This is a genomic window from Parasphingorhabdus sp., from assembly GCF_036964565.1.
Taxonomy (GTDB): Bacteria; Pseudomonadota; Alphaproteobacteria; order Sphingomonadales; family Sphingomonadaceae; genus Parasphingorhabdus.
The window spans coordinates 57,257-114,927 of sequence record NZ_JBALTN010000007.1 but is presented as its reverse complement, the minus strand read 5'-3'; the positions used below and the strand labels follow the sequence as shown (position 1 = coordinate 114,927).

The window sequence follows — 57,671 nt, the reverse complement described above, 5'->3', positions numbered from 1 at the left end:
CGAGCAGGCGGATGGTCACCGGCAGGCCGACCATGACCTCGAATATCTGGCGAAAATCATCGCGCTGCTCGGGCAGCAGCTTGGCCAGCGCGGTGCGCCGCCCCTTTTCGTCGGGGGCGAGGATCATCTGGCGCACCGCGGTAATCCGGTCTGCGTCGAAGAACATGTGCTCGGTCCGGCACAGGCCTATGCCCTCGGCGCCAAAATCGCGGGCTACCTGGCAGTCGAGCGGGGTTTCCGCATTGGTGCGGACACCTAGACGGCGAACCTTGTCGGCCCAGACCATCAGCACACCGAAATCGCCGACCAGTTCGGGCTGGATGGTGGCGACGCGGCCGGCCATGATCTGGCCGTTGCTGCCGTCGATGGTCAGCATGTCGCCTTCCTTCAGCTCGCGGTCGCCGACCTTCATGGTCTTGGTTTCATTATTGATCGAGATGGTGCCGGCACCGGAAACGCAGGGCCGGCCCATGCCGCGGGCGACCACGGCGGCGTGTGACGTCATGCCGCCACGGGCGGTCAATATGCCCTTGGCCGCGTGCATGCCGTGAATGTCCTCAGGCGAGGTCTCGACCCGGACCAGGATGACGTCATCGCCCATTTCCGCCCGCCGTTCGGCGGTGTCGCTGTCGAACACGATCAGGCCGCTGGCGGCTCCCGGTGAAGCCGGCAGGCCGGAAGTGAGCACATCGCGCGTCGCGTCCGGATCGAGCGTCGGGTGGAGCAGCTGGTCGAGCGCCATCGGGTCGACGCGCAGCACCGCTTCCTCCTCGGTGATCAGCCCGTCATGGGCCATGTCGACGGCGATCTTGAGCGCCGCCTTGGCGGTGCGCTTGCCGTTGCGGGTCTGCAGCATCCAGAGTTTGCCGCGCTCGACGGTGAACTCGATATCCTGCATGTCGCGATAATGGCGCTCGAGCAGGTCGAAGACGGCGGACAGCTCGGTGTACGTTTCCGGCATCGCCTCTTCCATCGACAACGGCTTGGCATTGGCCTCCTCGCGCGCGGCTTTCGAGAGATATTGCGGCGTGCGGATGCCGGCGACGACATCCTCGCCCTGGGCGTTGATCAGCCATTCGCCATAATAGGCGCTGTCGCCGGTCGACGGATTGCGGGTGAAGGCGACGCCGGTGGCGCTGGTGTCGCCCATGTTGCCGAACACCATTGCCTGGACATTGACCGCGGTGCCCCATTCGCCGGGGATGTCGTTAAGCCGGCGGTAAACCTTGGCCCGTTCCGCCTGCCAGCTGCCGAAGACGGCGCTGACCGCCCCCCAGAGCTGGTCGTTGACGTCCTGCGGGAAGGGCTTGCCCCAGAGCTGTTCGACCAGCCCCTTATATTCGCTGACCAGCGCCTTCCAATGCTTCGACTCCATCTCCGTATCGGTGAAGAAGCCATTGTCTTCCTTGATAATTTCTAGCGCTTCTTCGAAAGCGTCATGGTCGAGTTCGAGGACCACGTCGGAATACATCTGGATGAAGCGGCGGTAGCTGTCCCAGGCAAAGCGCTCGTCGCCCGACGTTTTTGCCAGACCCTCGACGGTGTCGTCGTTCAGGCCGAGATTGAGCACGGTGTCCATCATCCCCGGCATCGAGGCGCGGGCGCCGGAGCGGACCGAGACCAGCAAAGGATCGGCGGCATCGCCGAATGACTTGCCGGTGACCGATTCAATATGGGCGACGCCTTGCGCTACTTCCTCGCGAACGCTGTCCGGATATTGGCCGCCTTCGGCATAATAGCGGGTACACATTTCGGTCGAGATGGTGAATCCGGGCGGGACCGGCAGGCCGATATTGGCCATTTCCGCAAGGTTGGCACCCTTGCCGCCGAGCAGATTGCGGGCTTCCGTCTTGTCGGACGGCGCCCCGTCCGCGTCGATTCCGCCACCGAAACGATATACATATTGGGTCATATTATTACCTTGTCACTCCCGCGCAGGCGGGGGTCCAGTTGGAGGTGCAAAAATTGCAAAGAACGCGACCCTGGATCTCCGCCTTCGCGGGGATGACCAGCCGGCTTTTGCTGCAGAGGACCACAAACCAGCCGACGAACTTTACAAACTTTACACTGTTATGAATCAAATATCTTCTAGCCCTCGATCTGTGAAAAATCAGCCACTTGATGGACGGCGTTGCGAAAGCGGGCGAGCAGCGCCAGCCGGGCTTCGCGCTTGTCTGAATCGTCGTCGTTCACGGTCACATCCTCGAAAAACCGGTCGATCGGTCCGCGCAGGGCGGCGAGCGCGGTCATCGCCTGCTCGAACGCTTCTGCCTCGATCGCAGCGGTGACTTGCGGCTGCGCCGCGTCGAGCGCGTCGATCAGGGCCTTTTCGGCCTTTTCGGGGGTGTAGGAAAGAATATTGTTCCCCTGCGCAGGCAGGGGTCCATCACGGACCGTTGCGTCAGGCTCAGAGGTCGGGAGATGGGCCCCTGCCTCCGCAGGGGCACTGGTGCCGCCTTCCTTCTTCAGGATATTGGAAGCCCGCTTGTAGCCGGCCAGCAGATTGACCCCGTCCGGCGTCTCGACAAAGGCCTGCAGCGCCTTCACCCGCGCGAGCAGCCGCACCAGATCATCCTCGCCGCCAAGCGCGAACACCGCGTCAATGAGGTCGTGGCGGACGCCTGCTTCGCGTTGCTGGACTTTCAGGCGGTCGGCGAGGAAGTCTAGAAGGGTACCACCGCTCATTGTCAGTCCATCTCGACTTTCAACAAGCCAATCCTGGGAATTTGCAATGGCAGTTTCCAACGGAATCCGGAGCAAATTCTGCTGTATCAATGAAACCACACCCAGAGCCGCACGTCGCAAAGCAAAAGGATCTTTCGACCCTGTTGGAGGCAAGTCGACGCCGAAGAATGCTCCAAGCGTATCCAGCTTATCCGCCAGACTCACCGCTACCGTCACCGGATCGGTGGGCACCTCATCACCCTGCCCGACCGGCTTGTAATGATCTCTGATCGCGTGAGAGACTTCCGCCGGAAGTCCTTCTTTCTCTGCATAATAGCCGCCCATCAAGCCTTGCAGCTCGGGGAACTCGCCGACCATTTCGGTCACGAGATCGGCTTTGCAGAGACGTGCGGCCTCGGACACTTCCCTATGAAATGTATCGCCGGGGCTGGACTGGTAAAAACCATTCCCTTCTAAAGAAACCAGCCACTCGGCCAACTTGGCCACACGCTCCACCTTGTCGGCAACCGTTCCCAATTTTTCATGGAACACGATGTTGCGCAATTTTTTCGCATGATCCTCCAACTTGGTCTTCTGGTCAAGTTCCCAGAAGAATTTGGCGTCGGAGAGCCGTGCGGCGAGGACCTTTTCGTTCCCCGCGATAATCGCCTTGCCGCCATCGCTGGCGGCGATATTTGCCGTGCAGACGAAGCTCGGCGCTAGCGCGCCCTGCTTGTCGCGGCAGATGAAATATTTCTGGTTCACCCGGGCGGTCAGCTGGATCACCTCCTCCGGGACGTCGAGAAACGCCGGGTCGAAGCGCCCGAGCAAAGGCACCGGCCATTCGGTGAGGCCGGCATTCTCGATCACCAGGCCCTCGTCCTCGACCAGTTGCAGGCCGGCATCGGCCGCCGCCCTGGCGGCACCGTCGCGGATGATGTTCTGGCGTTCCTCGTGGTCGACGATGACATGGCACGCGCGCAGTTTTTCGGCGTAATCGCCGGCGTCGCCGATGGTGATTCTTCCAATTTCCGTTCGTGCCGAACTTGTCGAAGCATCTTTCGCCAAATGCCCTTCGACAGGCTCAGGGCGAACGGAGTGATGGAACCGGTGCCCGACCGTCTCGTAGCCCGACTCTATGCCGTCAATTTCGCATTCCACCAGATCATCGCCGAGGATCGCGACAATGCCGCCGAGCGGACGCACCCAGCGCAGGCTTTCGGTCGACAGGCTGGCGTCGCCCCAGCGCATTGATTTCGGCCAGGGAAAGGCGCGGATGATCGCCGGAATCGCGTCCGCCAGCACGTCGCGTGTCGCCCGGCCGGGCTTGTTGATCACCGCAAACCAGGTGGCGCGCCCCTTGACGTCGCGCAGCTCCAGCTGCTCGCGGGTGACGCCATTCTTGCGGCAGAAGCCGTCGATGGCCTGATCGGGTGCGCCCTCCGGCGGGCCCTTGGCTTCCTCGTTGACCGCCTCGGTCTCGAGCGGCAGGTCGCTGGCGATCAGGGCCAGCCGCCTTGGCGTCGACCAGACTGTCGTCGCGCCGGCTTTCAGGCCGGCTGCGGCCAGTTGCTCGGTGAACAGCCGTTCGAGATCGGCGCGGGCCTTGGCCTGCATCCGGGCGGGGATTTCTTCGGAGAGCAGTTCGAGGAGGAAGTCGGTCATCGGCGCGCTCCCGATACGTCATTGCGAGGAGCGGAGCGACGAAGCAATCCAGAGCCGCGCGTGCCGCTCTGGATTGCTTCGCTGCGCTCGCAATGACGACACTGATAAACCATCACGCCGTCCATCCGTTCTTCACCATATGCGCTTCGCAGCTGCCCTTGGCGAGATCGCGGACGCGGCCCATGTAGCTGGCGCGTTCCTGCACCGAGATGACGCCCCGCGCCTGCAGCAGGTTGAACACGTGGCTGGCCTTGATCGCCTGTTCATAGGCGGGAATCGGCAGTTGCTTCTCGAGGCAGCTTTCGCACTCGGCCGCCGCCTTGTTGAACAGGTCGAGCAGCCGGTCGGTATCGGCGACCTCGAAGTTCCAGGCCGACATCTGCTTCTCATTCTCCAGGAAGATATTGCCGTAAGTCATTCCGGCACCGTTGTAATCCAGATCATAAATGCTGTCGACGCCCTGGATGTACATGGCCAGCCGCTCCAGCCCGTAGGTCAGTTCGCCGGACACCGGCTTGCAGTCGAAACCGCCCATCTGCTGGAAATAGGTGAACTGGGTGACCTCCATGCCGTCGCACCAGACTTCCCAGCCCAGTCCCCAGGCGCCTAGCGTCGGGCTTTCCCAGTCATCCTCGACAAAGCGGATGTCGTGCAGCATCGGATCGATGCCGATCACGGTCAGGCTGTCGAGATAGAGCTGCTGGATGTCTGGCGGCGATGGCTTGAGGATAACCTGATACTGGTAATAATGCTGCAACCGGTTGGGATTCTCGCCGTAGCGGCCGTCCGTCGGGCGGCGGCAAGGCTGGGCGAAAGCGGCTTTCCATGGATCCGGGCCAAGCGCGCGCAGGGTGGTGGCGGTGTGGAACGTCCCTGCCCCCATCTCCATGTCATAGGGCTGGAGGATCGCGCAGCCCTGATTCCCCCAATATTCATGGAGCTTGAGGATGATCTGCTGGAAGCTGAGCGGCTTCGTATCGGACAAGATGAAGACTTTCTTCGCGTGCCAAAAATGGTGGTGCAATATTAAGGCGCTGCTTTGGCGAAAGGGCGGCAGAGGGTCAAGGGAGGAATGGCGAAATCGAGACGCGGTCGTGCTCCGCAATTGATGCGGAGCTTGCTACGCGGGAGAGCGAATGCCGCGCAGGGCTCCGCAGCAAGTGCGGAGCACAGTCTAATATACCGGCCTATTCCGCCGCGACCAGTTCTTCCGCTTTCGCCACCGTCACCGGCACCGCGTTCAGGACGGCATTGCCGGACAGCGGATCAAAGCGTTCGGTATCGGTCAGATCATTGAGCGAAACCCCCGGTTTCTCGCGGGCCACCGACAGGCCGACGCCAGAGCGGCCATGGCCGAAACCATGCGGGATTGACACCACGCCGGGCATGACGTCATCGCTGATCTCCACCGGAATCTCGACGCTGTTCACCCGGCTGGTGACGGACGCCATGACGCCATCGGCGAGGCCGCGCGCCCGGGCGTCATCGGGATGGATCATCAGGGTGCAGCGGTCCGGCCCCTTGAGCAGCCGCTTGCTGTTGTGCAGCCAGCTGTTGTTCTGGCGGACATGACGGCGGCCGATCAGGCGGAGGCTGTCCGCCTGTTCATCGTCGAGCGAAGCGGCAAAGCGCTGCAGTTCGGCGAGAAAATCGGGATGGGCGCAGTGGATTGTCCTGTCCTCCGTGCGCAGCCGCTCGGCCATGCAGGGGCGCAGCGGGCCGAGATCGATGCCGTTGGGCGCGGCTTCCACCTCGGCCAAAGTCAGGCCGGCGGGGGAGGCTTGCAGCATGCCATCGAGGACATCGCGCGGTTCGCGGATATTGGGCACGTCCTGACCGTCCTGAGCAAGGATTTCCCGCGCCAGTTCGGCGATGATCTCCCAGTCGGTCTTTTCGCCGTCCTGCAGCGGCAGGATTGCCGGCGAGTAGCTGGCATAGTTGCGGATCGCCAGCGGCCCGAAGAAAAAAGGATAATGGTCCTTTTCCAGCGGTCCGCAGGGCGGCAGGATATAGTCGGCATGGCGGCTGGTCTCGGTGACATACATGTCGAAGGAGACCATCAAGTCGAGCGTTTCGAGGGCTCTATCCAGCTTCGCGCCGTCGGGCGAGGACAAGACCGGATTGCCGGTGACCACGAACAGCGAACGGATGCGCTCTTCGTCGTCGCGCAGCATTTCGTCGGCAAGGGTCACCATCGGCAGTTCGCTCATTACCGACGGCATCGGGCCACGCACGGTGTCGGCGGTGCGCACCGATCCGCGGCCGACCAGGTTGATCGTGTCGAGCGCCGGCTCCGGCACCATCGTGCCGCCAACCCGGTCGAGATTGCCAGCGGCGATGTTGATCACCTGGATCAGCCACTGGTTGAGTGTGCCATATTCGCAGACCGAGACGCCCATCCGGCCGTAGAGGGCGGCGGGCTGGTCGGCAGCCAGTTGAGCGGCCATGTCCTGCATCGCTTCGACTGATATGCCGCAATGCGCGGACAGCTGGTTCATGTCGAAGCGCGCGATCGCCGGTTCAATGGCGCTCCAGCTGTCGTCGAGGATCCCGTCGAGCCGCGACGTGTCGGCCAGTCCGGCGTCGAATATGTTCTTCAGTATGCCGATCAAAAGGGCCGTATCGGTGCCCGGCTTGACGAAATGATGCGCGTCGGCCAGCTTGGCGGTCTCGGTGCGGCGCGGGTCGACCACCACCAGCCTGCCACCGCGCGCCTGCATCTCCTTCACCCGCCGCTTGAAATCGGGCACGGTCCAGATGCTGCCGTTGGAGGCCGCGGGATTGCCGCCGATGATCACCAGATACTGGCAGCGGTCGATGTCCGGCACGGCGGCCAGGCTGACATGGCCGTACATGTGATATTGGACGACATGGTGCGGGATCTGGTCGAGGGTCGAGGCGGAAAAGAGATTCTTGACGCCGATCGCGTGGCGCAACGTGCTGATCTGGGTGGATATGCCATAATCGTGGGCGCTCGGGTTGCCCATGTACATGGCCGGCTTCGCGCCCTGCCCCTTCAGGTCGAGCAGCCGCGCCGCGATTTCCGAAAAGGCCTGCTGCCAGCCGATTTCCTGCCAATGGCCATCCACCTTCTTGACCGGCCTGTGCAGCCGGTCGGGATCATCCTGCAGATCGGCGATCGCGATCGCCTTGGGGCATATATGGCCGCGGCTGAGCACATGGTCGGGATTGCCCTTGATCGACAGGATCTCGCGCCCCTCGACCTCGACCAGGACGCCGCAATTGGCTTCGCAGATATGACAGGTGCGGGCGTGAATGGTGCTCATCGAAAAACTCCCTGATTTAATCATCCGGTTAACAGATTCGCGAGCCACTAGCCAGTGCTCCTGCTTCCGCGCCCAATTTTTGCTGGGCATTTGTCGTCAATTGTTCAATGAAGCGTCTCAAATCCACATCCGGAGCACCCATCCCCATGCCGCGCACCTGGCTTACTCCCGTCATTCTACCCGTCCTGCTCGCGCTATCGGCTTGCCAGACGACGCCGCAGGAAACCGACCTTGCCAGCACTGCCGAAGGCGCCGCGGAAAGGCCGCCGGCGGTAATGCCGGACGATGCAGACCCCGCGCTGTGGCTGATCCGCGACGAGGACACGACCATCTATCTGTTTGGCACCGTCCATATCCTGAAACCCGGCATGACCTGGTTCGACGAGGCGGTGAAGGACGGTTTCGAGGCCTCGGACGAACTGGTCATCGAAATGATCAAGCCCGACCAGGCGGTGATGGTGAAAATCGTCAACGACCTGGCGATCGACAAGTCCGGAATCTCGCTGCGCGACAAGCTGGCAGCGGAAGACCGGACTCATTACGAGGAGACGCTGACCCGGTGGACCGTACCAGTCGCGGCGTTCGACGCCCTCGATCCCTGGTTCGCCAGCGTCAACCTGTCCATGATCCCGCTGATGCGCAGCGGCTATGCCACGGACCAGGGGGTGGAAGACGCGTTGCTGAGCCATGCCGCCGCCCGAAAGATGGCGGTAGCCGGCCTGGAGACGCCCGAGCAGCAACTGGGCTTTTTCGACAATTTGCCCGAGGATGTGCAGATTCGCTTTCTGAACTTCACCGTCGACACGATCGACGGAGCGGCCGAGGGGATGGAGCAGATGGTGATCGAATGGGCCAACGGGAACGTCGACGCGCTCGGCGAATTGATGAACGCCGGTCTCGAAGACAGGGTCCTGTATGATACCCTGCTGGTCAACCGCAACAAGAGCTGGGCGGACTGGGTCGAGCAGCGGATGCAGCAGCCGGGCACGATATTCCTGGCGGTCGGTGCGGGCCATCTCGCCGGAGAGAGCAGTCTGCAGGCGTTGCTTGCCAAAAAGGGACTGGTGGCAAAGCGCATCGAATATTGATTTTTGCCATCCACGGCTTTCCTTTTTCCAGCAATCACCCCAAATAGGTCCCATGAAACTCATTCGCCTCCTGCTTTCCATGCTGGCATCCGTGACACTCACGGCCTGCAACAGCGCGCCCGCACCGGTGACATTGAATACGGTCAAGATCGGCACGCCCGCCCTGTGGAAGGTGAGCGGAACAGGGCCCGATCAGTTGGGCACCGCCTACATGTTCGGGACCATCCATATCCTGCCAGACGATGTCCAGTGGCGCACCCCTGCACTGGAGGCGGCGATCACCGGTTCGGACCGCCTGGTGATCGAGGTGCTCGGACTGGATGACCGGCAGGGCGCCGCCAAGATCTTTTCCCGGCTGGCGATTTCACCGGGACAGGAGCAGCTCGACACGCGCATAGAGCCTTCGCTGCGCGACGACCTCGACCGGATCATCGACGAATCGAAGGTTTCGGCCCGGTCGCTCAACCGGATGGAGACCTGGGCGGCGGCATTGTCGCTGGCTTCGGCCCAGACCCAAGGCCTGGGGCTCGATTCCAGCGGCGGCGTAGAGGAAAAGCTGACGGCGCAATTTGCCAAGGCGGGCAAGCCGATCGAAGCGCTGGAGACGATCGAGCGGCAACTCGGCTATTTCGACCGACTGCCGGAGGCGCAGCAGCGCAAGATGCTGACCAGCGTGGTCGAGGAATCGGGTGATTCCCAGCGGGCTTTCGAAGAATTGTTCAATGCCTGGATGACCGGTGACATCGACCAGATCGTCACCCTGACCGACACCGGCATATTGCTCGATCCGAAGACCCGCGAATATCTTCTGGTCCTGCGCAACCAGGACTGGGCAGAGCAGCTGGACAAGCGCCTGCGAAAAACCGGTACGTCCTTCGTTGCGGTGGGCGCGGCCCATCTCGCGGGACCGGACGCGGTACAGGGAATGCTTGCGAAACGCGGCTACAAGGTCGAAAAAATCCAATAATCAGGGCATTTAATGACATTCATATTTGATCGCGAAACCGCGCTGATCGCGCAGGAAGACGGGCAGTTCACGATAGAGGCGAGCGATGTCTATCGCAACCCGACCGGCATGGCCTTTGGTGGCTGGGTCGCGGCCATTGCCGCGCGCGCCGTCGAAATGCACCCCGATTGCCGCGGGCCACTGGTCTCGCAGCAGATCATCTACATGACCGGGGTCGGGCCGGGCGAGGTCACCCTCTCGGTCACGCTGCTGCGCGCCGGCTCCTCGACCCAGTTCTGGCGCGTCGAGCTGTCGCAGAACGGCGCGATGACCAACGCCGCCGATATCGTCACCAGCACCCGCCGCCCGACCGACATCGACTATCAGGTGGTCATGCCGGATGCCAAGTCACCGGCCGATTCCATCGCCCTGCCCTCGGTCAATCCGATGGCCCCCCAATGGGTTTCGCATTACGACCAGCGGATCGCCAAGGGGATGCCGTTCGCGGTCAACAAGTCCCCCGAGGCGATCGTCTGGATCCGCGAAGCCGACGGCCGACCGGTTGACCGGGTCAGCCTGTTCTCGATCCTGGACACGCCGATGCCGCGGACCTTCTTCGTCACCGAGCAATTCCGCCCCGGCTCGACGGTGACGATGGCGACCTATATCTACGCCAGCGAGGAAGATCTGGCGGAAGCGGGCAGCGATTTCATGATGCTGCGGGTGACCGGCGCCACGGTCCGCAACAGCGCCACCGACGGGCGGGCCGAGATCTGGTCAAAAAGCGGGATATTGCTGGCGACCAGCTCCCAGATCGGATTTTTCCGCTAGGCCGATTCCGCCAGGCCGAATCGGGGGCGCAAAGCCCTTGCTTTTGTGGCGGACCGACCTTATAGCGCCCTCTTTCCGGCCATGAGCACCCTGGAGGCGTGGCGGAAATCTAACAAAAGCTAATTTTTGGAGCAACATTATGAGCGATCTGCTGACCATTTCAGCCGAGCCTCGCGAACGGGCTGGCAAGGGAGCCTCCCGTGCACTGCGTCGCGATGGCCGAGTCCCTGCCGTTATTTACGGTGACAAGAAAGAAGCCGTGGCCATCCACGTCGAAGCCCGCGCGCTGAACAAGCTGCTCGGCACTGGCCATTTCATGAACTCGCTGGTCGAGGTCGAAGTGAACGGCGAGAAGACCCGGACCCTGCCAAAGGATGTTGCTTTCGACCCGGTCAGCGACCGGCCGCTGCATGTCGACTTTTTCCGCCTTGCAAAGGGCGCCAATGTACAGGTCAATATTCCTGTTGTCTTCATCAACGAGGAAGCATCGCCCGGCCTGAAACGTGGCGGCGTCATGAATGTCGTGCGTCACGAACTCGACCTGATGTGCGACGCGGATCATATCCCCGACCAGATCGAAATCGACGTGACCGGCCTGGAAATTGGCGATTCGATCCATATTTCGAACATCACCCTGCCGAAGGGTTCGGAAAGCGCGATCACCGATCGCGACTTCACCATTGCTGGCGTTACCGCGCCATCGGCCCTGAAATCGGCTGATGACGAAGCGGCTAGCGACGACGGTGAAACCGAAGTCACCGAGCAGGACGCCGATACGGTCGAGGGCGAAGACAGCTAGACCTTCATCGATCAAACAATATAACAAAAACCGTCCATGCTGGTCTATCAGAGCATGGACGGTTTTTTTCTGTCGAAAGCTCGGTGCGAGCGGGAAGCGCGTTAGAAGATGCAACTATGGGTCGGCCTTGGTAATCCGGGCGCGCAATATGCGCTGCACCGGCACAATGTCGGCTTCATGGTGATCGACGCGCTGGAGCAGGTGCACGGTTTTCCGCCGCCCAAGCAGAAGTTCAAGGGCTGGACGATGGAGGCACGGCTCGGCGGCGAGAAGCTGGTGCTGCTGAAACCGGCGACCTTCATGAACGAAAGCGGCAACAGCGTCCGCGCCGCAATGGATTTCTACAAGCTGGAGCCCGAGGACGTCACCGTCTTCTATGACGAGCTCGACCTCGAACCGTTCCGGGTCAAGGTCAAGCGCGGCGGCGGCGCCGCGGGTCACAACGGCATCCGCTCGATGATCGCCCATATCGGCCCCGAGTTCCGCCGGGTGCGCATCGGCATCGGCCACCCCGGCCACAAGGCGCGGGTCACCGGCCACGTGCTCGGCAATTATGCAAAGGCGGAAATCGACGATCTGTCCGACATGCTGGGCGTGATCGCGTCGGAAGCCGACTGGCTGGCCAAGGGCGATGACGCGCGGTTCATGAGCGAATATGCGATGCGGATGCAGGAATAGTTTCAGACAATAATCGGCACCCTGAACTTGATTCAGGGTCCAGAGCGTATATGCGCACCTTTTGAACGATCTGGCACCGAATGCCGGGTCCAGTTCAGCATGACGGAGTGATCACATGGGTTTCAAATGCGGTATCGTTGGGCTTCCCAACGTCGGAAAATCAACCTTGTTCAATGCGCTGACCGAAACGCAGGCGGCGCAGGCGGCAAACTATCCGTTCTGCACGATCGAGCCCAATGTCGGCCAGGTCGCGGTGCCCGATCCGCGGCTGCAGCAGATCGCCAAGATCGCCAACAGCGCCAAGATCATCGAAACCCAGCTGGCGTTCGTAGACATCGCCGGCCTGGTCAAGGGCGCGTCCAAGGGCGAAGGGCTCGGCAACCAGTTTCTCGGCAATATCCGCGAGGTCGACGCGGTCGTCCACGTGCTGCGCTGTTTCGAGGATGACGATATCCAGCATGTCGCCAACAAGATCGACCCGATTTCCGACGCCGAAGTGGTCGAGACCGAACTGCTGTTGTCCGATCTCGAAAGCCTCGAGAAGCGCGTCCCCGCCTTCCAGAAAAAGGCGACAAGCGGCGACAAGGAAGCCAAGATTGCGGCCAGCGTCCTGGGACAGGCGCTGGAATTGCTGCGCGAAGGCAAGCCGGCGCGCCTGACCGTGCCCAATGACGAGGAAGAGCAAAGGATCTTCGACCAGTCGCAGCTGCTCACCGCCAAGCCGGTGCTCTATGTCTGCAACGTCAGCGAGGGCGATGCCGCAAAGGGCAATGCGCTGAGCGCCGCGGTGTTCGAAAAGGCCAAGGCCGAGGGTGCGGAAGCGGTGATCGTCTCCGCCGCGATCGAATCCGAGCTGGTCGAGATGGAACCGGACGACCGGGCCGAATTTCTAGCCGAACTGGGTCTGGAAGAATCGGGCCTGGCCCGGGTCATCCGCGCCGGTTACCAGCTGCTTGACCTGCAGACCTTCTTCACCGTCGGCCCCAAGGAAGCGCGCGCCTGGACGGTGCACAAGGGCGCCAAGGCCCCCGAGGCTGCGGGCGAGATCCACAGCGACTTCGAGCGCGGCTTCATCCGTGCCGAAACCATCGCCTTCGACGACTATGTCGCCCTGGGCGGGGAAAGCGCGGCCCGCGATGCCGGGAAGTTGCGGCAGGAGGGAAAGGAATATGTTGCCAAGGATGGCGATATCTTCAATTTCAAGTTCAATGTCTGAATTGTCACATTGTCCCGCTAGGCGGTGAGGCTTTCGGGAGAAGAGACCATGATTCGTTCCATTTTTTCGCTGCTGCTTGCCAGTTTTCTGCTCGCTGGCGCGCCCGTGCTGGCCGCAACCACGCCGGAACAGAGCGAATCGGTCAGCGAGCGGACTGAGGGACGCGACCCCGTCACGATCCTGATCTCGATCGACGGTTTCCGCCCCGACTATCTTGAGCGCGGAATCACCCCGAATCTCAATGCCCTCGCCGCATCCGGAATCTACGGTCCGATGCGTCCGTCCTTCCCGAGCAAGACCTTCCCCAATCACTGGACGCTGGTCACCGGCAAGACCCCGGATCACCACGGCATTGTCGGCAATACCATGGAAGATGCCGCGCGGCCGGGCGAGATATTCAAGATGGCCACCCAGGACCCGTTCTGGTGGAACGAAGCGGAACCGATCTGGATCACCGCCGAGAAGCAGGGCATTCGTTCGGCAACCATGTTCTGGCCGGGATCGGAAGTGGAATTTGACGGCGTCCGCCCGGCGGACTGGTGGCCGTTCAACCAGAAGCTGTCCAACGACCGCCGGATCAACGCGATCGTCGACTGGATGCGGCGACCCGAGGACATCCGGCCGCGCCTGGTGACGCTCTATTTCGATACCGTCGATACCGCCGGCCATTATTACGGCCCCGCCCCGGGCGACAAGCTGCATGCGGCGATTGCCGATGTGGACCGCGAAATCGGCAGGCTGAAACAGCAGCTCGACCATCTCGGACAACCCGTCAATTTCGTGATCGCCTCCGACCATGGCATGACCGAAACCGCTCCCGAGCGGATCATTCATCTCGACCAGATCATGGCGAGTGACCAATATCACCTGGTCGAGGACGGCAATTATGTCGGACTCGAGCCGCTGGCGAACAACGGCGATGCGGTGCGCGCGGCATTTCTGCGACCGCACGAGCATATGGAGTGCTGGGCACGTGAGAATATCCCGGCGCATTTTGGCTATGGGACCAATCCGCGCGTGCCTGCGATCCTGTGCCTGCCAGAAACCGGCTGGGTGGCCTATCAGGATGTGCCGGAATGGATGACCGGAATCGGCGGCGGCCATGGCTATGACCATCGCGATCCCGACATGATGGCATTTTTCCTGTCCAGCGGCCCAGCGATCACCGCTGGCGGCCAGCTACCGGCATTCGACAATGTGAAAATCTATTCGCTGGTCGCGCGACTGGCCGGGGTAAAGCCGGAAGCCAGCGATGGCAGCCTGGCGCCGTTCGAGCAAATGCTGGCTCCCGGCACCGACTGATCCGTCGTCAGGGCGCGGGCAGCACGTCCTCCACCCGGGTGTAAACCAGATTTACCGGGTCGCTGTTGGCGGCGGTGCATGTTCCCGCATCCAGAATCCGGTCGCCGCGAAAACCCTCCAGTCGCTTGCCGTCCTTGCTCAGCGTCAATCCCATGCCCACCCATATCTGGATCGCGCATTGCTTCTGCACCGCGCGGGAAAACGGGCCGCGATGCGCGCCGTAGATCAAATTGCCATGGATGGTGGCGGCGAAATCGATATCATTTTCGTCCCCGGCGACGGCCCCTTCCGGATATCGTGACGTCAGGCTGGAGCCATCCTGGGTGAAGCGGAAAATCGATCCATCAGCCTGGCGCCAGTAGCCGGTAAGGTCGCTGCCGATCATTGCAGATTCCGCCTCAGGCGATTGCGCAGCCGCCACGGCACTGCACAGCATGGTCAGCGCTAAACAGGCACAGGCGGCAAGGCGATGGATCATGGCAGTCTCCCAATATGTCCCGTCTAGCAAGCCAATCGGGACTGGCTATGATCCCGATCACAAACCGGCCCGTCCGCCCGCAACCGGATCACTTGCGGCCGAACAGCTTCTCCACGTCGTCCAGCGCAAGCTTGACCCAGGTCGGGCGCCCATGGTTGCACTGGCCGCTGTGCGGCGTAACCTCCATCTCGCGCAGGAGGGCGTTCATTTCCGCGACGCTGAGCACCCGCCCTGCCCTGACCGAGCCGTGACAGGCCATGGTCGAGGCGACATGGTCGACCCGCTCCTTGAGGCTGAGCGCCTGGTCATAGGCACCGAGCTCATCGGCGAGGTCGGTGACCAGTTCACGGACATCGCCGGAGCCGAGCATCGCCGGCGTCGCCCGGACCAGCATCGCGGTCGGGCCGAATCGCTCCAGCTCCAGCCCGAAGTCGGACAGTTCGGCGATCCGCGCTTCCAGCCGGTCGCAGGCGTTCTCGTCCAGTTCGACCACTTCCGCCATCAGCAGCGCCTGCGATGCCACGGTCCCGCCGTCGACCGCCTTGCGCATCCGTTCCAGCACCAGCCGTTCGTGCGCCGCATGCTGGTCGACGATCACCAGCCCGTCTTCGGCTTCGGCGACGATATACGTCTTCGCCACCTGGCCGCGGGCGATGCCGAGCGGATAGCGGCTGGCCGAAGGCACCGGTCCGGAGGCTTCCTCGGCCCGGCCCATCAGCGGTGCAAGATCGGCTTGCGGCTCCAGCCCGGCGAAGGCGCTGCGATCATCACGAACCGCGGACGGATAGGGTTGCTGCGCTACCGTGGTCCTGCCTTGCGCGGTGAATATGCTGCACTGCGGATCGGGCATCATCGGCTCGCTCTGCCACCGGCTCAGCGCCGATTCGGCGGGTCGCTGGACGGCGCGGAAACCGCCCTCGTCGAGCGCCTTGCGCAGGCCGCTGACGATCATGCCGCGAATCATCGCCGGTTCGCGAAAGCGCACCTCGGTCTTAGCCGGGTGAACGTTCACGTCGACCTGCTCTGGTGGCATGTCGATGAACAGCGCGACCACCGGATGGCGGTCGCGGGCCAGCATCTCGGCATAGGCCCCGCGGACCGCGCCGACCAGCAGCCGGTCCTTGACCGGGCGACCGTTGACGAACAGGAACTGGTGGTCGGCAACACCGCGATTATAGGTCGGCAGGCCGGCCACGCCGGTGAGGCGGATGTCCTCCCGCTGCAGGTCGACACCCACGCTGTTGGCACGCAGGTCGCGGCTGGTCAGAGCGGCGACCCGCTCCGGTCCGGTTTCCCCGGCCTGAACGGCAATGGCCTTGCGGCCCTGATGCTCCAGCGTGAATCCGATATCCGGCCGCGCCATCGCGAGACGCCGGACGATATCGGTGCAGGCGGCATATTCGCTGCGCGCCGTGCGCAGGAACTTGCGACGTGCGGGCACCTTTGCGAACAGCTGCTCGACCCGTACCTTGGTGCCCGGCGGGATCGCCGTCGGGCCTTCCGCGACCAGCTCGCCATGATCGATCACCCGCGACCAGCCGTCTTCTCCGGTCATCCGGCTTTCGATCGTCAACCGCGCGACGCTGGCGATCGAGGGCAGCGCTTCGCCCCGGAAGCCCATCGTCGTGACCATTTCGATCGCCTCGTCGGGCAGCTTCGAGGTGGCATGGCGTTCCAGCGCCAGGGCGATGTCGTCGCGGCTCATCCCGGAGCCATTGTCGGAAACCTGGACGAGGTCGAGTCCGCCCTCCTCGAGCCGGATATGGATCTGCCGTGCACCGGCATCAATCGCATTCTCGACCAGCTCCTTGAGCGCGCTCGCCGGGCGTTCGACGACCTCTCCGGCAGCTATCCGATTTATAAGGCTGTTTGGGAGTCTTCTTATTGACATATCCATGTTCCTAGCCCAAGCGACGATGCCAAGCGACCCCTGATTTCTTGGGCGATTCCCATGGTTAACCTCATGACCCGTCCGGCTTGACATTCGCTTGGATCAATTGTCGCAGCAAGGTCTGCAAATAATAGAAATTACGGACAAAATTATGTTTGAAAACCTGTTCAAGTTCCGTTCGCAAGATTTGGCGATCGATCTCGGCACGGCGAATACCGTGGTCTATTTGCGCGGCCAGGGCATCGTGCTCAACGAGCCGTCGGTTGTCGCGATCGAGACCATCAATGGCGTGAAGAAGGTCAAGGCGGTCGGCAATGACGCGAAGATGATGATGGGCAAGACGCCCGACAGCATCGAGGCCATCAGGCCACTGCGCGACGGCGTGATCGCTGACATCGATGTCGCCGAACAGATGATCAAGCATTTCATCCAGAAGGTGAACGGCAAGAGCAAGCTGTTCAGCTATCCCGAAATCGTGATCTGCGTGCCCAGCGGCTCGACCTCGGTCGAACGCCGCGCCATCCGCGACGCTGCATCCAATGCCGGCGCCCGCCAGGTATTCCTGATCGAGGAGCCGATGGCAGCGGCAATCGGCGCGGACATGCCGGTCACCGAACCGATCGGTTCGATGGTCGTCGACGTTGGCGGCGGCACCACCGAGGTCGCCGTACTCTCGCTGCGCGGCCTCGCTTACACGACCTCGGTCCGCACCGGCGGCGACAAGATGGACGAGGCGATCGTTTCCTATGTCCGTCGCCATCACAACCTGCTGATCGGTGAAACCACCGCCGAGCGGATCAAGAAGGATTTCGGCGTCGCCCAGGCCCCTGCCGATGGCGTCGGTCACACGATCCACATCAAGGGCCGGGATCTCGTCAACGGCGTTCCCAAGGAAATCTCGATCAACCAGGGCCAGATCGCCGAAGCGCTGAGCGAGCCGATCGGCACGATCATCGAAGGCGTCCGTATCGCGCTTGAAAATACCGCGCCGGAACTGGCTGCCGACATTGTCGATCAGGGCATCGTCCTGACCGGCGGCGGCGCACTGATCTCCGGCCTCGACGCGGCGCTGAGCGACGAAACCGGCCTGCCGGTGACGGTCGCCGAAGATCCGCTGGCCTGCGTCGCCATCGGCACCGGTCGGGCCATGGAAGATCCGATGTTCCGGGGCGTGCTGACCACCGCCTGAGCGGACGATATAATAACGAATGGAAGCGAAAGGATAAATCGATATGGCGCCGCCAAACAATCGGCGTCCAGGATTTTCCAAGCGGGCGCAGTACAGCATATTCGCCAGCTATTTACTGGGCATTTTTCTAGCGGTTCTCGGACTGCTGCTATTGCTCGTCTCGTTCATTGATCCTCGCGGTTTTTCTGCGCTGCGGACAATTGGTGCCGAAGCCGTAGCACCGGTCAGCAAGACCATTGCCGAAATCAATGGAGCGAGCGGCAATGTGGGCGATCAGATAGCGGCCTATTTCAACGCGGCGTCCAAAAATGCCGCCATGCAGCAGGAGCTTGAGCAGAACCGGATGGAAATCCTGGAAGCCCGCGCCCTGCGGCAGGAGAACGAACGCCTGAAGCGGCTGCTAAAGCTCGACGAGGATGTGCCCGATTCGATTGCCATGGCCCGGTTGATCAGTTCAACCGCATCAAGCTCTCGGCGGATTGCCACGATCGGGGTCGGCAGCCGGAGCGGTCTCGAAACCGGTCAACCGGTTCGCTCCCCGGAGGGGCTGGTCGGCCGGATTCTGGAAGTCGGCCCTACGACCGCGCGCGTCCTTCTGGTATCGGACGGTCAGAATGTCACGCCGGTGCAGCGCGCCAGCGACAGCCTGCCTGCCTTTGCCACTGGTCGCGGCGACGGCACTGTCGATATCCAGCCGATCAACATCGGGTCCAACCCTTTCAAGGGCGGCGATCTGATGATTACATCCGGCAGCGGCGGCCTGTACAGTCCGGGGATCCCGGTGGCGGTCGTCATCCGCAAGACCGAAACCGGCGCGATCGGGAGAGTCCTGGCGAATCCCGCGAAGGTCAGCCATGCGATCGTGCAGCCAATATTCCAGGCGGAAACGATGCGCCAGATCGAGAAAGATCGCGCGACCGAGCCGCAAGAAGAAACCGGCGAATAGTGCCGCGGTCCCGTCAATCCAGGATTGGCCGCCAACCCTCCCAGTTGCGGATCAAGCTGGTTCCCGCGCTGACCGTGGTGATCGGCTCGATGATTACCGCTTTGCCGATCCTTACCGACTATCCGATTTTGCCGCCGATGGGATTGCTGGCGGTGCTGGCGTGGCGCTTGATTCGCCCGGGATACTGGTCTGTCTGGGCCGGATTTCCGCTGGGCCTTGTTGATGATCTCTTCAGCGGCCAGCCATTCGGCAGCGCGGCATTTCTCTGGTCGGTGATCTTCATCCTGCTCGAGACGATCGACCGGAGAGCCGTCCGCCGCGATTATTGGCAGGACTGGCTTATCGCCTCCATCGCGATCATATTTGTGCTAGTAGGGGGCATGCTGATCGTCGATTTCCAATCCAACCTGCTGCGGCTGGACCTGCTGGTGCCGCAAATCCTGCTTTCGGTCCTGCTCTATCCGTTTGTCGCCCGGCTGATCGGAGCGATCGACAACTGGCGGGTGGCATCATGAAATCGGCCAAGACGATCAGCAGTGCGATGCAGGAAATGACCTTCACCCGCCGGGCAACCATCATCGGCGGTTTGCAGATTGGGGTCGGCGTGCTGCTCGCAGGGCGGATGGCCTATATCTCCGTCGCGGAGAACGAGCGATACAAGCTGTTGTCGGAAAGCAACCGGGTGAATCTTACCCTGGTGCCGCCAAGACGCGGCTGGCTGATCGACCGCAACGGCAAGCCGATCGCCAACAACAAGACCGATTTTCGCGTCGACATCATACCCGATCGGCTGCGCGACCGGAAAAAGACCGTTGCCACGCTGGCCGAACTGCTGTCGCTCGATGCGGAAGAGCTGGAACGGATCAACCGGGAGCTGGAACAGGCCAGCAGCTTTCAGCCGGTCCAGGTCGCAACCGGCCTTGACTGGGAAGAATATGCAGCGGTCAGCGTGAGACTGCCCGATCTTCCCGGCGTCTCGCCCCGGCAGGGCTTTTCCCGCAACTATCCGAGCGGTCCGGCCATCGGCCATCTGGTCGGCTATGTCGGCATCGCGTCTGCAGAAGACTACAAGGCCAACCCCGATCCGATCCTGATCACCCCGGGCTACAAGATCGGCAAGGACGGCCTCGAGAAAATCTTCGAAGACCGGCTGCAGGGCGAGCCCGGCGCCAAACGGGTCGAAGTGACCGCTCGGGGCAAGATCGTCCGCGAACTCAACACCCGACCAGATGTCCCCGGCAAGCCGCTGCAGCTTACGCTCGATATCGAGCTGCAGGAATATGCGGCCCGCAGGCTTGGCCCCGAATCGGGAGCGGTGGTTGTCCTTGACTGCCTGTCCGGTGACATTCTGACGATGACATCGATGCCCTCGTTCGATCCGAACAGCTTTTCCGACGGTATCGGCACGACCGAATATGGCATGCTGCGCGAGGATGACCATGTCCCGCTGCTCGACAAATCGCTGAAGAGCCTGTTTCCGCCGGGCTCCACGGTCAAGCCGATGGTCGCGCTCGCATTTCTCGAAGCCGGCCTGGATCCGGATGAAACCGTCAACTGCAACGGCGGGCTGCAGGTGGGCAACCGGCGTTTCCGCTGCTGGAAGCGCGGCGGCCACGGGCGCGTCGACATGGCCAAGGGCATCTACCAGAGCTGCGACGTCTATTTCTACTATTTTGCCCAGAAGATCGGCATCAACCCGATTGCCCTGATGGCCCACCGCCTCGGGATGGGGCAAAAATTTCCGCTGCCCGTCGCCAGCCAGTTTTACGGCACGGTCCCGGACACGGCCTGGTTGCGCAAGAAATATGACCGCGAGTGGCAGGCCTATGACACGGTCAATGCCACCATCGGCCAGGGCTACATGCTCGCCAACCCGACCCAGCTGGCGGTGATGGCCGCGCGGATCGCAACCGGCAAGAAGGTGATTCCGCGCCTGATCATGACCGAGAAGAAGCCGAAGATCGAGACATTGAACCTCGACCCCGAGCATCTGGTCTATATTCACCAGGCGATGAGCGATGTGGTCAACGGCCCGGGCACCGCCGGTCGCGCCCGGCTGCCGATCGAGAATGTGAAGCTGGCGGGAAAAACCGGCACCGCACAGGTGGTCAATCTCGATTTCGGACGCGGCGGCAGCGACGTCGCCTGGAAATATCGCGATCACGGCCTGTTCATCTGCTTCGCGCCGTTCGACAATCCGCGCTACGCGGCCGCCGTTGTCATCGAGCATGGCGGCGGCTCAGGTGCCGCCTATCCCGTTGCCCGCGACGTCTTGACCTTTCTCTATGATCGAGAGAAGGCGATGGACATGCTCACCGGTCTCGAGACCGCGTGGGGCGGCAATATCCAGGAGCGCATGGATGCCCGGATGGCGGCTTACCGCAACAGGAAGGACCTGGAGAAGGCGATGGCCGAAAATCCCGCTGCCGCAGTCCCGGAAGCCCCGGAGACCACGGAAGCCGGGACCGGAGACTAGCCCTTGAGCGATTTCATCCCTGCGCCGATCGCGCAACTTCCCTGGAAAACAATCCTGCTGCTGTTCGTGCTGGCCAGCTTCGGCTTTGTCGTGCTCTATTCGGCAGCAGGCGGCAGCATGACCCCCTGGGCCGGTCTGCACATGGTCCGGTTCATCGTGTTCGTGGCCATGGCGATCGTGCTGTCGCGGTTTCCCGAATCCTTCTGGAAGACGATGGCCTTCCCGGTCTATGTTGTCGTGGTCCTGATGCTGTTCGGCGTCGAGCTGATTGGTGCGGTCGGTGGCGGCAGCCAGCGCTGGCTCAATCTCGGTTTCATCCGCATCCAGCCGTCGGAACTGATGAAGGTGGCCATCATATTGGCGGTCGCGCGCTTCTACGACCTGCTGCCGCCCAGCCAGATCCGGACATGGGGGGCAATCTGGCCCTTGCTGGGGCTGCTCGCCGTGCCCTGCGCGCTGATTCTCTTCCAGCCCGATCTCGGAACCACCATCACCGTTGTCGCCGGTGCGCTGACGATTGCCTTTCTGGCAGGATTGCCGCTGCGGCTGTTCATCGGTGGCGCCGCCGCGATCGCAGTCCTGGCACCGCTGGCCTATTTTTTCGCGCTGGAAGAATATCAGCAGCGCCGCGTCACGACCTTTCTCAATCCGGAAAATGATCCGCTCGGCTCAGGCTACCATATCAGCCAGTCGAAGATCGCCATCGGTTCGGGCGGCCTGTTTGGCAAAGGCTTTCTCAACGGCACCCAGAGCCATCTCGATTATCTGCCCGAAGGCCACACCGACTTCGTCTTTGCCACCATGGCGGAAGAATGGGGACTGATGGGCGGTATTCTCATATTGTTCTGCTTCTTCCTGCTGTTCCGCTGGGGGTTGCGCGTGGCGATGAATGCCAAGACGCGCTTTTCGCAGCTGACCGCGGCGGGTCTGACCGTAACCATTTTCTTCTACGTCGCGATCAACCTGATGATGGTCATGGGATTGGCACCGGTAGTCGGCATTCCGCTGCCCTTTCTCAGCCATGGCGGTTCGTCGATGATGACAATCATGATCTGCGTCGGCATATTGATGTCGATTGAACGTCACCCCGGTCGGCGCGGCGGCGCCTTCGGCTGATTATTGCAAGCAAGCTGTTGCGTTTGCAAATTCCGGCCCTATATAGCCAGTCAGACTATATGGACGCTTAGCTCAGTTGGTAGAGCAGCTGACTCTTAATCAGCGGGTCGTGGGTTCGAACCCCTCAGCGTCTACCATTTTTGCCGACAAGGAAATCATCCCTAGGGATGATTTCCGGCAGAATGGTTCCTGCGGATGCAGGCCCAGCCAAATTTTCATTTTTTGCTATGATCCCGGCGGAACGCCCTTGTCCTGGTTTTCCGGCAGGGGCAAAGGCGTCGCCGCGCAAATCGTGCGCAGGGCGGTTTTCAGCCCCTCTTCGATCGTTGGATGGTAGAAGGGCATTTCCAGCAACTGCGTGGCCGTCAGGCCCTGCTGGACCGCCCATGCCAGCATATGCGCCAGATGTTCGCTCGCCGGCGTGCACAGGTCGGCCCCGATCAGCCAGCCATCCGGGCCCGTTGCATAGAGCGTGAGCACGCCTTCGTTGATTCCTTCCACCCGTGCCCGGCCCTGGTCGCTGAAATCGGCGGTGCCGGTGATTACGGCCTCATCCTCCGATTCGCCGATGCGCGCGACCGGTGGAGTGGTGAAGGTTATGCTGAGCGGAACGAAGCGATCGGCGGGCTTTGATTCGGGAAGGGCCGCCGCATTGCGCCCGGCGATTGCGCCGTCCTGGGATGCCTCGTGCAGCAACGGCAGATCATCCGCCACGTCTCCGGCAAGGAATATGGCGCTGTCGCCGCACTGCATTGTCGCGCGATCGTGCAGCGGCACGCCATGGCCGTCGCATGCGATGCCCGCGGCCGACAGGTTCAGCCGGTCGAGATTGGGCGGGCGGCCGGTGGCGACCAGAACATGGTCGAAATCGCCCTGCCCCGATGACGAGCCGCTCCAGGCGAGTCTGGCATGGTCGGCGGTCACGCTCACCTTAAGGTCGACTCCCAGATTGAGCGTGACATCCTCGGCGACGATCGCCTGCAGCGCGTCGTGAACCCTGTCGCAGCGGATACCGCCAAGGCGGCTGCCCTTGTCGAACAGGCTGACTTCCACCCCGAGACGAGCCATGGCCTGCGCCAATTCGAGGCCAATCGGGCCCGAACCGACGACTGCCAGCCGCTTCGGGAGGTCGGGCAGTTCAAAGATGCCCTCGTTGGTCAGCAGCCGGTCGCCGAGGACGGAAAATTCATCGGGGACAAAGGGCGCCGAGCCGGTCGCGATGACGATGCTACTGGCCTCTATCCGGCGACCATCCTCCAATTCGAGGCACAGCGGTGCGACAAACTTCGCTGCTCCCAAGAGCCGGACATCCTCAGGAATTTTCGCAATATTCTCGCGAGTCAGTCGGGCAAAGCGATCGCGCTCGTCGCGGACCCGCTTCATCACCGCGCCGCCGTCTATCTTGATATCGGACGTCATGACGCCAAATGTCTTTGCCGTACGCGCCGCGTGGGCGGCGTGCGAGGCCGCGATCAGCAGCTTGGACGGCATGCAGCCAACTGTCGCGCAGGTCGTGCCGGCATAGGCTGGATCGATCAGCAGGGTTCTGGCACCCGCATCGCGGGCTGCCCTTTCTGCCGCCAGTCCAGCCGTGCCGGCACCGATCACGGCGAGATCGCAGCGCAACATCTCACCCATCTCAGGCGGCAATCGTGATCGACTTGATATTGACGAATTCCTTCAGACCGACCTCGCCATGTTCACGGCCATAGCCGGAATTCTTGACCCCGCCGAACGGCATGGACGGCGACGCGATGGCATAGGTGTTGATATTGACCATGCCCGTGTCGAAATAGGTCGAGGCCATTTTCACCGCCCGGTCGACATCCTTGCTGAAGATGCCTCCGCCCAGGCCATAGCGGCTGTCGTTGGCGATCCGCATTGCATCCTCGTCGTCCTTCGCCCGGATGATCGAAGCGACCGGACCAAAAATCTCGTCGTCATAGGCCGGCTGTCCGGGTGCCACGTCCACCAGCGCGGTGGCGGGATAGAACCAGCCGGTACGATCCGGGATTTCACCGCCCGCGACAAGCTTGGCGCCCTTGGCGACACTGTCCTCGACCTGGCCGTGAACCTGGTCGCGCTGGCTGCACGACACCAGCGGTCCAAGCTGCGTATCCTCGTCATTGGGGTCGCCCATATTGATGTCCTTGAACGCGGCGCTATAGCCCTCGACAAAGGCATCATAATTTTTCTCGGTGACAATGAAGCGCTTGGCATTGACGCAGGTCTGGCCATTGTTGAACAGTCGGCCCTGGGCACAGGTCTGGATCGCCAGATCGAGATCGGCATCATCGAAGACCATATAGGCATCGTTCGAACCCAGTTCGAGCACGGTCTTTTTCGAAACCGCGGCAGCTTTCTGCGCCACCGTGCGTCCGGCCTTGTCGCTACCGGTCAGGGTGACACCGCGCACCAGATCATGTTCGATGATCGCGTCAGACTGGTCATGGCTGATCAGCAGCACGCCGAACAGGCCCTTGGGGAGACCGGCCCGCTCGTAGATATCGCGCAGCAGCAGGCCGCTGCCGGTGCAATTTTCCGAATGTTTCAGCAGCACGCCATTGCCGACCATCAGGCTGGAGATGGAATAGCGGATGGCCTGGTAACAGGGGAAATTCCACGGCTGGATGCCGTAGATCACGCCAAGCGGCGAATAGGTCACAATCCCGCGACCCTCCGGCACATCCCGTTCCTCGTCGGCGAGCATGTCGGGACCATTTTGTGCCGTATAGTCACAAATGCTGGCGCACAATTCGATCTCTTCCCGTCCATCGCTGAGCAGTTTGCCCATCTCGTCGGTCATCAACTGGGCGAATTCGTCTTTGGACTTGCGCAGTTCATCGGCAATCGCCGAAATCACAGCAGCCCGTTCGTCGAGACTTTTCAGGCGCCAGTCCAGATAGGCATTGTGGCAATCCTGGACGACATCCATTGCCTCCGCGTCAGACATCATTGGATAGCTCTGCAGAACCTGCTCGGTGAGCGGATTCACGGTTTCTATGGTCTTGTCGGTCATGGGGGATTCCTCGTTCTAATTGATGTTCGGCTGATTGATGTTCGGCTGGGCCCGGCGTCGTTCAGCCATAGGTTTTGCGGTGATCGTCCAGCGTCCCGGCGACATGATCCAGCGCCTTTTCGATGACGTCAGCAAAGCTTTCTTCAGTCAGCCGCAGGATGCCGCTGTGCGCCGCGCAAATGATCTGGGTGTCGGCCCAGTCGCGCTGCAACTGGCGCGCCCAGGCAATGAAATCATCCGCGGCACCGGCGCGCTTTTCCAGCGCGTCCGTAAGCTTGGGATGGAAGCGCAGCTTCGGCCCGGGCAGGAACTTTTCCACCAGCGCCGGCAGCTCGATGATCATCAGCGTGTCATCGACATGGATGATGCCGCTGGCGCGTTCGCGCACGATCACCGACCCCACGTGAACCGATTCGTCATCGGGAATGAAGTCCACTCCGGCAGGAACCGAAAAATCGAAGATGTCGGCGAATTCCTTTTGCGTCGCCTCATCCTCGATCAGGGCGGGGTCCCAGGACAATTCGGGATTTTGCCGATGGTGGCGGCGGGTTCCGATCAGCCGGGAATGGGGGACCATGTCGTGGACAAACTTGCAGTGGACAGTGTGGAAAGGATGGAGATTGAGCACCGCCTCGATCCGCTCCCCGTCATTGGTCAGACGCATCAGCTCCTCGCGATCCTGCCCGTCGACCTCGTAGGAATCGAGCAAGACGAAACTCCCTCCCGGCCGGCTGACAAGCGACATGTGCGTGCCGATGTTGATGACATGGGAGATTTTGAAATCGCCGCGGATGTTCCAGAAATTCTCGGCCAGATGTTCGATCGCGGCGCTCCTGCAGATAATGGATGGGGTTGTCTAGGCAACGCCCGGGAGCGGGATCGGTTCCGATATTCACGGAAATTGGAGCAGGACAAGCCTTAGCCGGCACTGCTCGGCAGGGCTGAGGGCGTGCGGAATTCGGCCTAGCGCAGCTGGCTGTCCTTGCTGCCGCGCCGGTTGATCCCCGCGCTGGTTCGGGCCACATCCCTGTCCGACTGACAGGCGACGCAGGTTCGGGTTCCGGGCAAGGCGCGACGCCGCGCCTCGGGGATATCCTCGCCGCATTCCACGCAATATTTTGCGGCATCACCGGTCGGCATGTCCGCACGGGCGCGCTTCACCGCATCGGCAATGGTGTCGTCAATCTGATCCTGTACCGCGCCGTCGCGCGCCCAACCGCCTGCCATAAGATCCTCTGGATTTTCTGTTTCTATCCGTTGAATGTGGGCATCCCCGGCTCGAATGCAAGACGAGCCACCCGTGCGGCACCATCAGACCGGCTTGTACGGGCAAGAAAAAAGGCGGGCCTCTTTTCGAGGTCCCGCCTGATATTTTAGAACAAAGCGCGAAAAAAAAGGGGAGCGCAAACACCGCTCCCCGTTCGATGTTTAGTTGACGGCGTCTTTCAAGCCCTTGCCGGCTTTGAATTTTGCTTGAGTCGATGCTGGAATCTGCATCGGTTCACCGGTGCGAGGGTTGCGGCCGGTAGAAGCTTTACGTTTGGAAGTCGAGAATGTGCCGAAGCCAACGAGACGAACTTCGCCGCCGCTGGACAACGCGCTGGTGATCGAGTCAAATACGGCATCCACCGCTTTGCCGGCGTCGCTTTTGCTGAGGCCGCTGTGATCTGCTACGTTACTGATAAGATCCTGTTTGTTCATTATGGGTATCCCCCCTTCTCTGATGGCAATTCGTTTGAATCGCGCCTTTGTCTGGCGGCAGTAATGCGAAATTATCCGGACGAGTCAAAGAAAAACCGCTGATTTCTGCGCCAGACCCCCATTTTTTGTGGCAAATGAGACGAAATGAGACGAACGGCCCACAAGCCGCGGCTGTTTCGATTATTTTACCGGCCTGTTTCGACTCCGTTTCAGAAGCGCGACTCGATCATGAACGCGGTTCAATGCCGCGCCGCGGACCCTGCATCATCGGCAACCGGGGCGGTGGCGTGGCTTGCCAGCTCGTCCGCATCGCTCCATTCGATCGGTTCGACCTTGTCCGCCAGCGCCTCGGCGAGCACCTCATCGACATGGTTCAGCGGGATGATCTTGAGCTTAGAGGTGATGTTCTCCGGGATTTCGACGAGGTCCTTCTCGTTGTCGGCCGGGATCAGCACCGTGGTAATGCCACCCCGCAGCGCAGCGAGCAGTTTCTCCTTGAGGCCGCCGATCGGCAGTATCCGTCCGCGCAAGGTCACTTCGCCGGTCATCGCAACATCACGGCGCACGGGAATGCCGGTCAGCGTGGAAACGATGGCCGTGACGATACCGACACCCGCCGACGGGCCATCCTTGGGCACGGCGCCTTCGGGCAGATGGATATGGATATCCTTGCGGCTGAAGAAACTGGGCTTGATGCCATAGGACGGCGCACGCGCCTTGACGAATGACAGCGCGGTCTGGATCGACTCGTTCATCACGTCGCCCAGCTTGCCCGTGGTCTTGATCTGGCCCTTGCCCGAGACCGTCACCGACTCGATGGTCAGCAGTTCGCCGCCGACTTCGGTCCAGGCGAGGCCGGTTACCGCTCCAACCTGGTTTTCTTCCTCGCCGACACCGTGACGGAATTTCCGCACCCCGGCATAGTCCGCGAGATTGTCAGGCGTAATCTCGACGCTCTTATATTCCCCCTCGAGAATCCGGCGCAGCGCCTTGCGCGCCAGCTTCGCGATTTCGCGCTCCAGCGTTCGCACACCGGCTTCGCGCGTATAATAGCGGATCAGGTCGCGCAGCGCGTCTTCGCGGAGGACGAATTCTTCCTTTTTCAGGCCGTGAGCCTCGATCTGCTTTTCAAGCAGGTGGCGCTTGGCAATCTCGACCTTTTCGTCCTCGGTATAGCCTTCGAGGCGGATAATCTCCATCCGGTCGAGCAAGGGCTGCGGCAGGTTGAGGGAATTGGCGGTGGTCACGAACATCACGTCGGACAGGTCGATGTCGACTTCCAGATAATGGTCCTGGAACTTGTCATTCTGTTCCGGGTCCAGCACTTCGAGCAGCGCCGAGGCCGGATCGCCACGAAAATCCTGGCCCAGCTTGTCGATCTCGTCGAGCAGGAACAGCGGATTGGAGGTGCCCGCCTTCTTGAGATTGGCAACAATCTTGCCGGGCAATGATCCGATATAGGTCCGGCGATGGCCGCGGATTTCCGCTTCGTCGCGGACGCCGCCGAGCGACTGCCGCACGAATTCGCGGCCGGTCGCCCGCGCGATCGAACGTCCGAGCGAGGTCTTGCCGACGCCGGGAGGGCCGACCAGGCAAAGAATCGGGCCCTTCAGCTTGTTGGTGCGGGTCTGCACCGCGAGATATTCGAGAATACGTTCCTTGACCTTTTCGAGCGCGAAATGGTCGTCGTCCAACACCTTCTCGGCCTGCTTCAGGTCCTTCTTGAGCCGCGACTTCTTGCCCCATGGCAGTCCGAGCAGCACGTCGAGATAATTGCGCGTCACAGTCGCTTCGGCCGACATCGGCTGCATGCCCTTGAGCTTCTTCAGCTCGGCTGTGGCCTTGGCCTTCGCTTCCTTGGAAAGCTTCAGTTCCTTGATCTTCTTGCCGAGCTCGGCCAGTTCGTCGCCCTCGCCGTCCTCGCCGTCGCCCAGTTCCTTCTGGATCGCCTTCATCTGCTCGTTGAGATAATATTCGCGCTGGGTCTTCTCCATCTGGCGCTTCACGCGGCCACGGATCTTCTTCTCGACCTGCAACACGCCGAGCTCGCCTTCCATGAAGGCAAAGACCATTTCGAGGCGCTTGACGGGGTCGCCCTCCATCAACAGGCTTTGCTTGTCGGAGACCTTGACATTGATATTCGCAGCAACGGCATCGGCGAGGCGGGAGGCATCATCAATCTCGCCGAGCTGGACAGCCGTTTCGGCCGGCATTTTCTTGTTGAGCTTGGAATAATTTTCAAACTGGTCGACGACGGAGCGCATCAGCGCCGATGCTTCGGTGCCTTCGGCGACCTCTTCGTCGATCAGATCGACGTTGGCCAGCACATAGCCTGCGTCCTGGTCCTCGAGCGACAGATGTCTGGCGCGCTGCTTGCCTTCCACCAGCACCCGGACGGTGCCATCGGGCAATTTCAGCAACTGCAGGACGGTCGCGACCACACCGAGATCATAAAGCTGATCCCGGGCCGGATCATCTTCCGCCGGATCAAGCTGCGCAACCAGAAAGATTTCCTTGTCCGAATCCATCGCCTTTTCCAGCGCGACGACGGATTTGTCGCGACCGACGAATAGTGGCACGATCATGTTCGGGAACACCACGATATCGCGCAACGGCAACAACGGCAGCGACTTGGACTCGGCGGCGGGATTGGCTTCAAACTCGGACATTTTTACTCCAGCATGTTGCGCTGCAACAGCGCTTCTCCCCACTATATGGGGCGTGCCTAAAACACTTCAAGCAGAATGCACCGGATCGGCGACCGGAGCTAAAAGGGCAGTTTAAAACCTGGGGGTAACTGCATGCCGCTGGTCATCTTGCCCATTTCCTCGCTGCTTACCGCATCGGCGCGGTTCCGCGCGTCATTGAAGGCTGCGGCAACCAGATCTTCAAGCATCTGCTTTTCCTCCGGCTTCAGGAGGCTGTCATCAATGGTGACCGCGAGCACGCGTCCCTTTGCCGTCGCCTTGACCTTGACCAGCCCACCGCCGGCCTGTCCTTCCACTTCCAGGCTATCCAGCTTTTTCTGGGCCTCTTCCATCTGGGTCTGGACCTGCTGGGCTGCCTCCTGGGCCGCCTTCATCATTTCTTCCATCGATTTCATCGCTATGCGCTCCTTGATTCTTGTGGCCGGGGATCATCATCGTCCAGCAATATGGCATCGGGAAAGGCCTCAAAGGCCGCCTTGACCAGCGGCGCGTCGAGAATGGCCTGCCGTTCCGCGTCCCGCGCCTGCTGCTGCTGTTCGACCAGGCTCGGCTGCGCCTCACCCTGCCCTTCGGAAATTGTCCATTCTTGCCCGGTTTCCTGCTGCAGGGCATCGGCGATCCGCCGTATATCGGGCGCCGCAATGCCCCTGACCGGCTGGTAGACGATCTGCGATGGCGCAAAGGACACCAGCCGCATGTCGGCGATCATGATGCTTTCAAGGACCGCGGAAACCCGCCCGACCGCTTTCACCGCGTCGGCAAATTGCTGCAGCCCGGGGCCGGCTTGTGATTGCGGATCCGCGGCTGGTACCGGGGGTGCCGAGGCTACGGGATCGGCCACCGGCGGTGCGGATTGCTGCACGGCCGAAGGTTCGGCACCCGACGCGACATTTCGCTCCAGCATCTTTGCCAGCTTGCCCGGATCAGGCATGTCGGCCGCGCATAGCACCCGCAGCAGCGCCATCTCGCACGCTTCGCGCGGCAGGTGGGCCTGCTGGACCTCCTGATAGCCCTTGAGGAGCAATTGCCATAGCCGGTGCAGGACGGGATAGGAGAGCTGTTCGGACCAACCGGACAGCTGTGTCACGGCTTCTTCCGATAGCGTCGGATCGCTGGCCCTGCCCACCTTGAACAGAGTCACCTGATGCGACAGCGAAAGCAGCCCGTTCATCAGCGACAGCGGTTCCACGCCAATTTTATACTGTTCTGCAATGGCATCCAGCAGCGCGGCGGAATCCCCTTCCAGCAATTTTGCAAACAATCGCCGGACCGCGCCGCGATCGGACAGGCCGAGCATGTCCCTGATCTGTGCGGCCTTGACCTCGCCGTCGCCATCCATGTCGGCATGGGCGATCGCCTGATCGAGGATCGACAGGCCATCGCGCACCGATCCCTCTGCGGCCTGTGCGATCAGGTCCAGCGCCTCCTGCTCGGCGGTTACGCCTTCCAGGCCAACAATCATGCCAAAATGCTTGGACAACTGCTCGGCGCTGATCCGCTTCAAGTCAAAGCGCTGGCACCGTGACAGCACAGTGATCGGCACCTTGTTGACCTCGGTCGTCGCAAAAATGAACTTCACGTGCGGCGGCGGTTCTTCCAGCGTCTTCAACAACGCGTTGAAGGCGTTTTTCGAGAGCATGTGCACTTCGTCGATGATATATATCTTGTAGCGGGCCGAAACGCTGGAATAGCGCACGGCCTCGATAATCTCGCGGACATCGTCGACGCCGGTATGGCTGGCGGCGTCCATCTCGATGACGTCGATGAAACTGCCCTCGGCGATGCTCCGGCACGGTTCGCACACGCCGCAGGGATCGATCGTCGGGCCGCCCTGCCCGTCCTCGCCAATGCAGTTGAGCGCCTTGGCGATCAGCCGCGCGGTCGAGGTCTTGCCGACGCCGCGGACGCCGGTCATCAGGAAGGCATGGGCAAGCCGGTCACGCTTGATCGCGTTGCCAAGGGTCTGGACCATCGCGTCCTGCCCGATCAGTTCGGAAAATTTCGACGGCCGGTATTTGCGCGCCAGCACCCGGTAGGGTTGCGCTGCGCCGGGTGCGGGCTGCTCCGGCGCAGCGACGCCGGTGGCGGCAAAAATATCTTGTGAATCGGACATGAAGGTTTAGTTTAGGCGAGCCGGGCGATCTTGTCGAAGGCTTATCCGCCCGAGGGGGCCACTGAATTCAAAAATTGCGATGAGTAGGAGCCGGGCGACCCGCAGAAAAATCGTTGCGGCTGCTTCCTTCCGGACCTGACCGGGTTGGCGACGACTGCGTCCACCCGACTCCCGCTGCGCATATGGCGAGAAGTCACGGACAATTCAAGTCCGCTTTTGCACTACAGGGCTAGGACAGGGCCGCGATCAGCCGGGCAGCGACGCGCGCGACCTCCGCCATGGCGGCATCGGCTTCGACACCCTGCACCGTCGGGCGGTCCATGTAGACCGTCAGAACGAAGGGATTCGCGGACTCATGGTCGGCCGAAGGCCAGATCAGCGCGATATCATTGCGGGCTATCCCGGCCGTCGCGGTTCCCGTCTTGTCGCCAGCCAGCCAGTTGTCGGGCAGCCCCGCCCGGATGCGCGATCGTCCGGTAGTGCTGTCGATCATCCATTGCTGCAAGGTCAGCCTGTGCTCCTCCGCCATGACGCCGCTCGCGGCCAGGGTCAGCATGAGCCTGGCCATGGCTTTTGGACTGGTCGTGTCGCGCGGGTCGCCCGGAATATTCTCGTTCAGCTCCGGTTCCAGCCGATTGAGCTGGGTGACGGTATCGCCATGGCTGCGGACGAACCGGGTAAAGGCCGCGGGACCGCCGGTCGCCCTGATGATGAGGTTTGCCGCCGCATTGTCGCTTGTCATGACGGTCGCACCGGCGAGCTGATAGAGGGAGACCGGCTCCTGGCTGGCCAGATTCGCCTCGACGAACGGCATGTAGGGCACCCGATCCTCCGGCTTCAGAAGGAACTTGGCAAACATGTCGACGCGGCCGGCTTCATGCTCGGCAAACAGCAGGCAGGCCAGAGCAGCCTTGAAGGTCGAACACATGGCGAAGCGTTCATCGCCCCGGTGCGCAGCGATCACGGACCCCTTGTTATCCAGCAGACAGACGCCCAGACGCCCGCCGAGCCGCCCTTCTATCTCCTCGATTTCAGCCACCGCCGGAGAAGGCGAAGAACCAGCCGTGCCGGGCCGTGCCTTTCCTGCACAGCCGCTCAACAGCACCAGTCCTGCCGAAAGCAGAACATCGCGACGCGCCCAAATCATGGTCAAATCCCCTGCATGTTGTGGCTGTCCGCCGGGATCTGAACCGTCAGTCCGTCCAGTTCCGGGGTCAGGGTGATCTGGCAGGCGAGCCGGCTCGTCCGGCGCACGCCGGCTGCGAGATCGAGCATGTCCTCCTCCATCTCGCTCGCCTCGGGCAATTTTCCGAAATCGGCCGCTTCGACGATCACATGGCAGGTCGAACAGGCCATCTGACCCTCGCACGTGCCTTCCAGCGGCTGGTCATGGATCTGGGCGACGGTCAGCAGATCGTCGCCTTCCTTTGCCTGGGCGGTGACCGTTTTTTCGCCGTCGGAGCTGACAAAATGGACCGTGATCGCGCTCATGATAGCTGATTCTCCGCTGCTTGATTGATCAGGCGGGCCGCCTGCTGCACGTCTTGGGCCGTATTATAACGCCCGAACCCGAGGCGGATGGACGATTTAATCTGGCCCGGCTCCAGCCCCAGCGCCGCCAGCACATGGCTGGGCCGTCCCGAACCGCTGGCGCAGGCCGATCCGGCGGAAAAGGCGACGCCGCGAACATCCGACATCAGCCGTCCGACATCCAGTCCGTCGCGGCGGAGATTGAGATTGCCGGCATAGCGCCGGTCGGGCGATCCATTGACGGTCCAGTCGCCGAACAGGCTGCGCGCCTCGTCGGCGAGAGCGGCGATATGCGCGAGGTCTTCCTCCCGCCGCTCGGCACAAATCCTCGCGGCCGTGCCCAGACCCACGCATAGCGCTGGCGACAATGTACCCGAACGCACCCCCTGCTCCTGCCCGCCGCCATGGATCAGCGGCGGCAGGTCGATGCCGTTGCGCACCCACAGCGCACCGATGCCCTTGGGGCCGTAGATTTTGTGCGCGGACAATGCGATCAGGTCAGCTTGCTGCGGTATGTTGATGCGGCCAAAACCCTGGACGGCATCGCACAGCATCAGTGCACCGGCCCGGTGGGCCATTTCCGCGATCTGCTCGACAGGCTGGATGACACCGATCTCGTTGTTGACCAGCATCGCGCCGACCAGCGCGGTCTTCTCGCTCAAACATGCTTCCAGTTCTTCCAGAACGACAAGCCCCTCCCCGTCCACTGGCAGCAGCACGGTATCAAATCCCTGCTTGCCGTACCAGAGCGCGGTGTCCCGGACGGCAGCATGTTCGGTGTCGATCACCGCGATCTGGTCGCGTCCCTGGCTGGCCATGCCGCGCACCGCCCCGAAGGCGAGATTGATCGCTTCGGTGGCGCTGGCGGTGAAAATCAGCCGGCCGTTGTCCGGCAACAGGGCGGCAACCTGCTCCCGCGCCACCTCGACCGCGGCCGCCGCCTTGCGGCCGAGGACATGCGGACTGTGCGGATTGCCGAAATTGTCCCGCAGCCAGGGCAGCATCGCATCGAACACCTCGGGTGCCATCGGCGTGGTCGCCTGATTGTCAAGATAGATGGGAGACATCGCCAGCCTCAAGCGCGCCGGGCTTCGGCGAAGATCGACTTCCACCGGTCCAGGAAGCCATATATCTGCGCCCGGCTGGTGTCGCGCCCGATGCTGACGCGGATCACTTCCCGCGCCACCTGCGGGTCGGTGCCCATTGCCGCCAGCACATGGCTGGTCTTGAGCGTGCCCGAGGAACAGGCGCTGCCGGCGGATACCGAAAAACCGGCCATGTCGAACTTGATCAGCTGGGTATTCGCCGCGACGCCGGGCATATGATAGCTGGCGATCGTGGCGATGCGCGGGGCCTTGTCGGCGATCACCGCGCCCCCCTCGTTGCGGATCGCATCATCGAGATGCTGGCGCAGTTCCGCTGCGCGCCCGGCCCAGTTGGCCGGCGCCTCCAGCGCGGCCGCCATGCCCAGAATATAGGGCAGGTTCTGGGTGCCCGACCGGTAGCCCTGCTCCTGTCCCCCGTCGGCCTGCAGCAGTCTGAGGTCCTTGACGAGAAGCGCACCGACACCCGGCGGTCCGCCAAATTTGTGCGCGGCGACGATGATCATGTCGGCATCCGGCAAGGGCAGCTTGCCCACCGATTGTGCGCAATCGGCCAGCAGATAGCTGCCCCGGTCGCGAACGATCCTGGCCAGCGCATCGAGATTCTGGATCACCCCGGTTTCGTTGTTCACCGACTGGATCGCCACCACCGCCGAACCATCGCTGTTCTTCAGCAGGTGATCCAACTGCCCTGGCTCCACCATCCCGTTGGCGTCGACCGGGATCGCTCGGGCATCGGGAGCAAATCTCAGCACCACGTCATGCTCGATCGGCGAGACATATTGAATCCCCGGCCTGGACCTTGTCAGCGCAATCCTGATCGCTTCGCTGGCGCCGCTGGTAAAAATCACGTCCCCGTCCCAGCCCAGCGCATCCTTCAGACGGCGCCGTGCATTTTCCAGCATCGCCTGCGCAGCTCGGCCATCGGCGTGCGGCGAAGACGGGTTGGCCCAATGCTCAAAACCCTCCGCGCAGGCCCTTTTTGCAATATCAAGCATCGGCGCCGTCGCCGCATGGTCCAGATAGATGCGTTTGGTGTCGGTCACGATACGGGCAAAAACTCTCTGGCTTGCTGGATTGAGTTGCGGATTTGGTCACTCACCCTATATAGGCGCTGCATCCAGCGCAAAAGCTATTCTGTATCTTCGTGCTCTGGAAAATCTCATTTTGATCGAAGAATTGAAAATCCATGCCAGATGTAATTTTTACCGGACCCGAAGGCCGTCTTGAAGGCCGCTTCAGCCCAGGCCCTCGGGAGCGCGCGCCCGTTGCCATGATATTGCACCCCCACCCGCAAGCGGGCGGCACGATGAACGACCGCATCACGCAAGCGATGTACAAGACCTTCGTGAAGCGCGGTTTCGCGACGCTGCGCTTCAACTTCCGGGGCGTCGGTCGGTCGCAGGGCGTGTTCGACAACGGCATCGGCGAATTGTCCGATGCAGCCGCCGCTCTCGACTGGGTGCAGAGCTTCCACCCCGAAGCGCAGACCACCTGGATCGCCGGCTACAGCTTTGGCGCCTGGATCGGCATGCAGTTGCTGATGCGCCGTCCCGAAATCCGTGGCTTCATTTCCGTTTCGCCCCCGGCGAACATGTATGATTTCAACTTCCTCGCCCCCTGCCCGTCCTCCGGAATCATCGTCCAGGGCGTCAACGACGAAGTCGTGACCCCCAGCGCGGTGCAGAAGCTGGTCGACAAGCTGCGGACGCAAAAGCACATCACCATCCACCATGACGAAATTCCCCGGGCCAACCATTTCTACGAAAACGAGATGGAACTGCTGATGGGATCGATCGACAATTATCTCGACATGCGGCTCGCGCCGGATTCGCCGATCAAATAGCGTCAGTCGCCCGATTCGGGCGCAACCGGCTGATTGCTGTTCGGCACCGGGATCGACCCGATCGCGACATTGGCAAACATCACGGCGGCGGCAAGGATCATCAGCCAGCCCTGCTTCTTGTTGGTGCCCTTGCGCAGCACATGGACGCCGCCGGCGAGAAGCGCGGCTCCGGCCAGCATCAGCACGGACAGGATCAGGTTTGTCATGCGGGAACCGTTATCGGCGCCCCGTCGGCCTGACAATCGAATCTTTTGATCACTACCGTCACGCATCAGGCGCGCCAACCCGCTCCGTCTGTCATTTCCGGCCAGCACAGCCGATCCCGGTTGTCCCGCAAGCCGGGCCTTGATAGCTTTCGGGGAAATCCTGACACGGCACATCCCACGCGGAATTTTCGCATGAAACCCAGTCCCTTGCTTTGGATCATTGCCCCGTCGTCGGACTCGTTCGATCTTGCCCGCCTCCCGTGGTGCGAAGCCGCCAGCGACAGGATATCGGTCAATCCGGCCAAATTCCAGAATCTGGAAATGGTCGAAGTCATTGTCGATGCGATGGCCTTCGTGCTTTCCCGACTGACCGCTGCAGAAGCGGTTCCCTATTTTTCGGGGATGGAAGGGAGAAGCCACTTGCCGGCTGGCACAATGCCGTCAGGCGCTGCCGTCGGCGTCGCCATTGGCGAAAATCTGCTCAGCGCGGGTCACCTGCCCGAAATCCACCAGCGATTGCTGCTGCTGGGACAATGGATCGGCGAAAGCCTCGACGCGACGGCGGCTGTCTGGATACCAGGGCGCTCAGCGATGGGCTTTGCCGATTATCGCGATGCCGTGAAAGACCAGATTTCGGGCGGCCCGACGCCATTTCGCGCGCCCGTGCAGGCCGCAGGGTATTAGCCACTCCCTCCGGAACCCGGAAAATGTTGGAAACCGTGCGTCAGGACACTCCGCCGCGATGACCGGATGATCATCGCGGCAAGGCAATCCGTTCCAATCAGGCTGCGGTTGGAGCCGCCTCGCGGACATTCTGGTCGACATGCTCGGCAAATTGCTCAAAATTGTCGATGAACAGCTTGACCAGCTTCTGCGCCGTTTCGTCATAGGCATTCGGGTCCGACCAGGTCGACCGCGGATCAAGAATTCCGCTGTCCACGCCCGGCACCGATACCGGCACCTCAAATCCGAAATTCTCGTCGATCCGGAACTCGCCGTCGTTGAGGCTGCCGTCGAGCGCCGCGTTGAGCAGGGCCCGGGTCGCCTTGATCGGCATCCGGTTGCCTTCGCCATATTTGCCGCCGGTCCAGCCGGTGTTGACCAGCCAGCAGCGGACGCCGCCCTTGGCGATGCGCTCTTTCAGGAGATTGCCGTAGACCGACGGGTGGCGCGGCATGAACGGTGCGCCGAAACAGGTCGAGAAGGTCGCCTCCGGCTCGGTGACGCCGATTTCGGTGCCGGCAACCTTGGCCGTGTAGCCGGACAGGAAATGGTACATCGCCTGTTCGGGGGTCAGCCGCGAAATCGGAGGCAGAACGCCGAAGGCATCGGCGGTCAGCATGATGATATTCTTGGGCACCGGTCCCATGTTCTTTTCCGACGCGTTCGGAATGAACTCGATGGGATAGGCGCCGCGGGTATTTTCAGCCTTGCTGTTGTCGTCGAGATCCAGTTCCCGCGTGTCCATGTCCATCACGACATTTTCCAGCACCGTGCCGAACCGCCGGGTGGTCGCGTAAATTTCGGGCTCCGCTTCTTCGGACAGCCGGATCATCTTGGCGTAGCAGCCGCCCTCGAAATTGAACACCGCGGTATCGGACCAGCCATGCTCGTCATCTCCGATCAGCACCCGGCTGGCATCGGCCGACAGGGTTGTCTTGCCGGTGCCCGAGAGGCCGAAGAAAATCGCCGTGTCGCCTTCCGGTCCGATATTCGCCGAGCAGTGCATCGGCATTACCGAATCGAGCGGCAACAAATAGTTGAGCAGGCCGAACACGGATTTCTTCATCTCGCCGGCATAGGCGGTGCCACCGATCAGGATCAGCTTCTCGGTCAGGTTGACCGCAATGACGGTTTCGCTGCGCGTGCCGTGACGGGCGGGATCCGCCTTGAAGCTGGGCAGATCGATAATGGTATATTCCGGTTCAAAAGCGGCCAGCTCATCGGTCTTCGGTCGCACCAGCATCGTCCGTATGAACAGATTGTGCCACGCGAGCTCGTTGATGACCCGGACGTTGACCCGGTGCTCGGGTTGCGAACCGCCGAAGAGATCCTGCACGAACAATGTGTCCTGCTCGGCCAAGGCGGACAGGAAATCCGCCTTCAGTGCCGCAAAATGGTCCGGAGTCATGCTCACATTTGTCTTGCCCCACCAGACACTGTCCTCGGTTTCTGCATCGCGCACGATGAACTTGTCGTTGGCGGAACGACCGGTATGCTTGCCGGTTTCAACGACCAGCGGGCCATCCTTTGCCAAATGTCCTTCGCCGCGGGAAACGGCGGCTTCGACAAGGGCAGGAGCACCGAGATTCCAGTGCTGCTCGGCTGAATTGGCGAAACCTTGATCATTTAATGATACAGACGAAACTTGTGACACTGATAATCCCCTAATGCTCTAAACAGGTTGAGATCGCGCCGACCCGGCGAATTTGACATGGCGCTTACTCAACCAGGTCGAGTCGGTCAAATTTCTTGCCAACGGTCCTGCAAATTATACTCCCGGACGGATACCCGGTTCCGCGCAAAGCTACTACCGACAAGCTCTCTTGTAACCTATTATCCAATAAACTAGGTCACATCCAGCGCGAGCCGCAAAGGAACAGGAAAAGATGGCAGCCAATATTGCTCTTGTCGACGATGACCGCAATATTTTGACATCGGTGTCAATTGCATTGCAGGCAGAAGGCTTTGTCACGCGCGTCTATTCCGATAGCGAGGCAGCGCTGCACGCGATTCTGGAAAATCCACCGGATCTTGCGGTGTTCGACATCAAGATGCCGAAGATGGACGGGCTGGAACTGCTGCGGCGCGTGCGCGAGAAGTCGAACGTTCCGGTGATCTTCCTGACATCGAAGGATGAAGAGCTGGACGAGGCTCTCGGTCTGGCGATGGGGGCGGACGACTATATCAAGAAACCATTCTCGCAGCGGCTGCTCATTGCCCGCGTCCGTTCGATATTGCGCCGGACGGAATTTCTGAAGTCCGTTGACGAAGGACAGGTGGACGAAACGTCCGAGCCACTGGTGCGTGGCCACCTCCGAATGGATCCGGCGCGGCATCTTGTCGACTGGAAGGGTGAGAATGTCACCCTTACGGTGACCGAATTCATGATCCTGGAGACCCTGGCGCACCGCCCGGGAGTCGTGAAAAGCCGCAACCAGCTGATGGATGCTGCCTATCAGGATGATGTCTATGTCGACGACCGCACGATCGACAGCCACATCAAGCGGCTGCGGCGGAAATTTCGCGAAGTCGATCCCGCCTTTGATGCCATAGATACACTGTACGGAGCCGGTTATCGCTACACCGAATAACGACACCCTCGAGGGGGAAAGCGGTCTTTCTCTGCGCTGGTCCGCGCGGCTCTCGTTGACGACCCGAATCCTGGTCGTCAACGTGCTGGCGATTGCGTTGCTGGCGGGCGGGCTGTTCTATCTCAACAATTACCGGGACCGCCTCACCGAGGAACGGCTGGCTCAGGCTAGACTGCAGCTGACGATTATCGCCGATGCCCTCTCCGCCAGCGCGGCTGACGATATAGAGTATCGCAGCGCGCTGATCCGTCAGTTTTCCAGCCATCTGGACGCCAGATTGCGGCTCTATGCGCCGGATGGTTCGAAGATCATCGACAGCTTCGCGCTGGCAGATCCGACATACGAGTTTGTCGACCCGGTGACCGAGCCGCTCCGCAAGGATGCCGCTCGTCTTCTCGACCGCACGATCGAGAGCGTTGTTTTCAGCAAACCTATTTCCGACTTCGCCGAGCCCCCAGAGGACAAAGCGGCGCAATGGCAGGAACTGCGCTCGGCCGGGTCCGGCGAGCGCGCCGTCAGCTCGGTAAGCTTCGCTCCCGACCGGACCCCGGTCATCGTCGCCGGAAAGACGTTGCCAGACGACAGCGGATCGATCCTGCTCACCGCCAACGCGCGCGATATCACCCGAATCGTGAGAGCGGAACGCTCCAGCGTTCTTCTGGTCATTCTGGTCGCTGCGGCGGTCTCAATCTTGCTCTCGCTATTTCTTGCCCGCACGATTGTCCGGCCAATCCGGAAACTTGCGCACGCCGCCTTTCGGGTGCGAATGGGTCGCTCGGATGAAATTGCGATACCGAGAATGCCGGGACGACGAGATGAAATCGGCCAGCTGAGCCGCGCCCTTTCCGACATGAGCGCGGCCCTGCGCCACCGGATCAACGCCACCGAGGCCTTCGCCGCGGACGTCAGTCATGAAATCAAGAACCCCCTCGCCTCGCTGCGGTCGGCACTCGAGGGCCTGGAGCGGGTCGATGATCCCGGCCTGCAGAAGCAGCTTCTTGACGTCGCCAACGACGATGTGCGCCGGATTGATCGGCTGATCAACGATATTTCCGACGCCTCTCGGGTCGATGCCGAACTGGCCCGGGCGCGCTTTGAACCGATCGATATCGGCAAGATGCTTGAACAATTGCTCGCCGCACGCGAGCAGCGGGCTTCCAATCTCGGCGTCCACATCGCCTTTGCCAGACCGGCCAAGGATGTCGCCAGGGTGATGGGAGACGGTGGCCGCCTCGAACGGGTATTCAGCAACCTTCTGGACAACGCCGTTTCCTTCTCTCCCCCCGGCGGGCTGGTCGAGATTCTTGCGACGCCGGATGCGGACGAGATTGTCATCCACATCGCCGATCAGGGACCGGGCGTTGCTGCGGAGCAGCGCCAGCAGGTCTTCCAGCGCTTTCATTCCGACCGCCCCGGAGGGGAAGCGTTCGGCAAGCATAGCGGGCTTGGCCTGGCAATCGCGAAGACGATCGTCGAGGGTCACCAAGGGAAAATAGAGATATTGGACCGGCCCGAAGGACAAGCGGGGGCGTGCTTTGAGATACGCCTGCCCAAGGCACCTTCATGACCGGAGAAGTCGCAGGGCAGGAGCAAGCCACACTCCATGCAACGGCCGTTGCGATTGCTGGGTCCGGCGTGCTGATTCGCGGCGTCTCCGGCTCCGGCAAGTCCGATCTGGCGCTGCGCCTGATCGACCGGGGTGCGACGCTGGTTGCCGACGACCAGGTGGAAATGGTGCGCGAGGGCGAGCGATTGCTGCTCGGCGCGCCTGCATCGCTGGCAGGCAAAATGGAAGTTCGCTCGCTCGGGATATGCCAGCTGGATCATGTCGCGGGAGTGGAATTGAAGCTGGTCATTGACCTGAAGGCGCAGCCTGATCGATTTCCGCTCGACCGACAGGTCGTGATTTTGCTGGGATTAGAGGTTCCAGCCTGTACACTGACCGCCATGGAATCGAGCGCACCCATCAAGGCGGAAATGGCATTGCAACAAATCAGAAATGGCGCCCGGGCATCATGACGAAGAAGACTGCCAAGCCGGTTCTGCTGGTCAGCGGCCTGTCCGGAGCAGGCAAATCCACGGCGCTGAAAACGCTGGAGGATATCGGCTGGGAAACGGTCGACAATTTTCCCTTCCGGCTGATTGAGCGGCTGCTCGACACGCCACCATCAATGTCCCGCGGCGACAGCGATTCGCCGCTGGCGCTGGGCTTCGACAGCCGGACGCGTGGCTTTGAACCCGACAAGCTCATCAAGAGCGTCAAGCGGCTGCAAAAGAAACAGGATTATCTGATCTCGACGCTTTACCTCGACTGCGCCGGCGGCGAACTCGAGCGGCGCTACGGCGAAACCCGACGTCGCCACCCGCTCGCACTGGATCGTCCCGCGAAACAGGGTATCGCGCTGGAACGCACCCTGCTGGCCCCGTTCCGCCGCTGGGCCGATCATGTCATTGATACCACCGACCTCACCGCCAACGACCTGCAGCGCCAGATCCGCCAGCAGTTCACGCTCGACAAGGACGCGGTCACCACGGTGACGCTGACGAGCTTCGGATTTTCCCGCGGTATTCCGAACAACATCGACCTGCTGTTCGATGTGCGTTTCCTTGCCAACCCCTTCTGGGAACCCCAGCTCAAGCTGCTGACCGGACTGGATACAGAGGTTGCGGATTATATCGGCAGGGACCCGGCCTATGCCGAAGCCATCGAAAAGATTCTCGACATGCTCAAGTTCCTGCTGCCGCGTTACCAGGACGCCGGCAAGGCCTATGTCAATATCGGCATCGGCTGCACCGGCGGCCGCCACAGATCGGTCCATGTCGCCGAACGCCTGAGCAAAGACTTGCGTGCCAGTGGTTTTTCGCCCAATGTCCTGCATCGCAATTTGGCTTCGCGGCCAATGGAAGCGCTGGAATCTATGCAAAAAGTAAACGGGAACAGGGGAATTTAATCGGCATGATTGGATTGGTTCTCGTGACACACGGGCATCTGGCAACGGAATTTGTCATCGCCATGGAGCATGTGGTGGGCCCGCAAAAGTCGATCGCCGCCATCGGCATCGGTGCGCGTGACGACATGGAGGTGCGCCGCAAGGAGATCGCGGACTGCGTCACCAAGGTCGATTCCGGCGAAGGCGTCATCATTCTGACGGACCTGTTTGGCGGCACACCCTCCAATCTCGCCATTTCACTGCTGGAGAGAGGCAAGGTCGAGGTTATTGCCGGCGTCAACCTGCCGATGCTCATTCGTCTCGATGGCGCCCGCAAGTCGATGGACATCGTGTCCGCAATCGCCGCTGCCAAGGAAGCCGGCCAGAAATATATCAGCGTTGCCTCGGAAATATTGGGAAGCGACGCGTGAACGAACTTCGCAAGACAGTGATGATCACCAACAGCCGCGGCCTGCATGCAAGAGCCAGCGCGAAATTTGTCACCTATGTCAGCAAATTGCCCGCGGGCGTGGACGTCCGGGTCGCAAAGGACGGCAGCGAGGTCACGGGCACATCCATCATGGGCCTGATGATGCTCGGCGCCGCGAAAGGTGACAGCGTCGAGATCATCGTGACCGGCGAGCAGGCGGAAAGCGCGCTCGAGAAACTGACCGGTCTGGTCGTCGACGGCTTCGGTGAAGACTGAATCCATGCGCCACCAGATTACCGGCTTTTCCAACCCGACGATCAAGCGGCTCCGAAGCCTGCGCGAAAAAAAGCACCGCAAGCGCGAGGGCCTGTTCCTGGCCGAGGGCCTGAGAATATTGACCGAGGCCCTGGACAGCGGCCGGACACCCAAGATACTCGTGGTGGTCGAGGATAGCGAACTGCATCCCCTCGCCCAAAAGATAGAGGCCGCGACGCTCGCCGGCGGCGGCGACGTCATCGAGACCAGCGAAGCGATCATCGCCAAGCTGTCCGGCAAGTCCAACCCGCAGTCGATTATCGGAATCTACCCCGACCATCCTGTCCCGCTGGACGCGCTCGACCGCTCCGCCGCGAATATCTGGCTGGTCGCGCAGGCGCTGCGCGATCCCGGCAATCTCGGCACGATCCTGAGAACGGGCGATGCAGTCGGCGCCGGCGGCCTGATCCTGATCGACGATTGCGTCGACCCCTTTTCGGTCGAGGCGGTGCGCGCCAGCATGGGCGCCATCTTCACCCAGACAATCAGCCAGGCCCGCTGGCCGGATTTCCTCGAATGGCTGCGCAGCGGTCCGGGCGAACTGGTCGGCACCAGCCTCAACACCGACAAGGATTATCAGTCGGTCCAGTACAAGGCACCGACCTTCCTGGTGGTCGGCAACGAGGCGCAGGGCTTGCCGGAAGAATACGAGGCCGCCTGCGACACGCTAGTCAAGATGCCGATGATGGGCAAGGCCGACAGCCTCAACGCCGCCGTCGCCGCGTCGGTGATGGCCTATGAAGTGCTGAACCAGAACCGCCACAGATAATTTGCCGTTACCGCCTTCTCTATGGTAGCTTCGGCGCGGAGGGGGAAATCATGAAAAAAACAATCGCATTGTCATCGCTTGCCTTGCTGACGCTCACCGCCTGCGAAGAAGCCGCCGCACCGCCGGTGGCCGAGGAGAAACTGGGCGACTACACGGCCCTTGGCACCGAGCCCGGCTGGCTGGTCGAGATCAAGGGCGAGGAAATTGCCTTCACCTCGCAGAATGGCAAGGAGTTCAAGCTGCCGGTGGAGCGGATGAAGAAAACCGCCACCGGCTGGGAAGTGCGCGGCTTTTCCGACAAGGACAATATCAACGTCCATATCACCAGCAACAAGCAATGCAGCGATGGCATGAGCGACCGCAGCTACGCCGACACGGTCAAGGTCGAGGCGAGCGAAGTGGGTACGCTGAACGGCTGCGGTGGCACCGTTACCGAAGCCGCCGGCAGCCCGCCCTGATGGCTATTCCGCTGCCTCGTCGCTGATCGGCCGATCATCGGCGATCAGCTGGTCGGTTACTGAATCGCTGTAGCGCGGCAGCGCCTCGATCTCCGGCACGGGCTCCAGTTCCTTCTTGCCGGTCTCGATCTGCAGTTCGGCGAACTTGCGGCCGGTGGCCATGACATTGCGCTCAAAGCTGCCGACGAACTTGTTGTAGTTGCCGACCGCGCTGCCGAGGCCCGAGCCCATGCGTTTCAGATGTTCGCCGGCAACCGCAAGCCGGTCATACATTTCCTTGCCGAGCTGCCCGATCTGCTTGGCTTCCGCCGCCATTTTCTCCTGCCGCCAGACGCCGGCGACGGTCCGCGCGATCGCGACCAGATTGGTCGGTGTCGCCAGCAGCACCTTCTTCTCGAACGCATGGTCCCACAAGGTCGGTTCATGTTCCAGCGCCGCGGCGAGGAAATGTTCGCCGGGTACGAACATGATCACATAATCGGGCGCGTTTTCGAACTGGTCCCAATAGGCCTTTTTCGACAGGCCATCGATATGCGCTTTCATCGAATTGCAGTGGCGGGCCATGGCAAAGCTGCGCGCTGCCTCGTCCTCGGCTTCAAAGGCGTCCTGATAGTCGTTGAGTGACACCTTGGCATCGATCACCAGCTTGCGCCCGCCGGGCACGTTGATCACCGCATCAGGCCGCAGCCGCCCGTCTTCGGTATCGATGCTCTGCTCGGTGACAAAATCGGTATGTTCGGACAATCCGCAGCTTTCGAGCACATTCTTCAGCTGCTGCTCGCCCCAGCGGCCGCGCGACTTGGGGGCGTTGCGCAGGCTGTTGACCAGCCGCGCCGCTTCCTGCTGCACCCGGTCCTGCCCCTGCCGGACCTGTTCGATGGTGGCGGTGATCCCGGCATAGGATTCGGTCCGCTCCTTCTCGATCTTGGTGATCGAGGCTTCATAGGTCGCGAGGCGCTCATGTACTGGCTGCAGCAATTTGGCGATCTTCTCGCCGCCCTTCTCGTTCGCCTGGTCAAAGCGCTGGTCGGCGCGCTCGAGAAACTGCCGCTGCGCGGTTTCCAGCATCTTCGCGCCAATCTCGGAAAATTGCGCCGACAGCGCCTCTTTCGCCTCGAGCAATTGCTGCATCTGCTTTTCATGATTGCGCGCATCGGCCTGCAGCGCCGCCAGTTCGGTCTTCGCCGCATCGCGCTCGTCGCGGACACCGTCCAGCGTGATCCGCAAGGCATCGGTCGCCTGCGCGGCCTCCTTGGCCGACTGCACCGCATCCCGGGTCGCCTGGGCGGCATCCTTGGCCGGTTTTCCGCCAATAAACCATCCGAGCGCCAGACCACCCAGTAGAGCGATGACGATGGCGACGGTGGCGATGATGGGGTCCAAAATGAGTCTCTTTTTGATAAGAACGAAAAGAGAACCTAGAAGCGTTTTCGGGAATAGGCAATACTCGTCCTATGTCCCCGCAGCCGTCATTGCGCGCGCAGCGCGGCCAACCACTTCGATCGCCTTACCCTTCTCCCGTGAGGGAGAAGGATACAGAGCCTTATGAGCGTAGCGAATTAGGCGGCGTTGGATGAGGGTGTTCTGCGCTTCGAAGCGCAGAACACCCTCATCCAGCTGCGACTAACGAACAAGTTCGCAAGTCTTCGCATCCTTCTCCCTCACGGGAGAAGGGAGAGTGTGGCTGGGAAGCGTGTCAGGCGATCACCGGCCTTCCTCTTCAGAGAAGGAGATTCAAGGGGTAGTGGCGATGGTTCAGCATCGCTGGCATCAGCGAGCAAGAATGGCACAGCCGATAGTCACCCTCATAAAAGGACTCGGTGATACGCCGAGAAATACCGCCGCTACCTCAGGCCGCGATGCCGTGCTCCTTGCGCAGCTTGGCCAGCTTTTTCAGCACCATCTGCCGTTTCAGCCGCGACAGATGGTCGATGAACAATATCCCCTCGAGATGGTCCATCTCGTGCTGCAGGCAGGTCGCCAGCAGGCCGTCGATCTGTTCTTCATATTGCTTGCCGTCGACGTCCTGCCAGCGCGCGGTGATCGTCGCCGGACGCTCGACCTCGGCATATTGGTCAGGGACCGAAAGGCAGCCCTCGCTGTAGATGTTCAGGTCCTCCGACGGATCCAGAATCTCGGGATTGATGAACACAAGCGGGTCATTGATCACGCCATGATCATGGTCGCAATGTTCGCCATGCTCATGCTCGTGCGGCGCCGGTTCCTGCAGGTCGATCACCAGAATGCGCTTGGGCACGCCGACCTGAATCGCGGCCAGGCCGATGCCCGGCGCGTCGTACATGGTGTCGAACATGTCCTGGACCAGCGTTTTCAGTTCGTCGTCAAACACCGTCACGGGTTCGGACACGGTTTTCAGGCGCGGATCAGGCACCTCGAGGATCGGTAATATGGCCATGGCCCAAATTTAGGGATTCCGCCGGGATTCGTCAAGCAGCGACGCGCCGGCGGCCCCCAAAGAAAAAGGCGTGCGGTCCCGGCGGACCGCACGCCTTGTCGTGATTGCTATGCGAGGCTGGCTCTAGAAGCGTCCGCGCACCGTGATGCCATAGGTTCTTGGCTCTGCCAGGAACGCCGAATAGGTCTGCTGCGACGCGACGAAGGGCGTGTTGAACGCGACCTGCGAATAATCGACATCAAACAAATTCTGCGCCCAGCCTTCGATCGCCCACATGTCGTCGGGACCGCGGACACCGATCCGTGCGTTGACCAGCGTGAACCCGTCCTGTTCCTTGCCGTACAGCAAGTCCGAGCCGGTATTGTAGTCGCTGGTTGTCCGTGCGTTGACATAGAACAGTCCGGTCAGACCGGTGTCGCCCAGTGGCGGCGTGTAGGACAGCGACGCAGTCGCGGTGATTTCCGGTGCGTTGGACAGGTTGTCGCCCGGCAGCAGACGCAACGCCGGATCCAGGGCGGCGCCGGTGTCCCGGCCGACCAGATCATTTTCATAGCTGGTGTCGGTATAGGTCAGGCCCATAGTGACGTTGACATAATTGACCGGATTGATCGACGCTTCCAGTTCGACACCCTGAGCGACAACGCCATATTTGACATTGTCCGCAGCGCAGTTGCCGGTGGCGCCGCTTGCGTCGCGATCGGCTCCGCCCAGATCATCGCTGCAACCATTGATATTCTGGACCAGGAACACCGAACCGTTGAACGTGTTCAGCTGGAAGTTCTGGAACTGCTGCCGGAAGGCCGCAACGCTCAGCGAAAATTCCCGGGTCGAGTATTTTGCGCCAATTTCAAACGCGTCCACGGTTTCGGGATCAAACTGCAGATTGGCAGTATCTCCGGTCAAGGCTGGATTGCCCAAGGTGGAACTGGTCAATGCCGACCGGTCGAGGTTGAAGCCGCCCGCCTTGTAGCCGCGCGAATAGCTGCCGTAGAGCAGCAAATCATCGGTCGGCTTGAAGGACAGGATGGCGGTACCGGTAAATTCGCTCTCGCTCCGGCTGTCGTTCAGCGTGACGCCGTCCAGTTCCGAGGTCGAATTGCCCTGGCAGGCCAGACCGATCAGACCAGCTGCCAATCCATTGAGCGGACCACCGAGCAGCGGCGTGAACAGCGCGCGCTGCGTCGGGCATGCCGTGTTGTCGTTGGTGAAGGCCGCATTGAAGTCCTTGGTTTCATTCGTGTAGCGCAGACCCAGGGTCAGATCGAGCCGATCCGAGATGTGGAAGATGTTGTGGGTGAAAAAGGCGAAATTCTCGCTATCCTGATTGTAGGTATCGAGAATGGTGCCCCTGTCATTGACCGTGGCGAGATTATCCAGCCCGGCAAAGATCAGCGGGGTGGCCGCGCCAAAGGCGCCGGCACCGCCATTGGCTGCCTGCAATGCAGCCCGGCCACCGGCACTCAGACATCCGGTGCTGGTCGGCGAAGCTAGCGCCGGATTGACGGCGTTGACGATGCGGCAAGGCGCGAAAGCACCATATTGTGTGCCGAACCGCAGATTATCACGGGTTTCCAGCTTTTCATTGGCATAGAAACCGCCGATCAGCCAGTCGAGCTTGTCATCGAATGCCGAACCCTGCAGCCGCAGTTCCTGCGTGAAGGTCTTGAACTCGCGGGCACCGGCATTTTCGGTCGGCGCACGATAGAGAATGTCGACCTGGGTATAGTCGGTATCCGATGCCTGGAAGTTGGAATATTCCCGGTAGCCGGTGATCGAGGTCAGGTTCATCGTGCCGATCTCGGCATTGACTTCCACGGATGCACCGAAATCTTCCGTCTCGCCCGCATAGGTCCGGCCGGGGCTGACATAGATGTTACGGTTGAACGTGCTCTGGTTGAGAGCGGCCGGGTTCTGGCCAAGACCAAGCAGGACCGGAATGATCGGGTTTGCCGGATCGGTCAGCGCGGGCGCGCCAGGCTGCGGGAGCGCAAACGGATCAAGCCCAGGGCTCACCCGTGCCTGCTGGGCAAACTCGGCTGCACAAAGGTGGCGGCACAGCAGGATTCATCCTTCTTGGAATAGTCGCCGGCAACCCGGATGCTCAGGCCATCATTGGGCTCGAACAAGAACTGGCCACGGACCAGATAGCGGTCCTTGTTGTTGACATCGGTGCCGTTCACGACGTCATTGTAGAAGCCGTCGCGCTTCAGGTAGACGCCATCGATGCGCGCGGCGATCGTGTCGCTGAGCGGGCCGGTTATGCCACCTTCCAGACGGATCTGGTCATAATTGCCATAGGTTGCGGCGCCATAGCCGCCGAACTCGAATTCGGGGCCAGCGGTGGTGATGCTGATCATGCCGGCAGAGGAGTTGCGTCCGCCCAGCGTGCCCTGCGGACCGCGAAGAACCTCGACGCGTTCGATTGGACCGAGTTCGCTGAGGGCGTTGCCGCTGCGCGAACGGTAGACCCCGTCGATAAAGACGGCGACCGAGCTTTCCAGCCCGGGGTTGTCGCCGACGGTACCAATGCCGCGGATACGGGCCGAGCCGTTGGCTTCGTTGCCGGTCGAGGATACGAGCAGTGACGGTGCGAGCTGGTTCAGCTCGCGAATATCGCTCGCGCCGCTTTGCTGCAGCTGCTCGGCGCCGATGGCGGAGACGGCTATAGGAACGTCGGACAATGCCTGCGAGCGTCCCTGTGCGGTCACGACAATGATATTGCTGTCGACCGTCTCGTCGCTTCCGCCAGCCTGATCAGCCGTATCAGATTGTGTCTGTGCATAAACGGGGGCGGTCGCGATTGCGGCCAGCGCAAACGCGCACGCGGATAGGTTCAACGCCAGTTTCATAACATGCTCTCCTGAAAACTTCTTTTTATGTACTCTATGGATAACCCGAGATGGCACATTGGAAAGCCAAAAAGCGCGTCAATGTAACGGTTTTTGGCCTAGTGTGTCTTAATTGTCATCATTTGGGAGCGACGAAAATTCAGTCGTGCTGGACCGGTCGCCGTGATCGCAGCGCCTGTGCGAGAGTGCCTTCATCAAGATAGTCCAGCTCGCCGCCGACGGGTATGCCATGCGACAGCTGGCTGAGCCGTAGCGGAAAATGTTCAAGCCGCTCGGCGATATAATGCGCGGTGGTTTGTCCCTCGAGCGTTGCATTCATCGCCAGAACGACCTCGTCGATGCCGCCAGCCTCGACCCGGCGGATCAAACTGTCGATTCCGATATCTTCGGGCCGGACACCGTCAAGTGCCGATAATTTTCCGCCAAGTACATGAAATTTGCCCGGGAACAGACGCGATTTGTCGAGCGCCCACAGATCCGACACCTCTTCGACCACGCACAGGGACTTCTCATCCCTGCGCGGATCAGTGCATATCTGGCAGGGATCCTGGGTATCGACATTGCCGCAGATGCTGCAGATGACGAGCCGCTCGTCGACCTTGGTCATCGCAGCGAGAATCGGCTTCATCGCCGAATCCGGACGCTTCAGAAGATAGAGCACCGCCCGCCGCGCCGAACGCGGTCCAAGGCCGGGAAGCTTGGCGAGGGCCTGAACCAGATTTTCGATCTCTTGCGATGCCATGGCTATATCATTAGGAGCAGCCGGACTAACCTGCAAAGCAGAAAATCGCTGTCCTACATCCGGCGGAATCGATATTGTCCCGGTCATGCCAGTGTCTGATCCAATTTTTGAGGAAAACAGCATAATCATGTGACGGGATAACCCCCGATCCGGAGAATCTGTTTCCCGTTTGGGGGGTGTGACCCTGTGTGACCCTGTGAAAGTTTATTTATGACGTCCGCCACGAAACCCCTGCGTATCGCCTTCATGGGCACGCCCGATTTCGCCGTTCCGGCGCTGCAAGCGCTGCATGATGCGGGACATGAAATTGTTGCGGTCTACTCGCAGCCGCCCCGACCCGCCGGCCGCGGCAAGAAACTGACCTCCTCGCCCGTCCAGCAGCTGGCCGAAACGCTCGGCTTGGAGGTACGGACGCCGGTATCGCTGAGGGATGAAGCCGAGCAATCCGCCTTCGCCGCGCTCGATCTCGATGCCGCCGTGGTCGCGGCCTATGGCCTGATCCTGCCGCAGGCCATTCTGGTCGCCCCCGAAATGGGATGCCTGAACATCCACGGCTCGCTCCTTCCCCGATGGCGCGGTGCCGCGCCGGTGCAGCGCGCGATTCTCGCGGGCGACGATGAAACCGGCATTACGATCATGCAGATGGAAGCGGGCCTGGATACCGGCCCGATGCTGCTCAAGGCCTCCACCCCCGTCGACAGCAAGACCGCAGGAGACCTGACCGACGAACTGGCCGTCACCGGTGCCCGGCTGATGGTGCAATATCTGGCATCGCGGTCCGACTTTGCCGGCGAAGCGCAGGACGATGCGCTGGCCACCTATGCGAAGAAGATCGAGAAGCAGGAAGCGCGCCTCGATTTCGCCGTCGCCGCTGAACAGGTGGAGCGCCAGATCCGGGCGTTCAATCCTCAACCGGGCGCCTTTTTCGAATATCAGGGGAATCGGTACCGGATACTCGAAGCGATGATCGAAGAGGGGAAAGGGGCTGCCGGCAGCCTGCTGGACGAACAGCTGCTGATCGCCTGCGGCACCGGCGCGATCCGGCCGACGATGATCCAGAAGGCCGGGAAGCCCGCCATGGACCTGAGTTCCTTTCTCAACGGCACGAAAATCCCCGTCGGCACGGTGCTGTCATGACCCGCTTCGCGCTGACACTGGAATATGACGGGCGACCCTTCATGGGCTGGCAGCATCAGGACCACGGCCCCAGCGTCCAGCAGGCGGTGGAACAGGCGATCCAGAAAATCACCGGTCAGGATACCCGGGTTTTTGCTGCCGGGCGGACCGACGCCGGCGTCCATGCGCTGGCGATGCGGGCGCATTTCGATCTCGAGACAAAGCTGACCCCGTTCCGCCTGCGCGAGGGCATCAACGCCGGCCTGCGCCCGCACCCGGTAGCGGTGCTCGCCTGCGATATTGTCGATGAAGAATGGCACGCCCGTTTCGCCTGCGAGGGACGGCGCTATCTCTACAAGATCACCAACCGCCGCGCGCCGCTGACCTTTGACCGCGGCCTCAGTTGGCAGATAGCCCCGGCACTCGATGCCGAAGCCATGCACAATGCGGCGCAGGCGCTGACCGGCCAGCATGATTTCACCACCTTCCGCTCGGCCCATTGCCAGGCGCAAAGCCCGGTCAAGACGCTCGACAGCATCTCGGTCAGCCGCTTCGGCGAGGAAATAGAAATCGAGGTCGCCGCCCGGTCGTTCCTGCATCACCAGGTCCGCTCGATCGTCGGGTGCCTGAAACTGGTCGGTACCGGCAAATGGTCCAAGGTCGACCTGAAGCATGCACTGGCGGCTAGGGACCGGAACGCCCTCGGCTATAACGCCCCGCCCGACGGCCTCTATTTTGTCGAAGCGATCTATCCGGAATAGTGGTTCCCCGGCGCAGGCCGGGGGCCAGAATGTTGGTGCACTATCGACCGGACTGCGGCCTGCGCCGGGGAACTAGAGCCCGAACAACCGGCTCAGCGACTTGTCTAGCATCAGCAGCTGCCACAACAACCGGCTGTTGTCGGAACGCCCGGCGATATGGTCCTCCGCGACCTTGCGCAGGGCCTTGCTGTCAAACCAGCCGGTTCGCGCCAGATTGCCGCCGCTGGCAATGTCCCGCGCGCTGTCGGCCAGCGGCCCGCGAAACCATTGCGCGATCGGGGTCACAAAGCCCATCTTGGGCCGGTAGAGAATGTCGTCCGGCAGATATTGTTCCATCGATTTCTTGAGCAGATATTTCCCCTGCCCCCGGCGCACCCGCAGGCTGGTCGGAAGCTTCGCCGCAAACTCCATCAGCCTGTAGTCGAGCAATGGCTCGCGCGCCTCGAGACCGACCGCCATGCTGGTGCGGTCGACCTTGGTCAGGATATCGCCCGGCAGCCACATCTTCATGTCGGCATATTGCGCCTGGTCCAGACCGTTGCGCGCCGGCGCCTTTTCCATCAGATCGATTATCCGCTGCTCGGCCCGGTAGCCGCCGAGATCACGCTGCATCGCGTCGGAGTAGATGCGATCGCGCCCTGCGGGTGTCGTCACGCCGACCGCCTCGGCATAGCCTTCGGCACCGGTGCGGGCCAAGGAGAGCAGCGTCGATTTGGCACGAAACGGCCGCGGCGCCCAGTCCGCCTTGGGATAGACCGACCCCAGCCAGCCGAAGGCGGGGCCGCGGAAGGATTGCGGCAGCAGCCCCCTCACCCGCTCCTCGGCATGGTGGAAGACATGCCGCCGATAGCCGGCCATCGCCTCGTCCGCCCCGTCGCCGGACAGTGCCACCGTAACCGTCTCGCGCGCTAACTCGCACACCCGGAACGTGGGTAGCGCCGATGCATCGGCAAAGGGTTCGTCGAAATGGTCGGCGAGCGTGTCGATCAGCCCGAAATCATCCGCTGCCACCGTCCGCTGGCTATGCTCGGTCCGAAAGCGCTCCGCCACCTGCCGGGCATAGCCGGTCTCGTCCAGCGACTGCTGGTCAAAGCCGATCGAGCAGGTCTTGACCGGACGGCGGCTGTTTTCGGCCATCAGCGCGACCACCGCGCTGCTGTCGACACCACCGGAGAGAAAAGCGCCCAGCGGCACGTCCGCGATCATCCGAGAGCCGACCGCCTGCTTCAGCAGCTCGACCAGCTCTTCCTCCAGCGCGCCAGCCGATGCACGGTGCCGCTGGCTGAAGTCCATGTCCCAATATTGCACCGGATCGGGCTCCGGCTTGCCCTGCTCGAGCAGCAGATAATGACCGGCAGCCAGTTTCTTGACGCCCTTCAGCAGCGATCGGTGATCCGGCACATAGCCGAATGCGAGATAGTCATCGACCGCCCGGAGACTGGGTTCGCGGCGCAGCAGCGGATTGGCCAGCAATCCCTTCAGCTCCGATGCGAACAGGATGCTGCCATCGGATACCGGCGCATAGAATAGCGGCTTCACTCCCAGCCGGTCGCGGGCCAGAAAAAGCTGGCGCGAACGCTGGTCATAAAGCGCGAACGCGAACATGCCATTCAGCCGCTCAAGACAATCCACGCCCCATTGCCGCCAGGCATAGAGAATGACCTCGCTGTCGCTATCGGTCTGGAACTGGTGCCCAAGCCGCTCCAGCTCGGCACGCACTTCCAGGAAATTGTAGATTTCGCCATTGAAGCTGAGCACCTGTGCCTTGTCGGCCGTCAGCATGGGCTGCGCGCCGCCTTCCAGATCGATGATCGAAAGCCGCCGGTGACCGAGCCCGACGCCCGCGGCGGTCCACAGCCCTGATCCGTCCGGCCCGCGGTGGCTCAGGCTGTCGGTCATCTTGCGCAGGCGATCGGGATCGACCGGCTTGGCCGTCTCCAAATGAAAAATACCTGCAATACCGCACATAGGGGCGCCCTAGCGCAGCCCGGCCATCGCGTCAGCCAATTTGTCGACCGGTCCGAGGTCAGCGATAAATGCATCGATCGGGAGGCGCGCCGATCCTTCGCGATTCCGTTCGGCAGACACCAGTATCGCGACCGCCTGTTGCGAACCGCCGAGAAGATTGTTCTTCAAGGTCTGCAGCTTCACGACCGACTCGCTGCCCGTCAGTTTGCCGCCGATCCGGTAGAACGAAAGCACCTCACGCGTGACCGGGCCGGGCGCGATCAGCTCCACGGCGGCAGCCCCTTCGGGCGCTTCGACCGACCGGTTGCGGGACCAGCCAGAATCCGCCGCAAGCGCACCCTGCCCATAGCCGACAATCTCGCGGCCCTCCGCCTGCCGGTCGTAGACCGCAATCGCGAGATCAATTTCCCGACCCGTCGCCTGGTCCCGGTAGCGGCCAAGCAGCTGGTGACTGGCACCGTCAAATCGGGGCTGCCAGGGGTAGAGAGGTTTGTAGTCCACGCGCTCCCAGCCAGCAACTTCCGGCAGCCGGATCTGGTCCGGAACCGGCGATTCCTGCGCAGCCAGAACCGAGGTCCAGAGCACTGGGACGAGAATGATCGCGCTCATGGCAGTCAGCACGGCAGAAGCTTTGTAGCTGGTCCGTGGGCGATAGGCACCGTCGCGCAATGCATCCCCGTCGATCATCCGGTCGTCGATACTCCGATCAAAAAACGGCCAGCCGATGGCCATCACCAGGATCAGGACGAAGGCGAAGAAGAACCAGCCGTACAGAATATGATCAAAGCCCGCGGCGAAATCGAGCGTCGTATGATGCGCGATATAGATGGTGCCGAAGGCGCGGATGCCATTGGCAATCACCGGCACCAACACCGCGGCCAGCATGAAAAGGATCCGGCGGTTCCAGGCCTGAAAGCAGACATTGCTGACCAGCGCGCCATAGGCGAGCATGGCGATCAGAAACTTGATCCCCGAACAGGCCTCGGCGACCCGGAAATAGCCGGTCGGGGTTGATATGAAGATGCCGTCGATGAACGCCGGAATATTGGCCCAGCCCAGAAACACCATCGACAATTTGGCCGTGACCATCTGCAGAAACGGCACGAATTCCTCGCCGAACGGCACCAGAAAGAAACTGAAGCCGAGCGGAAAGACCAGCCCGCGCGCAACCGTCGGACCGAGCAGGGTTACCACCGCGCCCTGCAACATCATCAGCAGCCCGAGCTGGCGCGCAAAGGCAACACCGGCAGCTTCGCCCAGCAGCCATCCCAGCGACGCCAGCCCGATCCAGACCAGGCCGGGCATCCACAATATCGGTGTCAGCTTGACCAGCTCATCCCGCCGTTGCTGCACCAGCCAGAAAAGGATCGGCACGATCAGCAGGCAATGGTTATAGGTCGACACGGTCCACCATGTCCGGACCATGTCCGCTGCATCGCGCCAGAATATCGCAAGTATCGCGAGCGCGGATAGCCCCAGCCATTTCAGATGGAGGGACCACTGCGAGCCCATCGCCAGCGGCCGCAACCGGCTGCCGGCCGGATCGGCCGTCGCGCTCGTCATTCCGCTGCCTCCGCAATCCGCACCGTCGGGAAACCGCAGAGGTCCGGTAGCCGGGCAAGCTGGTTGTCCCAGGAATATTGATCCTGAATGAGGGTCTGTGCCTGCGCCCCTAGCCGTGCCGCCCGCGCGGGATCGCCGAGCAGGTCACACACCAGCCGGGCTTCGTGCACCACCGATCCGGCGATCAGGAAATGCTCGCCGTCTACGGCATCAATACCTTCTGCAGCACAGGCCGAGGCCACGACGGGCTTCGCCATGGCCATCGCTTCCAGCACCTTGTTCTGGATGCCTCTGGCAATCCGCAGCGGCGCAACGACGATATCGGCGGCCTTGATCCAGCGACGGATATCCTCGACCGGGCCGATTACCACCGTTCCGTTGCGGCCGTCGAGCTGCCTCACCGTTGCCGAAGGAGCGCGTCCCACAATGGCAAAGCGCGCATCGGGGAAATGCGACAATATGTCCGGCATTGCTGCATCGGAGAAGCTCTGCACCGCCTGGACATTGGGCGGATAGTCCATCTGGCCGGTAAACAGGATCAGCGGCCTCCCGGGTACCGCCTCTTCGGCTTCGACAGCCGCAGCGGCGTAAAATTCCAGATCTATTCCGTTGCCGACGGCCTTGATGCTATCATCGGTCAAACCGGAGCGCGCGCGAAACAGCGCCGCCTCGGCTTCGCTGACAAACAGGCTGTGGTCAGCCCGCTCGGCCACCGCCTTCTCGAAGGCGCGCAGCAAGCGCCCTTCCCGGCGATGGATCCAGGTCATCGGCCCGGCTCCTTGCTCCGCATAGCTTTCGAACTTGGCGCTATCGACATCCGCAAAATCCATCACCACCCGGCCGGCAAAATCCGCCGGGACGAACTGCGCCATCTGTCCCGAAAATATGAAAATACACTCCACGGGCCGATTCGCAAGAATGTCGCTGACATGATCGCGGAGCGCTGCGCTTTCGAAGGCGGTGAGCGATACCGGCTTTCCCGAGACCAGCGCTTCGATCCCTGCCCGCCATTGCGGCTTCTTCCGCGGCAGGATGGCGCAGGACGCCAGCTCGCCTTTGCGCGTCCATCCAACCCGCCGTTCCGCATCATCCTCCGCAAAGCAGGCAACATGCACCGGTGCGCAATCCATCAGCTTCTGCAGGAAATGGTGCGATCGTATCTTGTCGCCCCGGTCCGGTGGCCAAGGCACGCGGTGCGCCAGAAACAGAATCTCGCCCATCAGCCAAGACCCTTGGCAATCA

The 57,671-nt window shown here is 61.6% G+C and carries 51 protein-coding genes, 1 tRNA gene, 1 other RNA gene and 1 pseudogene (2 of these 54 running past the window's edge); 25 read left to right on the top strand and 29 right to left on the bottom strand.

Going from position 1 to position 57,671, the window contains the following annotated elements; genetic code table 11:
• The 4 genes from ppdK to V7650_RS11535 form a co-directional block, all read right to left on the bottom strand.
• Window positions 1–1,912, bottom strand: partial view of a pyruvate, phosphate dikinase gene (gene ppdK, locus V7650_RS11550; RefSeq protein ID WP_335656396.1) — the 5' portion only. The gene continues 767 nt to the left of window position 1, outside the view; only the first 1,912 of its 2,679 coding nucleotides appear in the window; it begins with the start codon at window positions 1,910–1,912; its stop codon lies beyond the left edge, outside the window.
• Window positions 1,913–2,088: 176 nt separating this feature from the next.
• Window positions 2,089–4,329, bottom strand: a complete 2,241-nt coding sequence (gene glyS, locus V7650_RS11545; protein ID WP_335656395.1) for a glycine--tRNA ligase subunit beta — start codon at window positions 4,327–4,329, stop codon at window positions 2,089–2,091.
• Between the two features lie 112 nt (window positions 4,330–4,441).
• Window positions 4,442–5,314 carry a glycine--tRNA ligase subunit alpha gene (locus tag V7650_RS11540; RefSeq protein ID WP_335656394.1) on the bottom strand — a complete coding sequence of 291 codons (873 nt, stop codon included), beginning with the start codon at window positions 5,312–5,314 and terminating at the stop codon, window positions 4,442–4,444.
• A 202-nt stretch (window positions 5,315–5,516) separates the two neighbouring features.
• Window positions 5,517–7,616 carry a molybdopterin oxidoreductase family protein gene (locus V7650_RS11535; protein ID WP_335656393.1) on the bottom strand — a complete coding sequence of 700 codons (2,100 nt, stop codon included), beginning with the start codon at window positions 7,614–7,616 and terminating at the stop codon, window positions 5,517–5,519.
• 146 nt (window positions 7,617–7,762) lie between these two features.
• Between V7650_RS11535 and V7650_RS11530 the strand changes: the two genes are divergently transcribed.
• From V7650_RS11530 to V7650_RS11500, 7 genes are all read left to right on the top strand, one after another.
• Window positions 7,763–8,704, top strand: a complete 942-nt coding sequence (locus tag V7650_RS11530; protein WP_335656392.1) for a TraB/GumN family protein — start codon at window positions 7,763–7,765, stop codon at window positions 8,702–8,704.
• Window positions 8,705–8,756: 52 nt separating this feature from the next.
• Window positions 8,757–9,671: a TraB/GumN family protein gene (locus V7650_RS11525; protein WP_335656391.1), complete on the top strand. Its 915-nt coding sequence runs from the start codon at window positions 8,757–8,759 to the stop codon at window positions 9,669–9,671.
• Between the two features lie 12 nt (window positions 9,672–9,683).
• The gene (locus tag V7650_RS11520; protein WP_335656390.1) at window positions 9,684–10,481 is read left to right on the top strand and encodes an acyl-CoA thioesterase; all 798 of its coding nucleotides are present in this window, start codon (window positions 9,684–9,686) and stop codon (window positions 10,479–10,481) included.
• Between the two features lie 139 nt (window positions 10,482–10,620).
• Window positions 10,621–11,280 (top strand): 50S ribosomal protein L25/general stress protein Ctc, encoded by a 660-nt coding sequence (locus tag V7650_RS11515; protein WP_335656389.1) that lies wholly within the window; start codon window positions 10,621–10,623, stop codon window positions 11,278–11,280.
• Between the two features lie 108 nt (window positions 11,281–11,388).
• The gene (gene pth, locus V7650_RS11510; protein WP_335656388.1) at window positions 11,389–11,958 is read left to right on the top strand and encodes an aminoacyl-tRNA hydrolase; all 570 of its coding nucleotides are present in this window, start codon (window positions 11,389–11,391) and stop codon (window positions 11,956–11,958) included.
• A 115-nt stretch (window positions 11,959–12,073) separates the two neighbouring features.
• Window positions 12,074–13,174, top strand: a complete 1,101-nt coding sequence (gene ychF, locus V7650_RS11505) for a redox-regulated ATPase YchF (RefSeq protein WP_335656387.1) — start codon at window positions 12,074–12,076, stop codon at window positions 13,172–13,174.
• Between the two features lie 48 nt (window positions 13,175–13,222).
• A complete protein-coding gene (locus V7650_RS11500; RefSeq protein ID WP_335656386.1) occupies window positions 13,223–14,476 on the top strand; it encodes an alkaline phosphatase family protein in 1,254 nt (417 codons plus the stop codon).
• A 7-nt stretch (window positions 14,477–14,483) separates the two neighbouring features.
• Here the strand turns inward: V7650_RS11500 and V7650_RS11495 are convergent, their stop codons facing one another.
• Together V7650_RS11495 and mutL are read right to left on the bottom strand one after the other, a co-directional pair.
• On the bottom strand, window positions 14,484–14,954 hold the full coding sequence (locus V7650_RS11495; RefSeq protein WP_335656385.1) for a hypothetical protein: 471 nt from the start codon (window positions 14,952–14,954) through the stop codon (window positions 14,484–14,486).
• An 88-nt stretch (window positions 14,955–15,042) separates the two neighbouring features.
• Window positions 15,043–16,845, bottom strand: coding sequence for a DNA mismatch repair endonuclease MutL (gene mutL, locus V7650_RS11490; protein ID WP_335656384.1), 1,803 nt, complete (start codon window positions 16,843–16,845; stop codon window positions 15,043–15,045).
• A 151-nt stretch (window positions 16,846–16,996) separates the two neighbouring features.
• On the opposite strand from mutL, the gene V7650_RS11485 reads away from it, so the two are divergent.
• From V7650_RS11485 to V7650_RS11460, 6 genes are all read left to right on the top strand, one after another.
• A complete protein-coding gene (locus V7650_RS11485; RefSeq protein ID WP_067199236.1) occupies window positions 16,997–18,034 on the top strand; it encodes a rod shape-determining protein in 1,038 nt (345 codons plus the stop codon).
• A 43-nt stretch (window positions 18,035–18,077) separates the two neighbouring features.
• Window positions 18,078–18,980, top strand: a complete 903-nt coding sequence (gene mreC / locus V7650_RS11480) for a rod shape-determining protein MreC (protein WP_335656383.1) — start codon at window positions 18,078–18,080, stop codon at window positions 18,978–18,980.
• A complete protein-coding gene (gene mreD, locus V7650_RS11475) occupies window positions 18,980–19,495 on the top strand; it encodes a rod shape-determining protein MreD (RefSeq protein ID WP_335656382.1) in 516 nt (171 codons plus the stop codon). Before mreC ends, mreD begins: the two co-directional genes overlap by 1 nt.
• Window positions 19,492–21,456 carry a penicillin-binding protein 2 gene (gene mrdA / locus V7650_RS11470; protein ID WP_335656381.1) on the top strand — a complete coding sequence of 655 codons (1,965 nt, stop codon included), beginning with the start codon at window positions 19,492–19,494 and terminating at the stop codon, window positions 21,454–21,456. The genes mreD and mrdA overlap by 4 nt, the downstream gene beginning before the upstream one ends.
• Window positions 21,457–21,459: 3 nt before the next feature.
• On the top strand, window positions 21,460–22,572 hold the full coding sequence (gene rodA / locus V7650_RS11465) for a rod shape-determining protein RodA (RefSeq protein ID WP_335656380.1): 1,113 nt from the start codon (window positions 21,460–21,462) through the stop codon (window positions 22,570–22,572).
• 61 nt (window positions 22,573–22,633) lie between these two features.
• Window positions 22,634–22,709 (top strand) — tRNA-Lys (locus tag V7650_RS11460).
• Between the two features lie 88 nt (window positions 22,710–22,797).
• Here V7650_RS11460 and V7650_RS11455 read toward each other — a convergent pair.
• From V7650_RS11455 to V7650_RS11395, 13 genes are all read right to left on the bottom strand, one after another.
• Complete coding sequence (locus tag V7650_RS11455) at window positions 22,798–24,210, bottom strand: dihydrolipoyl dehydrogenase (RefSeq protein ID WP_335656379.1); 1,413 nt, start codon at window positions 24,208–24,210, stop codon at window positions 22,798–22,800.
• Between the two features lies 1 nt (window position 24,211).
• On the bottom strand, window positions 24,212–25,591 hold the full coding sequence (locus V7650_RS11450; protein WP_335656378.1) for an NAD-dependent succinate-semialdehyde dehydrogenase: 1,380 nt from the start codon (window positions 25,589–25,591) through the stop codon (window positions 24,212–24,214).
• 61 nt (window positions 25,592–25,652) lie between these two features.
• Window positions 25,653–26,300 (bottom strand): hypothetical protein, encoded by a 648-nt coding sequence (locus V7650_RS11445; RefSeq protein ID WP_335656377.1) that lies wholly within the window; start codon window positions 26,298–26,300, stop codon window positions 25,653–25,655.
• A 254-nt stretch (window positions 26,301–26,554) separates the two neighbouring features.
• Entirely contained in the window at window positions 26,555–26,818 is a 264-nt protein-coding gene (locus tag V7650_RS11440) for a DksA/TraR family C4-type zinc finger protein (RefSeq protein ID WP_335656376.1), read from the bottom strand.
• 201 nt (window positions 26,819–27,019) lie between these two features.
• Window positions 27,020–27,292, bottom strand: a complete 273-nt coding sequence (locus tag V7650_RS11435) for an HU family DNA-binding protein (RefSeq protein ID WP_323800759.1) — start codon at window positions 27,290–27,292, stop codon at window positions 27,020–27,022.
• Window positions 27,293–27,531: 239 nt separating this feature from the next.
• On the bottom strand, window positions 27,532–29,961 hold the full coding sequence (gene lon / locus V7650_RS11430; protein ID WP_335656375.1) for an endopeptidase La: 2,430 nt from the start codon (window positions 29,959–29,961) through the stop codon (window positions 27,532–27,534).
• A gap of 98 nt (window positions 29,962–30,059) precedes the next feature.
• Window positions 30,060–30,395 carry a YbaB/EbfC family nucleoid-associated protein gene (locus tag V7650_RS11425; RefSeq protein WP_335656374.1) on the bottom strand — a complete coding sequence of 112 codons (336 nt, stop codon included), beginning with the start codon at window positions 30,393–30,395 and terminating at the stop codon, window positions 30,060–30,062.
• Window positions 30,396–30,397: 2 nt separating this feature from the next.
• The gene (locus V7650_RS11420) at window positions 30,398–32,113 is read right to left on the bottom strand and encodes a DNA polymerase III subunit gamma/tau (RefSeq protein WP_335656373.1); all 1,716 of its coding nucleotides are present in this window, start codon (window positions 32,111–32,113) and stop codon (window positions 30,398–30,400) included.
• 80 nt (window positions 32,114–32,193) lie between these two features.
• Window positions 32,194–32,288: signal recognition particle sRNA small type (gene ffs, locus V7650_RS11415), an RNA gene on the bottom strand.
• 54 nt (window positions 32,289–32,342) lie between these two features.
• Window positions 32,343–33,260: a class A beta-lactamase gene (bla, locus tag V7650_RS11410; protein WP_335656372.1), complete on the bottom strand. Its 918-nt coding sequence runs from the start codon at window positions 33,258–33,260 to the stop codon at window positions 32,343–32,345.
• A 2-nt stretch (window positions 33,261–33,262) separates the two neighbouring features.
• Entirely contained in the window at window positions 33,263–33,604 is a 342-nt protein-coding gene (locus V7650_RS11405) for a 2Fe-2S iron-sulfur cluster-binding protein (RefSeq protein WP_335656371.1), read from the bottom strand.
• Window positions 33,601–34,710 carry a cysteine desulfurase family protein gene (locus V7650_RS11400; protein WP_335656370.1) on the bottom strand — a complete coding sequence of 370 codons (1,110 nt, stop codon included), beginning with the start codon at window positions 34,708–34,710 and terminating at the stop codon, window positions 33,601–33,603. Before V7650_RS11400 ends, V7650_RS11405 begins: the two co-directional genes overlap by 4 nt.
• An 8-nt stretch (window positions 34,711–34,718) precedes the next feature.
• On the bottom strand, window positions 34,719–35,792 hold the full coding sequence (locus tag V7650_RS11395; RefSeq protein ID WP_335656369.1) for a cysteine desulfurase family protein: 1,074 nt from the start codon (window positions 35,790–35,792) through the stop codon (window positions 34,719–34,721).
• Window positions 35,793–35,935: 143 nt separating this feature from the next.
• On the opposite strand from V7650_RS11395, the gene V7650_RS11390 reads away from it, so the two are divergent.
• On the top strand, window positions 35,936–36,592 hold the full coding sequence (locus V7650_RS11390; protein ID WP_335656368.1) for an alpha/beta hydrolase: 657 nt from the start codon (window positions 35,936–35,938) through the stop codon (window positions 36,590–36,592).
• A 2-nt stretch (window positions 36,593–36,594) separates the two neighbouring features.
• Here V7650_RS11390 and V7650_RS11385 read toward each other — a convergent pair whose 3' ends face one another.
• A complete protein-coding gene (locus tag V7650_RS11385) occupies window positions 36,595–36,798 on the bottom strand; it encodes a hypothetical protein (protein WP_335656367.1) in 204 nt (67 codons plus the stop codon).
• A 192-nt stretch (window positions 36,799–36,990) separates the two neighbouring features.
• On the opposite strand from V7650_RS11385, the gene V7650_RS11380 reads away from it, so the two are divergent.
• On the top strand, window positions 36,991–37,482 hold the full coding sequence (locus tag V7650_RS11380; protein ID WP_335656366.1) for a hypothetical protein: 492 nt from the start codon (window positions 36,991–36,993) through the stop codon (window positions 37,480–37,482).
• 97 nt (window positions 37,483–37,579) lie between these two features.
• Here V7650_RS11380 and V7650_RS11375 read toward each other — a convergent pair whose 3' ends face one another.
• Window positions 37,580–39,175, bottom strand: a complete 1,596-nt coding sequence (locus V7650_RS11375) for a phosphoenolpyruvate carboxykinase (protein WP_335656365.1) — start codon at window positions 39,173–39,175, stop codon at window positions 37,580–37,582.
• A 232-nt stretch (window positions 39,176–39,407) separates the two neighbouring features.
• Between V7650_RS11375 and V7650_RS11370 the strand changes: the two genes are divergently transcribed.
• From V7650_RS11370 to V7650_RS11335, 8 genes are read left to right on the top strand one after another with little or no spacing between them, the layout of a single operon-like run.
• Window positions 39,408–40,112, top strand: a complete 705-nt coding sequence (locus tag V7650_RS11370) for a response regulator transcription factor (protein WP_335656364.1) — start codon at window positions 39,408–39,410, stop codon at window positions 40,110–40,112.
• Window positions 40,096–41,679 carry an ATP-binding protein gene (locus tag V7650_RS11365; protein ID WP_442955290.1) on the top strand — a complete coding sequence of 528 codons (1,584 nt, stop codon included), beginning with the start codon at window positions 40,096–40,098 and terminating at the stop codon, window positions 41,677–41,679. Before V7650_RS11370 ends, V7650_RS11365 begins: the two co-directional genes overlap by 17 nt.
• Complete coding sequence (locus tag V7650_RS11360) at window positions 41,676–42,131, top strand: HPr kinase/phosphorylase (protein WP_335656362.1); 456 nt, start codon at window positions 41,676–41,678, stop codon at window positions 42,129–42,131. Before V7650_RS11365 ends, V7650_RS11360 begins: the two co-directional genes overlap by 4 nt.
• Window positions 42,128–43,063 (top strand): RNase adapter RapZ, encoded by a 936-nt coding sequence (rapZ, locus tag V7650_RS11355; RefSeq protein ID WP_335656361.1) that lies wholly within the window; start codon window positions 42,128–42,130, stop codon window positions 43,061–43,063. The genes V7650_RS11360 and rapZ overlap by 4 nt, the downstream gene beginning before the upstream one ends.
• Before the next feature lie 5 nt (window positions 43,064–43,068).
• Window positions 43,069–43,473 (top strand): PTS sugar transporter subunit IIA, encoded by a 405-nt coding sequence (locus V7650_RS11350; RefSeq protein ID WP_335656360.1) that lies wholly within the window; start codon window positions 43,069–43,071, stop codon window positions 43,471–43,473.
• Window positions 43,470–43,748: an HPr family phosphocarrier protein gene (locus V7650_RS11345; RefSeq protein ID WP_335656359.1), complete on the top strand. Its 279-nt coding sequence runs from the start codon at window positions 43,470–43,472 to the stop codon at window positions 43,746–43,748. Before V7650_RS11350 ends, V7650_RS11345 begins: the two co-directional genes overlap by 4 nt.
• Window positions 43,749–43,752: 4 nt before the next feature.
• Complete coding sequence (locus V7650_RS11340) at window positions 43,753–44,556, top strand: TrmH family RNA methyltransferase (RefSeq protein ID WP_335656358.1); 804 nt, start codon at window positions 43,753–43,755, stop codon at window positions 44,554–44,556.
• Between the two features lie 50 nt (window positions 44,557–44,606).
• On the top strand, window positions 44,607–45,014 hold the full coding sequence (locus V7650_RS11335) for a COG3650 family protein (RefSeq protein ID WP_335656357.1): 408 nt from the start codon (window positions 44,607–44,609) through the stop codon (window positions 45,012–45,014).
• A gap of 3 nt (window positions 45,015–45,017) precedes the next feature.
• Here V7650_RS11335 and rmuC read toward each other — a convergent pair whose 3' ends face one another.
• The 4 genes and pseudogenes from rmuC to recR all read right to left on the bottom strand — a co-directional run bounded on the left by rmuC (window position 45,018) and on the right by recR (window position 51,021).
• Window positions 45,018–46,397: a DNA recombination protein RmuC gene (gene rmuC, locus V7650_RS11330; protein ID WP_335656356.1), complete on the bottom strand. Its 1,380-nt coding sequence runs from the start codon at window positions 46,395–46,397 to the stop codon at window positions 45,018–45,020.
• A 466-nt stretch (window positions 46,398–46,863) separates the two neighbouring features.
• Window positions 46,864–47,430 carry a peptide deformylase gene (gene def / locus V7650_RS11325; RefSeq protein ID WP_335656355.1) on the bottom strand — a complete coding sequence of 189 codons (567 nt, stop codon included), beginning with the start codon at window positions 47,428–47,430 and terminating at the stop codon, window positions 46,864–46,866.
• A 123-nt stretch (window positions 47,431–47,553) separates the two neighbouring features.
• Window positions 47,554–50,279: pseudogene (locus V7650_RS11320) on the bottom strand (TonB-dependent receptor).
• A gap of 139 nt (window positions 50,280–50,418) precedes the next feature.
• Entirely contained in the window at window positions 50,419–51,021 is a 603-nt protein-coding gene (gene recR / locus V7650_RS11315; protein WP_335656354.1) for a recombination mediator RecR, read from the bottom strand.
• Between the two features lie 231 nt (window positions 51,022–51,252).
• Between recR and fmt the strand changes: the two genes are divergently transcribed.
• Window positions 51,253–52,158, top strand: coding sequence for a methionyl-tRNA formyltransferase (gene fmt, locus V7650_RS11310; protein ID WP_335656497.1), 906 nt, complete (start codon window positions 51,253–51,255; stop codon window positions 52,156–52,158).
• On the top strand, window positions 52,155–52,898 hold the full coding sequence (gene truA, locus V7650_RS11305) for a tRNA pseudouridine(38-40) synthase TruA (protein WP_335656353.1): 744 nt from the start codon (window positions 52,155–52,157) through the stop codon (window positions 52,896–52,898). The genes fmt and truA overlap by 4 nt, the downstream gene beginning before the upstream one ends.
• Window positions 52,899–52,970: 72 nt before the next feature.
• On the opposite strand, the gene V7650_RS11300 is transcribed toward truA, so the two are convergent.
• The 4 genes in view from V7650_RS11300 to V7650_RS11285 are tightly spaced (at most 9 nt apart) and all read right to left on the bottom strand, a layout consistent with a single transcriptional unit that may run on beyond the window.
• The gene (locus V7650_RS11300; protein WP_335656352.1) at window positions 52,971–54,866 is read right to left on the bottom strand and encodes an XrtA/PEP-CTERM system amidotransferase; all 1,896 of its coding nucleotides are present in this window, start codon (window positions 54,864–54,866) and stop codon (window positions 52,971–52,973) included.
• A 9-nt stretch (window positions 54,867–54,875) separates the two neighbouring features.
• The gene (xrtA, locus tag V7650_RS11295; protein WP_335656351.1) at window positions 54,876–56,429 is read right to left on the bottom strand and encodes an exosortase A; all 1,554 of its coding nucleotides are present in this window, start codon (window positions 56,427–56,429) and stop codon (window positions 54,876–54,878) included.
• Complete coding sequence (locus V7650_RS11290) at window positions 56,426–57,652, bottom strand: TIGR03087 family PEP-CTERM/XrtA system glycosyltransferase (RefSeq protein WP_442955289.1); 1,227 nt, start codon at window positions 57,650–57,652, stop codon at window positions 56,426–56,428. The genes xrtA and V7650_RS11290 overlap by 4 nt, the downstream gene beginning before the upstream one ends.
• On the bottom strand, window positions 57,649–57,671 hold the end of the coding sequence (locus tag V7650_RS11285; RefSeq protein ID WP_335656349.1) for a FemAB family XrtA/PEP-CTERM system-associated protein. 1,051 nt of this gene lie beyond the right edge of the window; only the last 23 of its 1,074 coding nucleotides appear in the window; the start codon falls outside the window, past its right edge; the stop codon is at window positions 57,649–57,651. The genes V7650_RS11290 and V7650_RS11285 overlap by 4 nt, the downstream gene beginning before the upstream one ends.

Coding starts and splice junctions, on each gene's coding strand:
- glyS (WP_335656395.1), bottom strand. CDS start 4,329: ATGACCGACTTCCTCCTCGAACTGCTCTCCGAAGAAATCCCCGCCCGG.
- V7650_RS11535 (WP_335656393.1), bottom strand. CDS start 7,616: ATGAGCACCATTCACGCCCGCACCTGTCATATCTGCGAAGCCAATTGC.
- V7650_RS11530 (WP_335656392.1), top strand. CDS start 7,763: ATGCCGCGCACCTGGCTTACTCCCGTCATTCTACCCGTCCTGCTCGCG.
- V7650_RS11525 (WP_335656391.1), top strand. CDS start 8,757: ATGAAACTCATTCGCCTCCTGCTTTCCATGCTGGCATCCGTGACACTC.
- V7650_RS11520 (WP_335656390.1), top strand. CDS start 9,684: ATGACATTCATATTTGATCGCGAAACCGCGCTGATCGCGCAGGAAGAC.
- V7650_RS11515 (WP_335656389.1), top strand. CDS start 10,621: ATGAGCGATCTGCTGACCATTTCAGCCGAGCCTCGCGAACGGGCTGGC.
- pth (WP_335656388.1), top strand. CDS start 11,389: ATGCAACTATGGGTCGGCCTTGGTAATCCGGGCGCGCAATATGCGCTG.
- ychF (WP_335656387.1), top strand. CDS start 12,074: ATGGGTTTCAAATGCGGTATCGTTGGGCTTCCCAACGTCGGAAAATCA.
- V7650_RS11500 (WP_335656386.1), top strand. CDS start 13,223: ATGATTCGTTCCATTTTTTCGCTGCTGCTTGCCAGTTTTCTGCTCGCT.
- V7650_RS11495 (WP_335656385.1), bottom strand. CDS start 14,954: ATGATCCATCGCCTTGCCGCCTGTGCCTGTTTAGCGCTGACCATGCTG.
- mutL (WP_335656384.1), bottom strand. CDS start 16,845: ATGTCAATAAGAAGACTCCCAAACAGCCTTATAAATCGGATAGCTGCC.
- V7650_RS11485 (WP_067199236.1), top strand. CDS start 16,997: ATGTTTGAAAACCTGTTCAAGTTCCGTTCGCAAGATTTGGCGATCGAT.
- mreC (WP_335656383.1), top strand. CDS start 18,078: ATGGCGCCGCCAAACAATCGGCGTCCAGGATTTTCCAAGCGGGCGCAG.
- mrdA (WP_335656381.1), top strand. CDS start 19,492: ATGAAATCGGCCAAGACGATCAGCAGTGCGATGCAGGAAATGACCTTC.
- V7650_RS11455 (WP_335656379.1), bottom strand. CDS start 24,210: ATGGGTGAGATGTTGCGCTGCGATCTCGCCGTGATCGGTGCCGGCACG.
- V7650_RS11450 (WP_335656378.1), bottom strand. CDS start 25,591: ATGACCGACAAGACCATAGAAACCGTGAATCCGCTCACCGAGCAGGTT.
- V7650_RS11440 (WP_335656376.1), bottom strand. CDS start 26,818: ATGGCAGGCGGTTGGGCGCGCGACGGCGCGGTACAGGATCAGATTGAC.
- V7650_RS11435 (WP_323800759.1), bottom strand. CDS start 27,292: ATGAACAAACAGGATCTTATCAGTAACGTAGCAGATCACAGCGGCCTC.
- lon (WP_335656375.1), bottom strand. CDS start 29,961: ATGTCCGAGTTTGAAGCCAATCCCGCCGCCGAGTCCAAGTCGCTGCCG.
- V7650_RS11425 (WP_335656374.1), bottom strand. CDS start 30,395: ATGAAATCGATGGAAGAAATGATGAAGGCGGCCCAGGAGGCAGCCCAG.
- V7650_RS11420 (WP_335656373.1), bottom strand. CDS start 32,113: ATGTCCGATTCACAAGATATTTTTGCCGCCACCGGCGTCGCTGCGCCG.
- bla (WP_335656372.1), bottom strand. CDS start 33,260: ATGATTTGGGCGCGTCGCGATGTTCTGCTTTCGGCAGGACTGGTGCTG.
- V7650_RS11405 (WP_335656371.1), bottom strand. CDS start 33,604: ATGAGCGCGATCACGGTCCATTTTGTCAGCTCCGACGGCGAAAAAACG.
- V7650_RS11400 (WP_335656370.1), bottom strand. CDS start 34,710: ATGTCTCCCATCTATCTTGACAATCAGGCGACCACGCCGATGGCACCC.
- V7650_RS11390 (WP_335656368.1), top strand. CDS start 35,936: ATGCCAGATGTAATTTTTACCGGACCCGAAGGCCGTCTTGAAGGCCGC.
- V7650_RS11385 (WP_335656367.1), bottom strand. CDS start 36,798: ATGACAAACCTGATCCTGTCCGTGCTGATGCTGGCCGGAGCCGCGCTT.
- V7650_RS11380 (WP_335656366.1), top strand. CDS start 36,991: ATGAAACCCAGTCCCTTGCTTTGGATCATTGCCCCGTCGTCGGACTCG.
- V7650_RS11370 (WP_335656364.1), top strand. CDS start 39,408: ATGGCAGCCAATATTGCTCTTGTCGACGATGACCGCAATATTTTGACA.
- V7650_RS11360 (WP_335656362.1), top strand. CDS start 41,676: ATGACCGGAGAAGTCGCAGGGCAGGAGCAAGCCACACTCCATGCAACG.
- rapZ (WP_335656361.1), top strand. CDS start 42,128: ATGACGAAGAAGACTGCCAAGCCGGTTCTGCTGGTCAGCGGCCTGTCC.
- V7650_RS11350 (WP_335656360.1), top strand. CDS start 43,069: ATGATTGGATTGGTTCTCGTGACACACGGGCATCTGGCAACGGAATTT.
- V7650_RS11340 (WP_335656358.1), top strand. CDS start 43,753: ATGCGCCACCAGATTACCGGCTTTTCCAACCCGACGATCAAGCGGCTC.
- V7650_RS11335 (WP_335656357.1), top strand. CDS start 44,607: ATGAAAAAAACAATCGCATTGTCATCGCTTGCCTTGCTGACGCTCACC.
- def (WP_335656355.1), bottom strand. CDS start 47,430: ATGGCCATATTACCGATCCTCGAGGTGCCTGATCCGCGCCTGAAAACC.
- recR (WP_335656354.1), bottom strand. CDS start 51,021: ATGGCATCGCAAGAGATCGAAAATCTGGTTCAGGCCCTCGCCAAGCTT.
- truA (WP_335656353.1), top strand. CDS start 52,155: ATGACCCGCTTCGCGCTGACACTGGAATATGACGGGCGACCCTTCATG.
- V7650_RS11300 (WP_335656352.1), bottom strand. CDS start 54,866: ATGTGCGGTATTGCAGGTATTTTTCATTTGGAGACGGCCAAGCCGGTC.
- xrtA (WP_335656351.1), bottom strand. CDS start 56,429: ATGACGAGCGCGACGGCCGATCCGGCCGGCAGCCGGTTGCGGCCGCTG.